Consider the following 57671-nt stretch of genomic DNA (forward strand, 5'->3'; position numbering starts at 1 on the left):
CGAGAACGTATTCACCGTGCCATGGCTGATACACGGTTACTAGCGATTCCGGCTTCATGAGGGCGAGTTGCAGCCCTCAATCTGAACTGGGGGTAGTTTTGATGGGATTTGCTCCGCCTTACGGCTTGGCATCCCTTTGTTCCTACCCATTGTAGCATGTGTGTAGCCCCAGACGTAAGGACCATGCTGATTTGACGTCATCCCCGCCTTCCTCCCGGTTATCCCGGGCAGTTTCTTATGAATATTGCAACATAAGATAAGGGTTGCGCTCGTTATCGGACTTAACCGTACACCTCACGGCACGAGCTGACGACAACCATGCAGTACCTGTCTTAGCGTTCCCGAAGGCACAGCTCCATTTCTGGTGCTTTCGCTAGATGTCAAGTCTGGGTAAGGTTCCACGCTTACCGTCGAATTAAACCACGTGCTCCACCGCTTGTGCGGGTCCCCGTCAATTCCTTTGAGTTTTAGCCTTGCGGCCGTACTCCCCAGGCGGAATGCTTAACGCGTTAGCTTGAAGAACGATACGAAAGGTGTCGAGCCTCTCATACCTAGCATTCATCGTTTACGGCGTGGACTACTGGGGTATCTAATCCCATTCGCTACCCACGCTTTCGCTATTAAGCGTCAGAAATGTCCCAGCAAGCTGCCTTCGCCATTGGTGTTCTGGCTAATATTAACGCATTTTACTGCTACACTAGCCATTCCGCTTGCCTCTTCCACTCTCTAGTTCAGGAGTTTTGAGCATAGATCCGAGGTTGAGCCCCGGGCTTTTATGCCCAACTTACTGAACCGCCGTTTAGCGCTTTACGCCCAATAAATCCGGATAACGTTTGAGGTCTCTGTATTACCGCTGCTGCTGGCACAGAGTTAGCAACCTCTTATTCGTTAGGTACCATCGCTGGTTTTTCCCTAATAAAAGCAGTTTACAACCCGAAGGCCTTCATCCTGCACGCGGCGTCGCTCCGTCACACTTTCGTGCATTGCGGAAAATTCTCGACTGCAGCCTCCCGTAGGAGTGTGGCCAGTGTTTCAGTGCCACTGAGGCGGGTCACGCTCTCACGCCCGCTATTCGTCATAGCCTTGGTAGGCCATTACCCTACCAACTAGCTGATAAACCAAAGGCTCCTCTCGAAGCATTAAAACTTTACAAGGGAATGTCATATGACCCCCCTTGACCATCTTGTATTAGCACCGCTTTCGCAGTGTTATTCAAGACTTCGAGGTAGATTACCACTGTCTTACTCACCCATCTGCCGCTCGTGTATTGCTACACGCGCTCGACTTGCATGCCTAAGACACGCCGCCAACGTTCATCCTGAGCCAGGATCAAACTCTCAGTATAGATGCAGTGAACGATTATTAATCGTCCACTATCATCGGATTTATGTATTGTTTCTGGGCCATGTATCATCCTGATACATGGTTTATTGAATTGATTTCTTATATCGGTTCATGATTTTCAACCACAATTTGATTGTCAATTGTGTATTCAGTTGTCAAAGGTCAACAGGGAGTAAAAAAAACCCTGAATGTTGAGGAGAAACAGGTTTCTCACCATCTTTCAGCGTTTTTATTGGCCAAATTGTAAAATTATGTAACTTGGCTATTGTACTAGGGTAGTAAAACCATGTCAAGTTTGCTCCCTCCACCGTCTTTTCACAGGTTATACACAGATATTATGCTTACCCCCAACCCCCTTGCAGGGGGCTAAATTCAGGTAAATAAATTATGTAGGTGTTTTCGGATTCTCCTTTCTCCATTTCTCAATCTCAGCATGATTGCCAGATAGTAATATTGGCGGGACAACCCAATTTTCGCCGGTATTAGTAGTGAAAGTTTCTGGTCGGGTGTATTGAGGGGATTCTATATAATCTAAACTGCCAGAGAAAGTTTCATCGTGAGTCGATTCGATATGACCCAACACACCAGGTAATAATCTTGTAATAGATTCAGTTACCACCATGGCAGGGATTTCGCCACCGCTCAAAACGTATTTGCCAATTGAAATACGCTCATCGACTAGTTTATAAACTCGTTCATCAAAACCCTCATAGCGGCCACATAATAAAATAATTTGATCATAACTTTCACTGTAGTGTTTGGCTTGAATTTGGGTGTATTCAGTGCCGCCTGGATCAAACATAATTACACGAGAGCGGTCTAATCTGGGAATGGCTAACAAACAATCATAGATCGGTTGCACCATCATAACCATACCCGGGCCACCACCATACGGTATATCATCAGTTTTTTTGTGTTTATTTTTAGTATAAGCGCGAATATCGTGAATATGAAGATCAATTTTATGTTTCTCTTGAGCAATACGCAAAATCGATTCTTGAAAGTAAGACGTAAATATATTTGGGAAGATGGTGAGGATATCAAAACGCATAAGTAAAGTGATTGTACCCAGGTGGCGACATGTTGTCACGTCACCACCTGGGTTGTCCTCCTACAGACTAGAAGAGGTCGAGATCACCGAGTTCGAGGATTCGAACGATCTCACGACGCTCCTTCACGAGGAACGCGTCGTAGCCGATGATCCTGTTCTTGTCCTTGGAGAAGAACGTCGCAGGGTACCAGGTCTCATCACCGACCTGGATGCTGCCGTTGCTGTTCGGCTTCACCACCACACCCTTGTCCAGAGCGCTGGTGAGACTGAACCGTGGCCCATCCTTGCAGATGATGCCCGCGATCTTCTCCGTCGGATTGACCGGATCACCATTGATGTTGACGTACTGGAAGCACGTTGGAACATCGAAGGCGAGATCGGGATCCGCCACGAGGATCGGCTGTCCATACTTGCCCATGATCACCGCGTAGAACCTCTTCACCCCAGTTGCACTGAGGTTGAGAATTTCGTAGCGATCAGTATAGACACGGAGCAACCATTGAACGAAACTGAATTCCTGCATGTCACATCCAGCTCTCATCGACCCACTTGCCGAGAGAGTGGCTTGAAACAAATAATGTACGCCGTCCGTGATTGCTCACAGACACATCATCTGTTCCGGATGTGCACACCAGTAGCAGCCGTCCAACCGTAGTTAGACCTACTAATGTACACATGTAAAAACAGATTAAGCTGGCTTTCGTCTATGCTGTTCAAGTGCAATTAAGCGTCTTGTAACGCTATCACACTGGCTTTGTACTTGTTGTAGTTCAACCCAGGTTAATATGACGTACCCATCTTTTGGAGTTTTGTCAAGGTGTGATAATTGTGGCAGGGCAGATATTTCTACCTTATAGTAATAATGTTTACTAGTATCAATGCTATCTTTTTCCCGGAAATGCACACCGGCTGTTCGTTTTGATAAACTAATCGGCTGCGCTACAGCGGCTTTGGGATCTATTTGGTAATATAAATGGTTTAAGATAGAAGAAATTTTTCCTCGAACAATACCTTCGGCAGATTTCGTAGATTCTTGATCAACTGTAATGGTCATATAACCATCTTTAAGTTTTTCTAGTAGAAATTTACCATCTAATTCGATTAAACAGGTGGCGGGTATTTTCATACTCATTTCAAGTTCACGTTTCAAGTCATCTATATTTGATCGCATTAATTCACCCAATGGTTCACCCACACCAATACCGTGCACCCAAACACGGTGCGCTCGATCAGTCTCACCAAAATTTTGACGTACTCGGCCAATGGCTGCCAAAGCTTGCACAGCACCACTAGCGTAGCCAACTTCTTCCATCAGACTGGCGGCTTGTTCTAAATAGTGTAAGGCAGCCTCAGGATTACCCAGCCGATGATAAAGTCTACCAACATCAAGATAAGTTCGACCCACGTGGCTGGTATCACCTAATTGACTGCGTTGCTCGGCCAATTGTAGTAAGGTGGTTGGCATATCTGGATGTAGTTCTGTGTCGGCACGTTGCATTAATAAACCATGCCGAATTTTCAATGTTTGCCATTGATAGTTTGGAGTACGAGCCAAGGGATCATTTTCTAATAGAGTTAAACCACGCCGGTTCAATTCACGCGCGTTAGCTACTTTACCACTGCGGTGTGAAGCTGATGCTGCTGCATTATATAAATTAGCTTTCACTAAGTTTGGTAATGATGGGTCTTTTAAATTATCTTTAGCTAAAGTAAATAGTGCTTGGTCTTTTTTTTGGTGAAAATAGACAGCTCCTAATTCGGCTAAAGCCATAGGCTCAACTTCAGCACCGGTTGTTTGAACCTGGCCAACAGCAGACTCAAGTAAACGTAAGTTTTCTCCATTAGCACCTTTAGTGATAACTAGATGTTCTAATAATCGGAAATTACTCAGTAATCTAATTAATGTATCTGTATCACCAGTTTTAATAGCTTCGTCCAAATTACCAATTTGTTCGGCTGGGTTGTCTAATTGACCAAATAACAGTCGATCAGGATTGATCATTTCACGATAGGGTTCTTGACGTTCAGTCATGTGTGATAGCTTATACCAAAACCTCTGATAAAAAAAGTAGAGACGTGCCGCCGGCACGTCTCTACTTTTTTTGGATTGTGTTTACAGACTCAAATCAACCGCGGACAAATCAATGTCTTCTTGAGGTTCAGTTGGAGTTTGAGCCTGGGCTGGGCGAGATGCCATAGAGTCAGTCATTGGGTTTTGGCTGGATTGCATATCACTACGGCGGTTGCGCATACCCTCTGGCTCATAGATTTTTAAGTTAACTCGAGCATGGTGTTTAGCACCCACCACACGTAATAGGGTACGAATGGATTTAGCGGTTTGACCTTGGCGACCGATCACTTGACCGAGATCAGCTGGGTCAACTTTTAAAGTAATGAGCACGCCCATTTCATCAACGGTGCGTTCTGAGGTGACGCTAGCTGGATTGTCTACCAGAGCCTTCACGACGTATTCAACAAACTCTTGATCTTTTTCCATAACAGATGGTTAATAATAACTTATTTAAAGTATAAACAGGCTTAAATCACCTGTCAATTTATGCAGCTTCTGCCGGAGCAGCGGCGGCTGGTGTTACGGCTGGCACTGCTACGGGAGCCGCTTTTTTTTGTGCAACCACACGTTTTTTTTCACCAGTTAAGATACCTTGTACAACCAATAGATTATGTACGGTATCAGACGGTTGAGCACCTTGCTTCAACCAATAATTAATCCGCTCAGTCTTGAGCTTAACGGTACTTGGGTTGGTATGAGGATCCATATTACCCAAGTTTTCGATAACTTTGGAACTGGGGGACCATTCCTTTTCTTGGAGAACCAAGCGGTAGGTTGGCCAGTTCTTGCGACCATGGCGCGCCAAACGAATTACGAGCATTTTCGATCATTGTTACTAATTAGTAGAGTTTGCCTAGCATATCTGATATACTGCCCACTGTCAATATTTATGAAATATTTACGAAATCTATGTTTTCTGCCTATAGTTTTTTATTAGTCGTCACTTGGAAACACTATTTAAACCGTTTTGAAATCGTTTTATTTAGTCACTTAGTGTTTTCCCTGCCAGTGTTGTGCTTGATTACCTGGCTGCAGGGCTGGTTTCCAATTGGCGACACTATCAATGATCTTAATCAACTTTGGCCAAATTTTTATATCCAAACCGGTCTGAGTTATGTGGCCACAACGCTTACCAGTATCACCGGTATTATGCTGATTGTGGCCATGAGACAAGCTATTAATGATCAACCGACAACCTTTTTGGTAGTTTTAAAAAAATCTCTGCCTTATTATCTGCCGGTAGTGGGTATAACGGTGTTGGAAACCATTATAACTGCCAGTGGTTTCGTACTCTTGGTGATACCTGGCATTATCCTATCAATATTATTAACTTTTTGGGTAACACTATATGTGTGGTTTGATCTGACTATCATAGATGCCTTTAAACATGGTATCAGATTAATCTGGAATAATTTTTGGCGCATTACCTTATATTTATTGCTTGTCCAAATACTATTAAGTAGTATTGTTTTTTTACTTACCTGGAGTTTACCAACCAACTTTATCTTTGATGTTTTTATATCATTTATTAGTGCTCTGTGTGCCAGCTTTTATATTTTGTTTGTTACAGTATTAATGACAACCTGTGCCCCAACTAAGACTCCAGCAGTTGTTGAGCCTCCGTTAGTTTAACGGACAGAATTTTGCTGGTACCATCATGTTGCATAGTCACTCCATATAATACATCCGCCTGTTGCATGGTGGAACGATTATGGGTGATGACCACAAATTGAGTTTTGTCAGACAAGTGTTTAATAATAGCCGCAAATTTTTCTGAGTTAGCTTCATCAAGGGCGGCTTCAACTTCATCCATCACGACAAAAGGGGGAGTGTTGGCTCCAATAATAGCGCAGAGTAAAGCAATTGAGGTAAGTGATTTTTCACCGCCGGATAGAGCTTGAATGGTAGACAATTTTTTATGGGGTGGGTGCGCAGTAATATCAATCCCAGACACAACTCGTTGAGTCTTTTTTTGTTGCCCCAACGATACAACTGGTTGGCCATCATCTGGCGTCGATTCAGTTGGTTCATTCATTAGCATGTCTAGTTTAGCCGTACCACCTTCAAATAACATAGTGAAATAATGTCCAAAATTTTTGTTGATGGCCTTAAATGATTTATCAAATTGTTTTTTTATAGTGCCATCTAATTCATCAATAATTTTTTCCAAAGATACGATGGTGGCGCGGAGATCTTTGGTTTGGACAGATAAGAAATCAAACCGATTTTTAATATCAGCATGTTCTTGAATAATTTCTGGATCAATCCCACCAATTAATTCGAGTTGGTGTTTTAATTGTTCAATTTTAATTAAGAGTTGATTGGTGTCGGCTTGAGCTGTTTGCCAGGTTAAAATATTTTGTTCAGTTTCAGCGGTAACTTCGCGCGCCACTTCCGCTAAAATACTGTCTTGTTTGGTTTGCAATTTGGTCATTTCAATGTCAACACTTTGCAAACGATTAGAGATTTGGTTCAATTTGGCCTGAATTTGTCTGGCTTGGGTTTGTAATTCTAAGAGAGTTTGTTTTTTGGTTTCTTCGGTTTGATTAAATTCATCCAAAGATAATTGTTTAGCATGCAAGGCTTGTTCGATGTGCTCAAGTTGAGTAATTAAAGTTTGACTTTGTTCACGATACTCTGATAGTTGAGCCGAAATTGAATCGGCACTGGCTAAAGTCTTTTCTTGTTCAGCAATACTAGAAAGATGTGTCTTATGTTCGGCTGTTAAGGTAGCCACTGTGGTAGTAAGCAAGGCAATTTTTTGTTTATGACCTTCAATCGTGATACGTAAACTAGTATGCTCTTGCAACAATTTTTCTTTCAGATTTGAAGTGGTGGCAATGCGTTGCTGAATGGATTGAATTAAACGGTGTTGTAAAGCAATATCCTCAGTTCTTTCTTCGCTCAGTGTATCGAGCAAATCAGCCAAAGCATTGGTTATGTCCTGAGCTTGTTTTTGAACAATTTTAAACTGATCCAATGAATTAGTATTAAGGATTTCACGCAGAAATTGCTCTTGACGTTGAAATAATTGCTCTAAGTGTTGTTTAATTTCCGGAACGGATAAAACTTCAGATAGCTTGGCTAAACCATGCTGGGCAGTTTGGAGTTCCCGATCTAATTGTTTTAATTCCTTTTGCACGTCATGCATGGCTTGATCCAATTTTTGTAATTGTACGGCCTGATGACCGGATGCTTCTTGACTAATTGTCTGATCTTGTTGGGCACTGGTTAATCGATTTTTCACATCATCGGCTTGACGTTTAAGCCAGAGTAAATCAATTTCCCCATTGCGTTCTTGTTCTAACTCTAACCGCCCCTGAATAATGGCTTGGTCTTTTAATAAATCGTTTTTTTTGTTTAAAGTGGTTTGATAATCACGTTGTAATTGATGATACAGCTCGGTGCGTGATTGTTCTTTGCCAATGTTATCAATCTTGTTTTCCACTCCAGTCAATTGATTTTGAGTAACATCATAGTCAGCCGTAAAAGTAGTCTTTTGTTCGCTTAGATGGTTTAATTTGTCTTTCACATCAGTTAGTAATGAACCATAATATTCGGTTTGGACAATAGCTAGCGCCGCGGCCACTTCTTGGCGCTTTTCTAATTTTTTTACCTGGCGAGATAAAGATTGTAAGCGGGGTTCAATTTCCCGCAACACATCTTCGGCGCGAGTGAGATTATCTTCAGTGCGGATCAGTTTATTAATAGCCGAATCGCGTTTAATTTGGAATTCCTTAACACCAGTCGCTTCATCGAAAAAGTTTTTTCGATCGGAGGGATTGGCATTCAAAATGTCTGTAATCATGCCTTGGCCAATCACACCATAACTTTTTTGACCAAAATTAGCTTGCGCTAGTAATAATAAAATATCCTGTAAGCGAACTGGTTGTTTGTTAATGAGATATTCGGTTTCATTATCACGTGATAAACGGCGTGAGATCACCACTTGGTCGTAGTCTAATGGTAGGCGATGATCTTTATTGTTAATGTATAAATCAACTTGAGCTAAACCTAAGCGGGCTTTGGTAGCTGAACCAGCAAAAATAGCATCACTCATCGTTTTCATACGCATGAGCTTAAGCGCTTGTTCGCCCATCACCCAACGCATGGCATCAGACACATTGGTTTTACCCGAACCGTTTGGCCCAACTATAGCTACAAAAGGTGCATCAAACGTGAATGTAGTGTTATCCGCAAATGATTTAAAACCAGAAATGACGAGTTTTTCTAAATACATTTATTTACCAGCCCTTTAATTTAATGGCATTATGAGCGGCACTAACTTGAGCAGTTTGTTTAGACATACCATCACCCGTGGCGATTTGTTCATCGTTCAAAAATACAGCCACTGTAAAATGTTTATTATGATCCGGGCCAGTTTCGGCTAGCACTTTATAAGTAGGAGTAACACCCACTTTATCTTGGGCTTGTTCTTGAAAATACGTCTTTGGATCCAAATACAATTTGTTTTGCAAAATATGATCGAGTTTTATAATGAGACGATCCAGAATGAATATTTTAGCACCGTTATAACCGTGTTCTAAGTAAATCGCTCCCACAATTGATTCAAAAGCATTAGCGAGAATTTTTTGACGGGCTTTACCCTGAGTATCTTTTTGTTCACCCCGTGATAAATATAATAAATTCTCAATCTGGAGTTCATTGGTTAAGATTGAGAGCATGTTTGAATTCACCAAACTGGCGCGCCAATTAGTGAGTTCACCTTCTGGGTTATCGTAATGGTGATACAGGTATTCAGTGACTACCAATTCCAGAACGGCATCACCCAAAAATTCTAAGCGCTCATTATGCCCTAATGGGAAATCTCGATTCTCATTCAAAAACGAGCGATGGACTAACGCTTGACGCAAAATATCTTTATTGGCAAAAGTAAAACCAATTTTGGTTTCCAGAGTAGATAAATCTTTGTTGAATTTTTCTTCAAGTAGAGTATTAGGCATGGGGTTGGTCTTTTATCATGTCTTTATAAATACTTCCCAGAACACCATTAATAAATTTACCACTCGATGGTCCGCCAAAATTCTTGGCTAATTCAATGGCCTCATTAATGGCGACTTTAGGTGGAATTTCCTTATCAAATAACAATTCACACAGGCCGATGCGTAACACATTACGATCAATTACCGTAATTTGCTCCAATGGCCACTCTGGAGCATAGCGTCTAATTTGCTCATCTAGTTTAGGCAAGTTAGCTTGAATGTTTTTTACTAATTGGGCACTGAATTGTCGATCAGTTAAATCAACCGAAGCGGCAATTGCTTCACGTTGTAGGAGCGGATCGAGGCCAGGTTTTTGCTGGTTAAAATCCCATTCGTAAAGTACTTGTAGAGCAATAATTCTAGCCAAATGACGGTTGGCCATATCAACCTACTTGGTACGTACGTTGCGGCCGCGATAGGCACCGCAAGCTGAACAAGCGCGATGAGATAAGGTTGGTTGATGACACTGAGAGCACTCCACCGTAGTAACCTTAGTTAAGGCATGATGTGAAGCACGGGTGCGGCCACGGCGGCTAGCTAAACGTTGTTTTGGTACTGGCATAGGGCTGTACTATAAAGCCCTTATTTTATTATGTCAACGCTTTAGTCTTTGCTAGCAATAAATGCCGGGAATTCAGGTTGTTGACATTTTACCGGGAATTCAGGTAATATGACTTATGTATGAAGATACATATTCCAAATAGCGTTTGGTTAGGAAATATTGATCCTTTTTTGGAAGGGTTTATTGCAACCGATCCGGATCAATTAAATATAACGTTCAATAAAAAGTGGCTGTCCATACATCCGATGGTTTTATCTATGATTGCCGCGTTGGGTATAAAAACTGATCCAGCCAAAATTGTCTGTGAAAAACTTGAAGCTAAATCAAAACATTATCTGGAAAGAATGAGATTGTTTGATTTTTTACACATGACGTCAGGTATTACCATGATAGAACATGAGCCAGCGGGGCGTTTTGTGCCATTGACGCAAATAAAAGACGGAGCCGCTTTAACAACTTTCATTACCGAAGTTACACCATTACTTCATCTCGAACCAAAACACGCTGAACCCATTCGCTATATCATGAGTGAATTGATCAGAAATGTTCTGGAACATTCGCTCTCAAAATATGGCGCTATTGTATCGGCTCAATACTACAAGAAAAGTAATACTGTCCGGATTGGTATTGCTGATACTGGTATCGGTATCTGGCAATCAATTAATCAATCATATCATCCTAAAACAGATTTGGAAGCAATTCGTTTAGCTCTAACTCCTGGTATTACCGGCACAACTAGGCGTGAGGGTGGCACAGAGCAAAATGCTGGAGCTGGTTTATTTTTTATTAAATCAATTGCCTCCGTAAACAATGACTTTTTTGTTATATATAGCGGTAAAGCAATGTATAAGCTCTTAAAAAGAAAAAGTAAAAAAATTAAATTGCAGGCCGATCCGTTTACAGACAGACACTCAAAGAAATCTGATCTGCCCAATTGGGGAGGAACGGTGGTAGGCATTGACCTGTCATTAGATACAACCCAAGAATTTTCTTTACTTTTGAAGTTACTAAATAAAACTCTAAGTGAATCCATTAAGGAAAGAAAACACGCTCGTTATAAAAAACCACTCTTTATATGATTCATATAAAATTATTCACCCGGGTTGGGGAGTTTGCTGAAAATAAAGATATTGCGGCCGATATCAGATTAAATGAACTTATTCCGGCCTTAGAAAAAAATCAAAAGATAATATTAGATTTTGAAAAGGTTGAGGGAGCGACACAATCGTTCATCCATGCCCTCATTAGCGATCTATTGAGAAAATATGGCAATGATGTATTAGATAAAATTCAATTCAAAGCCTGTAATAATACTGTAAAAAGCATCATTTCTATGGTTGTAGATTATATGCAGGAAAGCAATTAAACTGCTATACTAACTAATAATTATGATTAAACCATTGTTAATCGCCAATTGGAAGATGAATAAAACCCTGGTTGAGACAGTTGCATTCATTAATATTTTCAAAAAACAGGCAATACCAAATGATCGAGCTGTAGTAATTTGTCCACCCTTTACTTTATTAGCCAGTTTCAAAGACCAAGGCTTGAAATATGGGGCACAAACTATGCATTGGGAAGATAAGGGTGCCTATACCGGCGAAATATCACCGAGTATGCTAAAAGAATTTGGGTGTTCATATGTAATTATCGGTCATTCAGAACGAAGACAATATAATAATGAAACTGATGAAACTGTCTTGAAAAAAATCCAAGCCGCCTGGCAATACAACCTAATTCCGGTAGTTTGTATCAGCGAACTGAAACAAGTACCAGTGTTGTCTGATTATAAAGATCTGGTGATAGCTTATGAACCACTCTGGGCGATTGGCACCGGTAAAACTGCTACTCCAGAACATGCCCAACAAATACATAGCGAGATTCGTAAAATCGTCGGTGCTAATACCAGAATTATTTATGGTGGCTCGGTCAATTCTAGCAATGCCGGGGCGCTAATGTCTCAACCAGATGTTAATGGTTTATTGGTGGGTGGAGCCAGTTTGGATGCAGGCGAGTTTGGGAAGATAATCAATTATTAATAATACAAAACAGGTAGAGACATGCCATGGCATGTCTCTACCTGTTTTTATAAATGTGCCACGCTGGCGACTTGATCGTTCTGGACTTTGAAGCGCATTAGACGCACACCTTGGGTATCACGACTAATGATTGGAACACTCTTCAATGGTAAACGAATTACCTGACCTTGTTGGGAGATAATTAATAAATCACTCGTGGCTTGGGCTTCTGTAACAACAAAACCTAACACAATCTTACCAGTTTTATCGGTGATTTTGGCAGTTTTAATACCGGAACCGCCACGGTTTTGTACTTTATATGATTTCAAGTCGGTGCGTTTACCATAACCATGGCGCATCACGACACACAGTTCAGCATTCTTTAGAGCCGATTGGGTGACAATATCCATTCCCACTACAGCATCATTTGATTTAAGTTTCATACCACGCACACCGGCCGCAGTGCGACCCATTTCCCGCACATCACTTTCCTTGAAGCGAATCGATTGGCCGTTATTTGTCACTAAAATAATTTGATCATTTCCAGTTGAAGGTTTAACCCATTCTAGAGCATCTTTACCCTTTAGAGTTATAGCAATTAAACCACTGCGGCGGACATTATCGAAAGCATCTAATTTGGTTTTTTTCATGGTACCAGCGGTAGTGACCATAACCAAAAATTTTGTACCCGAAGCTTTTAGATCATCACAACTTAAGGCTGAGGTAACTTTTTCTTCAGGCCCTAATTGTAAGAAATTAACCACCGCTTGGCCTTTAGACGTGCGCGAGGCGGCAGGAATTTCATAGGCTCTCAATTGGAAGACGCGGCCACGGGAGGTAAAGAATAATATATTGGCATGAGTATTGGTGGAAAATAATTGTTCAACACTATCCTCCTCTTTAGCGGTCAAACCGATAATACCTTTACCACCACGGTGTTGTTGTTTAAAGGTATCTTCCGCTAAACGTTTAATATAACCATCGCGCGTAATCATGATAATGGCCGCTTCTTTTGGAATCAGATCTTCCTGACTAAACGAACCAACGGCTTGGCGGACAATATCAGTGCGGCGATCATCACCATATTTTTCAACTAATTCAGTAATTTCAGCCTTGATCACAGTTAAAATATTTTTTCTAGTTGATAGAATAGTTTTAAGTTCTTTGATCAGTTTTTTCTTTTCAGCTAGTTCTTCTTCAACTTGGATTCTTTCTAAGTTTGCCAATTGTTGTAGCTTCATTTCCAAAATCGCTAAGGTCTGTATTTCGGTGAAACGAAATTGCTTAATCAAGTTGGTTTTGGCTTCGTCTTTATTTTTAGATTTCTTAATGGTCTTAATAATGGCATCAATTTTTTCTAAAGCCATCACCAAACCTTCCAAAATATGCGCGCGATCTTCCGCTTTAGTTAAATCATATTGGGTGCGGCGTTTCACCACCACTTCACGATGTTTAATATATTCCTCCAACAACATTTTCAAAGTCAGGACACGTGGTTGTAAACCATCAATCAAAGCCACCATGTTAAAGTGGAAAGTTTCTTGCAGCTGAGTCAATTTATAGATGCGATTCAAGACTTTTTTCGGATAAGCATCACGTTTCAATTCAATCACCACTCGAATACCAGTGCGATCAGATTCATCACGCAAATCACGAATGCCCTCCAATTTTTTTTCTTTAACCAAGAAAGCAATTTTTTCTACTAAGGTGGCTTTATTTACTTGATAGGGGAGCTCAGTGATAATAATGGTGTCATCTTCAATATTAGCTTTGCCGCGCATCACCACACCGCCGCGGCCAGTGGCATAAGCCGTTTTAATGGCCTGAACATCATAGATCACGCCACCCGTCGGCAAATCCGGGCCTTTAATAAACTCCATTAAATCGTCAACATCGGCCTCAGGATGATCGATTAAATGCATAATACCGGCACACAATTCAGTGAGATTATGAGGCGGAATACTGGTGGCCATACCAACCGCGATACCAACCGTACCGTTGAGTAAAAGATTCGGTAATTTAGCCGGTAAAACGGTCGGTTCATCGTGTGAACCATCGTAGTTGGGTCTAAAATCTATAGTATCTTTTTCAATATCCTGCAATAATTCTTCGGCAATTTTATGTAGTTTGGCTTCGGTATAACGCATGGCCGCGGCTGAGTCACCATCAATCGAACCAAAGTTACCTTGGCCGTGCACCAAGGGATAGCGCATGGAAAATTCTTGGGCTAAACGAACCATAGTATCATAGACAGCCGTATCACCATGCGGATGATATTTACCGAGCACTTCACCAACTACAGTGGCAGATTTACGAAATTTAGCACTCGAGCGTAAACCAATGGTTAACATGGCATACAAAATCCGGCGATGTACCGGTTTTAAACCATCCCGGACATCGGGTAAAGCCCGTGCCACAATTACGCTCATGGCGTAATTTAAATAAGATGTTTCCATCTCTTTATCAATCGGTTGTTGTATGACTTTGTCTTTATAGTCGGTCATGGTTATTGCAGATCAGAAAATAAATTATCCAGCGTTGTGTTGTTTGGTTGATTGGTATCTATTTGTGTTTTAACTTCATCAAGCTGATTTGATATTTTACCGGTGTTATCCTGTAAGTTGGAAAAATCACCACTGATTGAATTCATGAAATCATCTATCCGCGTAGCGGCGATACTATCTTGCACCGCATTGGAAGAAAACAATGAAGTCGACAGTGAATAGGCCCAGATACACACTATAATGGCCATAGCCAGGCTGACTGAGACCCACAGTTTTAGGCGACTAGGTTCTGCTTTAACTGTAATGAGCGGAGCGGTTATTTCCGGTGGCGGTACAACCTTAGCTTTAGTTGGCTTTGGTTTTATTTTTGGTTTAGCCGCGATTTTAGGTTTGGTTTTTTTTACTAAGCGTTTTTTTGCCGGCATACAGTTTAGGCGGTAGTGGGGGTTAAGATCACAGTAGTAGTGTCATCTTGTGGGAGATCTTTTTCTTTAATACTGTATTTTTCAATAGCGGTGGTGGTTTTAACACCCAATTCTTTCAAAAATGTTTGTAGTGGCTCGAGCTTAACTTTTACGTGGGGTTGTTGGTAAAGATAGGGAATAACAACGCGTGGTTCAACTTGGCTGACAATCACTGATAATTGGTCTTTAGGTAGCGTGCTCACTGGCAGTAATAAAATATCCACTCCTTCTAGGGTTTCTAATTGATCATTGGTTAGACCACTATCTAGTGCACCCAGAAAACCAACATGAATGCCTTCATCTTCAATGACATACACAGTTGAGGTGTTATTGGCCGCAATACCATAAATAAAAGTCTGTTTAATTTCATACTCACCTGGACCAATAATAGTGATACTATCACCCGATAAACGTTTGGTATTATTACATAAATCATTCTTAGTATCAGATATTAGAACAATATCAGCTTTCAATTTTGGCATCGCTACACCAACACTATCAGCAAACGGATTTGTGACCAGGACAGAATTGTTTGTCTGGATGCGAAAGCTGCTCAGACCGTTCCATTGAATATGCATACGGCCTAGTCTAACATTAATCAATAGCCAAATCAATAGCCTCTTCGCTACTTGGTTTTATCGTTTTTATTGATGTTGGAGAGGTGGTATTTGGAGACGTATGATGTAAAAATTTATCAAACGACGTTAATTTTGGTGCATTAGGTGAGTGTGGTTGAATACTGGCCGGGGTAGCTTGTAACGGTACAATCGGTCGTGTTGCAGCAGGAGTATGAGTTGGTTTACTAGATTGGGTGACTTCTTTGGCTTTTTCAGTGGCGATTTCTTTAGCATGTTCAGCCAGATTTTGCTTTTTAATATTTTCATGTACTTGTTCTTCTTGGCGAAATTTACTGTGTACATAATCGGTAGCAGTTGTGGTGATGCGATGTGTTAATCCCTTCTCTTTAAGGGCTTTTACAATTTTTACAGCTTGATCTTTTTGCACTGTGGCTTTGTCATAAAGATATTTCTGCGCATGCAAATCTGTCATCGCTTTCTTCAATTCTAAGGGCATCATGGTGTGGTGACCATGAGCATCCATCAGCATCTTTTTGAAGGTGGCGCCGGTGATTTTGTTTGGTCCAAGTGCTGTTCCCATGCCTGATAGTATACCACTTGCCAGATATTCCAGCATCTTGTATAATCGGTTCTCTCTTAAATCTTTATTTTATACATCCCGCGGCCGTGGTCAGGCCCGGATAAACAATTAATTCAATAAGATATGGCCTCAACTCAAGCAGACAAACAACCAGACAATAGTTTAATGGCGCAGTTATTAGACGGTAAAATCGCCGTTGTATTGCCCAATGAAGGTGACACGGTCGATGGTATCGTGCTCAGTACCGCTAAAAATGAAGTTTGTATAGACATCAATGGTTTGGTGGTCGGTGTTGTACGCGGCCCTGAATTATTCGATGAATCTGGAGATTTTTCAAATTTACAAGTCGGCACACAAGTGACCGCGACGGTTTTGGAAATGGAAAATGAGAATGGTGATGTGGAATTATCATTTCGTCATGCCGGTCACAAAAAAGCTTGGGAAAAATTACAGGCGTTGTTGGGCACTAATGAAGTGGTCGATGCCGTTATTGTTGATGCCAATAAAGGTGGCTTGTTAGTGCGGGTTGGTCGAGTAGCTGGGTTCTTACCAGTGTCTCAATTATCGGTTGAACATTATCCCCGTGTAGAAGGTGGTAATAAAGCCAAAATTCTGGAACGCTTACAGACATACGTTAATGATCATTTTCGTGTGAAAGTGATTGATGTTGATGAAAATGATGAAAAGTTGATTGTGTCAGAAAAGATGGCTAAAGCTGAGCAACAGCAAGAAAAAATCTCCCAATATAAAGTGGGTGATAGTGTCACTGGTAAAATTACTGGTGTGGTCGATTTCGGCGCCTTTGTAGAATTTGGTGATAATTTAGAAGGTCTGGTACATATTTCTGAAATTGCCTGGCAGCGCATTGATAATCCGAAAGAGTACGTTAAGGTGGGCGATACTGTTTCGGCTCAAATTATTGCGATCGATAATGGTAAGATTTCACTCAGTATTCGTAATTTAATTAAAGATCCATGGCTGGATGTAGTACAACGCTATAAGATTGGCGATGTCGTGAAAGGTAAGGTACTGAAATTAAATCCGTTTGGTGCCTTTATCGAATTAGATTCAGACATTCATGGTTTGGCCCACATCTCAGAATTATCCTACCGCAAATTAAACTCTCCAGCTGAGGTAGTGAATATTAATGACGTGTACGATTTCAAAATCATCTCGGTTGAGCCAGGTAAACATCGTCTCGGTTTATCGTATAAATCTTTGCACGAAAAAAAACCAGTTGACGAAGACAAGTCAGATAAGATAGACAAACCAGATCAAATAGTTAAAGAATAATATATATGCCAGCTTTGCCACACCCAGCACGTGGGCCCCAACTGTTTCGTCAGTTCATCATTGTTGTATTGGTCGTAGTTGTGATTGGTAGTATCTTCAGTTTAATCAATCAGCCCAATGATAAAACTGAAAGTATCTCACTTAGTACTTTAGTAGAACAAGTAAAAGTTGGTGCCGTAAAGAAAATTGAAGTGAAAGGTGACCAAACTTTAGTAGCCACGCTGCAAGATGATACGACTGTCACAACCGATAAGGAAGCCACGCAACCATTAACAGAATTATTACAACAATCCGGTGTTACGGCCGAACAATTAAAAAATGTTGAGATTAAAATCAGCACTGACAGTAGTTTGATGTACTGGGTGTCAATCTTGGCACCGGGTTTGATTAGTTTGTTAATTGTTGGATTATTACTCTGGTTTATGTTTCGCCAAGTGCAGGGGGTAAATAATCGCGCCATGATGTTTGGGCGAGTGACGGAACCCGATCAAAAAAATGAAAAAAAACATCAAGTTAGATTCAAAGATGTAGCTGGTGGATCTGAGGCCAAAGAAGAATTAACCGAAGTGGTTGATTTCTTAAAACATCCGCAGAAATATAGTAAGTTGGGTGCTAAGGTACCAAAAGGCGTGTTGTTGGTGGGTGCTCCAGGCACAGGTAAAACCTTGTTGGCGCGCGCTGTCGCCGGCGAAGCTAACGTGCCGTTTTATCACATTTCTGGTTCTGAATTTGTGGAAATGTTCGTTGGGGTGGGTGCTTCACGCGTGCGTGATTTGTTTAAACGTGCCAAGCAAACGGCGCCCTCAATTGTATTTGTTGATGAAATTGATGCAGTTGGTCGACAACGTGGCACTGGTTTAGGTGGTTCACATGATGAGCGCGAACAGACTTTAAACCAGATCTTAGTCGAGATGGATGGTTTTGATAATGACACTAAAGTGATTGTCATTGCCGCTACCAATCGTCCTGATGTGTTAGATCCAGCTTTACTGCGCCCGGGTCGGTTTGATCGTCATGTCACACTGGATTTGCCGGATATTAAAGATCGTAATGCCATTTTAGATGTGCATGCGAAAAATAAGCCGATGGCGGAAGATGTGAAGTTAGAAGTGATTGCGCAGCGTACCCCAGGTTTTTCTGGAGCTGATTTAGCTAATGTCTTAAATGAAGCAGCTATACTGGCGGCACGTCTTGATAAAAAAACCGTGTCGATGGCTAACTGTATTGAAGCGATTGAAAAAGTCATGCTTGGGCCTGAACGCAAATCATCAGTGATGGATGAGCATGAGAAGAAAATCACGGCTTATCATGAAGCTGGCCATGCGATTGTGGCACATTTTTCTGAAGCAGCTGATCCGGTGCATAAAGTGTCGATCATTTCTCGTGGTCGAGCCGGTGGTTATACTTTAAAATTACCGGAGCGTGATAAACATCTGCATAACAAAGCAGAATTTATCGCAGATTTAGCAGTGATGTTAGGTGGGCGAGTAGCTGAAGAAGAGTTCTTTGGTGAAATTACTACCGGAGCCAGTTCTGATCTGGAAAAAGCCACATCTTTAGCACGACAATTAGCCACTCGTTATGGTATGAGCCCAGATTTAGGCCCACGCACCTTTGGTCGAAAGGAAGACATGGTGTTCTTAGGTCGTGATTTTAATGAACGTCCCGATTATTCCGAAGAAACTGCTCGTCAAATTGATAACGCCGTTAATAAGTTTATTACCCAAGCGCACAAAGACGCGCAAACCTTGATTCGAGCCCATAAAGACAAGATCGAACAAGTGGTGGTTGTGCTCATAGACAAAGAGACATTGGAAAGAGATGCGTTTGAGGCTATAATGAAGGCATGAAATTATATCAAGATATTCTTCGCTCAGCCTGGCGTCATACTATTCAACGCCCAGGTCTGTGGGTGTTTGGTTTTTTCGCTACTTTTATTTTCGGTGCCTCCGGCGAAATTGATCGCTATTTGCGCTTCATGGATAACGAATCAGCCGGCTTCACAGGTTGGTTGAATGTAATAGTTAGCACCAGTCAGGCTTTAGCACTTGGTAGTATAAATCTTTGGTTGTTAGTAATTGGTATTGGTGTGGCCGGATTGATTTTGATTTACATGATGAGTGTTTCGGCCGGAGCATTAATTCACAGCGCTAAATGGAAAACAGAATCTTTCACTGAAGCCTTCCTGGCTGGGCAAAAACATGTGGTGCAATTGGCAGTATTATTTGTTTCTTCAATAATGTTTCTATCTATCTTAACTGTCGTCATGGCTAGTGTTGTTTCACAACATGGCATGGAAGTAGTGGTCTTGGTGTCTGTGGTTGGCGTTATACCAGTTGTGATCATAGCATCGTTTTTAGTACGCCTGACTGCCATGGTGGTAGTGTTAGATAATGTTCATATTGGCCAAGCCTTTATTCGAGCCAGTAGAATTTTTGCAGCGCACTGGTTAGTTATATTAGAAATGTCGATTGTGTCTTTCGTGGTAGTGTTTGTGGTAAATCTGTTACTGTTATTAGGATTAGTTATTATGTGTTTACCTATGTTAGTGACAATAACCATGGCAGGTTTATTGTCACTGGTGTTTTATGGACAATATGTTTATCTTGGTTTAAGCTTGTTTTCGGCGGCTATTATATCTACTTGGCAGTGGTCAGCCTGGACATATTTGTTTGGAGCACTACAAACTCGTCAACCAAAGAGCACCTTGGTTGGCTGGATTAGTGGCGCTAGACAATAAAGCCATAATTATAATTTTGGGCGTGTAGCTCAGTCGGTAAGAGCACAGACCTTATAAGTCTGGGGTCGATGGTTCAAGTCCATCCACGCCCACCTTCGTCCACCACAGCCTTCGGCGACGGTGGACTTCGGTGGGCAAGCCCACCATAGTCTGTCGGTAAAAAAACATCCTCACTCGCGTGAAGATGTTTTTATAATCATTCTGCGCCGCTCTCCTTTACCAGACATAGTATCTGTTAAGTAAAGGAGATTCGCGGCGCAAAATGGGGAGGAGCTGAGATCAATTTGACCCCTGCTTCTTCTCATTCCGTCGCCAATCAATGAACTTCTGGAGATTCTGCTGCATCTCCAGGGAGGTCACCCCGCTGTGCGGCGGGGTGACGGTCACGCTCTCGTCGTCGTCGCTGTCGATGACGACCTCAAACCTCCAACCGTCCGGGGTGCAATACAGCACCCCGTCAGTGGTTTCAAACTTTGACATTAACCCTCCAAAGTGGAAGTTAACCGTAGCAGCAAACGAGTGTTTGTCAAGCCATTTGTAGGTATGAATACCTACAAACAATCAAGAAGAGACGAGAATCAATCCCAGTAGAGACGTGCCGGCGGCACGTCTCTACTGGGATTGATTCTATTGAATTTTTTCCATAACCTGGTAGAATCCTCACACACGGGCATATAGCTCAGTTGGTTAGAGCGTCACATTGACATTGTGAAGGTCTCAGGTTCGAATCCCGATATGCCCACCTACGCCCGCTGCGGGCTTCGGTGGGTAAACCCACCATAGTCTGTCGGTAAATTTGAGACGGCGGTGGGTTTACCCACACTAGATGACTTACTTTTTATAATGATATAAATGCAGTCATGAATATATTCTCAATCATAATCATCGTAGCGGGGTTAGTACTATTTGAAGTTATTAGTAGCATTGATAATGCGATTATTAATGCTGAGGTGTTGTCCACGATGGGACAACGAGCCAGACGGTGGTTTTTGGTATGGGGATTATTTATTGCTGTATTTGTGGTTAGAGGTATATTACCATTTTTAATTGTCTGGGTAACAAATAGTGAACTTGGTCCGAAAGGGGCTTTATTAGCCACGTTTAGTAGTGATCCGCGAGTGATCGAAGCGATTGAAAAATCGGCGCCAATATTGTTGATTGGTGGTGGAACATTTTTAGTATTTTTGTTTTTTCATTGGTTGTTTTTAGAAACCAAAAATTATGGTTTAGTAGGAGAAAAATTTTTTACAGCCCAAGGTGTGTGGTTTTATGCAGTAGTGTCTTTGCTTTTAACTGGCATTGTCTATGCAGCCTTGCAAGTGGATTCAAATCTGGCCTTTGGTGCCGTCGTTGGTTCAACGGCTTTTTTTATTACCCATGGTTTCAAACAAAATGCCGAGGCAAGTGAACAAAAGCTTTTACAAAAAGGTAATATGTCTGACATTAGTAAAATATTATACTTAGAAATAATTGATGCGACATTTTCGATCGATGGTGTGTTAGGCGCTTTTGCCTTTACTTTAGCCGTGCCATTAATCTTATTAGGTAATGGGATAGGTGCCTTAGTAGTTCGGCAGGTGACAATTGGTAATATTGAACGTATAAAAAAATATGTTTACCTAAAAAATGGTGCGATGTACTCCATTCTGTGTTTAGGTGTGATTATGTGGTGCGATGCATTTGGCATTGAGATACCAAGTTGGGTATCACCTGTAATAACCTTTATGGTCGTGGGATACTTCTTTTTGAAATCTCGGCGAGCAACCGCAGCAGCATCCAACCATTAAGTAGAGCCATGTAAATAGTAAATCCGGCCACAACTGGATATAACCAATTGATGTTGGTGGTTATTTCTATAATAATTGCAGTTAACACAATATCTTTCGATCGGACAACAAACCGAATCGGCTGTCCAATTTTATTTAGGGTGACTATTAACCAGATCATAACAATATATAACACCAGATAGAGTGCTCCAACCCAATTATTAATCCAATCTAACGCCATGGCCGAAAACATCACCACGATCAGCGCAAATTGATGCAAAATAATTTTAATAATAGCACCGGCTTCTGTTTCAACATTTTGATAACGGGCCAGTGGAGTAGTTAAGCCATTACATAATAAGTAGGCTAAAAAACAAGCCACACCCCATGGTTCTTTGATGAATATCCAAAAGCCACTAAATACAATAAAAATAACACTAATTATATTAAGCAAATGGGGTGTTACTTCAAAATAAGTTAAAAAATTTAAGATTGGTTTCAACCAGTGATAGCGCCAGCTATTTAATTCCAGTACAGTTTCTTTTTCCGATTCACTATAATAGTTGGTAAACAGATCATCATTTTGATAGATCCGACCTTCATATAACCGTAAAGCTTTGATTAAGGCTTCACGACTAATGGTGTAGACATGATAAAAGGCTAGCCAGGGATGATGTCTATGAGGTTGAGTGACAAAGCTAGTAGCAGTATTGGTACTGATATTTTTCCAGACAGCCAGTCGGTCAGTGAGAGGAGCCGGTGCCACTTCAAGGCCACTGCCGATTTGACTGGTCACATGAGCATCTGAACCACCAGTATAAAGAGTCACTTCTGGGTATTGATAATATTCTTCAGGCAAGGTGTGCACTTTAGCCATTTGCGCGGCGGCCGTTCCAAAAAAAGTTGACATGTGTGCCAATTTCATAAAGGCAAGTGATCCTTTAAAACAAGCATTGGCAATCTCAGCCCCACCCAACAAGCGAATGGCTTTAATTGTGATAGATTTTCCGACTTGTCTTTCACTACCAGAGTGGCCAAACAACGCCGGATGAGCCACACTGGCTACCAGGTCGGGTTGTTGTTTAATATATTGAATCATCTCCAATAAAGATAATTGTTTTGGCACCATTAGTTTTTGGTGTCGGTAGATTCGTTCATCTTGTGCAAACACAATCAAGTCAATTCCTTCACTAGTAAGAGCTTCAATGCCTGGAAAAATTACAGTTGCTGCATCAGGTGGTCTAGCTGCGAGCAATAATTCATAAGCCCGGGGCGGATTTTTAAAAACGTGTTCAGTCACTACCACCACATCCATATGTTGGTTGGTAAACTCTTGCCAAATGCTTAAACACTTACGCTTGGCTAAGAAATTGTATTTTGACAGGTTAGGGTGAAAATGATAGTCTACGAGCATAATTTAAGCTACTTTAGCAAGTTTACTAAGAAACTGACAATGGCTAAGAAAAAACCCAATCATCACGATCAGAGTCATAATGCAAAAATCCGCGGTGAAATTATTCATCCCCATGATGTTAGTAAACATGGTGGCACGGTATCGTGGCGCGTTTTTAGAGTCATGTCTGAGTTGGTGAATGGATATGAATTTTTATCAGGTTTGGAAAAAGAAATCACTATTTTTGGATCTGCCCGTACTAAACCAGGTGATCGCTATTATGACGAAGCCTTAAAGTTAGGAAAAATGTTAGCCAATGAAAAATATGTCACCATTACCGGAGGTGGTCCCGGTGTGATGGAAGCAGCTAATCGTGGTGCCTTTGAAGCCGGAGGTGAATCTTTAGGTTTGAATATTCAATTACCACACGAGCAGCGCGTTAATAAATATGTGAAAAAAAGTTTGGGTTTTTATTTTTTCTTTACTAGAAAAGTCATGTTAACCTCACCATCGCAGGCTTTTGTGGTATTTCCTGGTGGTTTTGGTACACTAGATGAATTTTTTGAGGTAATTACTTTAATTCAAACCGGTAAAATGCCGCGTGTGCCAATAATTTTAATGGGCAAAGAATATTGGGGAGCGTTAGATCAGTTTATTAAACAGGAAGTCATGCTGCATCATCAAGCTATTGAGGAGAAAGATCTAGCATTATACAATATTGTAGATTCGGCTGATGAAGCCATGCGTATCATTCGTAAAACTAAAGAAGGTGACTATCTTAGCTGAAACGCCAGACTATATTGTTGTCGACAAACCCACTGGTCTGGTAGTACATCAAGCTAGCCAACATCCAGAACCAGATACCCTCGTGAACGAGTTGTTATTGCGTTATCCGGAAATCGCTACAGTCGGCGATGATTTAACTCGGCCTGGGATTGTGCAACGCTTAGATCAAGGTGTGTCTGGGGTAATGGTCGTAGCACGTACACAGGACATGTTTGAACATCTCAAACAACAATTCTCCCAACATTTAGTAAAAAAACATTATACTGCTTTAGTCCATGGTACGATGGGGCAACCGGAAGGTGAAATCAATTTTGCTATAGCGCGCTCGAGCAAAGATTACACCAAAATGGCAGCGCGACCAGATGATACCGGGAAGACAGCCATTACTCGGTACAATGTTATTAGACAATATCCTAAGTATGCTTTATTAGATGTTGAAATTTTAACCGGTCGAACCCATCAAATTCGGGTGCACCTTAACGCCATTAATCATCCATTGGTTGGAGAAGCCATTTATAAGCCGAAGAACCTGAAATCGAGATTGCAACCCGGCCGACCATTTTTACACTCTACTAGCCTAGGTTTTTACCTACCAAATGGTAGTTTGGTTGGGTATACTGCACCTTTACCTGAGCCACTTCAGGCGATTCTTGACGGTTTACATTGAGTTAGCTATGATAGCCGAACTATGAATACATTTCCAGAACTTAAAGCTGGCTACACTGTCCGTTTACACCTGCGCATTAGTGAGGGTAAAAAGGATCGTACCCAGATCTACGAAGGTATGATTACCAGTATCAAAGGTAAAACTCCCGATACCCGCATGATTACCGTACGAAAAGAGGCCAAAGGTTATGGTGTTGAGAAGATTATCCCATTAGCATTACCAACGCTTGAGAAAATTGAGATAGTGAAAACCGCCAAAGTGCGCAAGGCTCGTTTATACTATGTTAAAAATTATACCAAGCGTTTGAAGGAAAAAATGGTCAAGCAATAAGTGTTTGACGTTTTTTGGCCGAGGTGGCGAAATTGGTAGACGCACTCCCTTGAGGTGGGAACGGGCGTAAGCCCATAGGAGTTCGACTCTCCTCCTCGGCACCCGATGCATTTGTTCGAAGACTCACAACTGCCCGGGCAAGCTCGCTTAAAATATAATCATTTATCTTACCGGGTTTACCCGTGCGGTTGCGCCGCGCAAACGCCTCGGGACGATTAGCTCAGTTGGTTAGAGCATCTCATTTACACTGAGAGGGTCGCAGGTTCGAATCCCGCATCGTCCACGTATGTTAACACGCTTTTTAGTTGGTATAGGAATGATTATGGCCGGAGCGTTTTTGATTATCAAAACTGAATTGATGGTCAGTTGGTTTGGGCGCATTGGTTGGGCCGAAGAAAAGCTGGGTGCCGAAGGTGGGACGCGGATATTTTATAAAATTATCGGCATGGTCTTGATTGTCTTGGCATTCATGATAATGTCTGGTAAGATAATCGGCGTCTTAGATTTTGTTTTCAAACGCTAAGTATAGCCAGTAAACGCCCCGGGCCCTTAGCTCATTTGGTAGAGCGCCGCATTTGCACTGCGGAGGTGGAGAGTTCGAGCCTCTCAGGGTCCACTCAATAATTATTTTTCTGACAGTCGTTTCAATTCAGTGTTTGAAAACATAAACACGTAAAAAGATTGACAAAGGCCATTTTTTTTGATATTATAATAGCAATTTATAACTTATAACTTTTTTATGGGATTTGAACGTAAAATTGGTGCCGCTATTAGTGTAGCCGCTGCTCTGCATGGTGAGCCAGAAGCTGTAGCCGGTGATCATCCAACTCATGCTGAACATTTACAAGTACATGCTGATCAAGAATATATAAAAGAATATATTGATAAATATGAGCTAAAAACATTTTTAGATAAACATGAGATGAAACCTGGAGGAATATTTGAACGTGATGGTAAGGCTCTTCGTTTAGCAGCTGAGGCGGCTAAAGTCGGAGATAAGTTAAGTGAAGCTAAACAATTAGCAATATTATTGGAAGATTTCAAGCTAGATTATATTCCGGCAGTCACTGGTCGTTTTGAAGAATTATTGAAGGAAATAGTGATGGATAATCCAGATCCACAGGAATACAGCGAGTTGTGTTTAGTAATAGATAGAATTATTTCTAAAAAAACTTCCTTTGAACAAAGTAGATTTGGAGTAACCATAGTTAGAGATTTATTGACTGGGAGTGATAGTGGTTTGGATTTAAACGATCCTAATGGGGTTAAAGCGGCCTTAATCTTAACTAGGCTTTATGAGAACAACGACAGTGTGTCGAATGGTTTTTCTGATATTTCTATAGACGATCTAGAAGAAGGTTTAGGGGATTTTTTTAGCAAATCAAGTATTCAAATGAAAGGAGGTGAGTTGAAAATTGAACCAATACCCGATCTTTCTGGAGCCTATCATTTGTATATGGAAGCAGATCGTCCTGATTTAGCTTTGGAAACAGCCAGACGTGAATTGGATGATATCATCACTGATGTAAGTAATAAATTGAATGAATCAAATACTAATGTGAATTGGTTCCGACTTGAAGATCTACGAGTCGCTTTGCGGCAGGCTCACATTGACCATAATAGTGCTATAAAAAAAATACAACCACTAATTGATAAAGCAGAAAAAAATAGTAACCCAGAAATAAAGCAAATTTTAGATGAAATATTAAAACAACACGCCACAGAAAAATAAAATCTGCAAAATAAAATAACAATGTCTATTGACACATAAATTTGTAATAGCGTATAATTAAGATACAAAATTAAAATAACGTCATGTGACGTTTAATAAAAAGGAGGTGAGATATATGGCAAAGAAAAAAAAGGGAGCCAAGAAAAAAACAGTGAAGCGTGCCACAAAGAAAAAGGGTGGTAAAAAGAAGAAAGCCACAAAAAAACGCAAATAAAATTGCGTAAAATAAAAAAAACGTAGGGGTAATTCATGAATTACCCCTACGTTTTTTTATGCCGACCTGTTTTTATGAATTAATTTGTTTTTTATGATAAGAAAAATTAAGGGCAAGCATTGTCCAAAATATTATAGCGAGATCATTTTTAAAATAGGGTACATCTACTAGTCCATAAACAATAAAAGCCACCATCCCAGTCAGTAAAATTATACTGTATTTTGTTTGCTGGCTTTGTTTAGCTTGCAAAAAGAAGACTATAAGTACAATTATTAACCAAACCATGCCTAATAAGCCCAATTCAACCCAAAAATCCAGGAATAAATTATGTGGATAAAGCAATAATTCGACATGTTGATCGAGCTTATACTGAGCATAAACATCTGGGAAATTGGCTAAACCAGCCCCAAATAATGGGCGGTGTTCCAGTAAATTAACCGTACCTTGCCATAAAGCTAAACGAACCTGTCCGGAAGTATCTTGCAATAAGATTTTCTCACGCGTAACTGGTATTATTAAACTAATCATTACCAATATTAAACCAACACCGATTACACCATAACGGTATTTGGTAAACAACAAAGCAAAACTGCCAGCTAAGATGACAGTTATGACTGCGCCATCACTTTGCGATAAACCAATGGCGATCATTCCCATTAAACTAACCAGCATGAACCAAAGTTTGTGTGAACGTTCATGTATTAACCAGGCCACACCTAATGCTACGATGGGGGCACAGAATAAACCAACGGCATTGGGATATTCAAATATACTGGTCATGCGCACATCAATACCGCCAATATTCCAGGGTGCCGGCACACCATAACCGGTCAAGAATTGAATAATAGTGATGGTCGAAACAAATAATACACTACTACCTAAGGCTTGTAGTATAAAAATAAATTTTGGTTTACTAACTTGAATCATCACACCAACCATAATTGGTATAACAATATAACTTTTATAGATCCCTAGTGCCGCTAGAGTATTATCAGACATAATGACAGAGATCAAACCTATTAGCAGTAAACTCACACTACTGTATAAAAATATTTTTTGAACTTTAAAACCATAATGAATAATATAGTAGATAAAACCACCGGTTACCAGCAGATCCAATAAATTTAGTGGTATACCAAATAAATTAAACCTAACTAAATAGACAGGGAGAAGCACAAGTATTATTAATAACCATTTATTGGTGATCGCCATGCAATAATATATTTTGAACCGTGACCATTAAACCAATTAAGAACCAAATGTGCATAATATAAAGTACCGAGAAAGTATTATATTGCACCAGAATACCAGTGAGAGCGGCTAATAGCGCAATTAACACATGTCTCATGAATGGGTCAGTACCATGCAACAAAGCTTTAACAGAACGGATATAGAGCATAATCATCATTATTATGTAACAAGCTAAACCCAAGACACCGGTTTCAGCTAGCAATTCAATATACTCATTGTTCACAATTTTATAGCCATCACTAGGCACAATATATGGATGATATGACGCATATGGTCCAAAACTACCCGGGCCTATCCCAACCCACGGGTGCTGCCACCAAATGCGTTCGGCAATATCAAAAGTTTCAACTCGTTCACTATAAGACGCGCCACCAAAAATATTCATGACATGTTCAGTAAAGGTGTTTACCTGTTCAGTTAAACCTAGAAATTGATAAGCCACACCACCAGCTATAGCCACACTTATTATTAACGGGATGATAATAGTGGGTTTAAGTAACTGTTTCCAATAAGCTATAGCCAGACAGAGTAATGTTGCTGCCAAAGCAATATAACCACCGCGGGAGACAGTTAAAATAAAATTTATTCCCCCTAAAGCTATTAAAGCAAATAACCACCAGGGTTTAATTTTACTAGATTTACTTAACCATAAAGCGATTGCTAAACTTAATGGAATTAACAGATAATTGGCAAAATAGAGAGGTTCTAAGGCAGTTGATTGGATTCTAGGGAAACCAAGAATCTCTTTAGTGTATTGTGGGCGTAACCCAGTTAGGCTAGTCGGTAAACCAACAATATCTCCCAAAAATTGCCAAATGCCAAAACTACATACCACAAACATACTACCTAACAATATATAAATTACCCGTTTAACCTGGTCAGTGTGTCGAATAATGCTGGGCAAAATGATGGAGACACACATGGTAAAAAGAATATAGCCTAAAACGAGCAGCGATCGGTCTAAATTAGGAGAGTTAGTGATGCCGGCACACATTACTAGTATGAATCCAGCGATGGGTAATAAAATCGGATAAGGCCGTAATTTGAATTTACTTAATACTAAACCATACATTAACCAAGCTAATATTGTGATGATGGCAATGACTTGACTAAGGCGAATGGTAACACCGGCAATATCTAAAGAACCAATCCGTTCAAAAGGTAAAAAGAAACTGAGTAGGTACATACCAAGTATCGGGTTGATGACAATAACACAGATACAAATAAAACCAATCAAACCGGCTAAAACATAAGTCAGTGGTAGATAAGCAAACGCTATACCAATAATTAAAGCGAGCGGTAGAGTTTTAGCGGCTTTTAAATAAGGTGTCATAATCTTCAATCATACGGTGTTCTTGAAATAGCTCTAAGACGCGAATGCGCCCATTACTAGCTTTGTGCACCGCTAACTCATAATTGTTGTAAACATCATACAAGGCTTCGGCAATGGCCGCAGGACGATGTGGCGGTACTAGCCAACCATAGCGATCGATAATTTCAGTCATACCGCCAGTCGTGGTAGCAATGACTGGTTTAACAGTGGCTAAGGCTTCAATTAAAACAATCCCGAAGGTCTCACGCCTAATGGAAGGGAGTACTAAAACATCGCAGTTTTGTAAAACTGCTGGGATATCATTACGGAAGCCTACCAAATCAATTTGTTTATTTAAATCTAGTTGATGAACCAAACTGGTTAACTGATCTTTAATATCACCTTCGCCGACGATGGTTAAATGAACCTGCGGTATTTGCGCTTGAACGATTTTGATGGCTTGGATTAAATCATTAATCCCTTTTTCTCTAGCTAAGCGACCAATAAATAATACGCGAAAAATATTTTGAATGTTTTGTACTGCAGAAGGGGAAGGAGTAAAATCTTTAACATTTACCGAGTTATAAATCACTTGAATATGTTGGGTTGGAACACCTAATTGTTGTAATTGATCCTTAACTGCTTCAACCACAGTAACAATAGTTGCAAGGTGTGACCACAAAACATAAATTAAACGTAAAGGATTTTGTTTTAACCAACGCTCAATTTGTAAATGTTCCATCCAAATCACTTTAATACCAAGCAGTCTAGCAAATGGGGTTAATAAGATTTTTTCAGTGAGTGATAAACAAAATATTACTGAAATATGGTGCTGAAATTTATAATACACCAACCAGCGCACCAAGTTAGCCGTGATAAAAGGCCAAGTGAAAAAAAAGCTTAGTAAGGCCAGTGGTGTAACCGGTTCTGTACCAGCCCAAATACGGCGGTAGTGCCAATCACGTTTAGAAAATTCACTTAATAAGACGGTGCAGGTTGAGGCTAAAAAGAATTTATGATTGGCCGATAATCTTTCAACCAAAGTTAAAGTATGTTTTTCTCCACCACCAAAAGTTGAAGAATACGGAAATTTTAGAATTAAGATACGTTGTTCTGTCATGCTAATTGGCGCTGTAATAAAGTTTTAATATCCTCTTTAGAAATACCACCCATTAGCAGCAAGGCAATACTATAAACGACACCACCGGATAATACCACAAACACAATCGGCCAGGCTTGAATTAGATAAACCACCCCAGCCATTAGTAAGGCAGCGCCAGTAATGCGTAATAAACTAAATAAAGCCGGATGAGACATGGTATGGCGATAAATTATATAAGTAGCGATCAACACCATCATCACTTCAGAATACACCGTTACCCAGGCAGCGCCATAATATGAATAGGGTGGGATAAAGATGAAATAACCTAATAAAGCCGTACCGGCGACAAAGGCATAACCCCAAATGATGGTGCGTTGTTGGTTAATAGCTACTACCACATAGCCGGTCAGAGTACCTAAATAAATAGCTCCAATGGCTAGAATCAAGATACGAAAAATGGCTCCTAACATGCGCGGATCGTCAGTAAATTTATTGCCAGCGACTAAAAGCATTAATGGTTCGGCTAAAACAATGCCACCAGCGATGACCGGAGCTGCCATCATCCATAAAAGATTAAAAGCCCGTTGATATAATTTATTAAAAGCCGGTAAATTTTTGGCCTGAAAATATTGACTCAAGATGGGTAAGAGTAAGCCAACTACCATGATCGGCAAAGTAATCAAGACTTCTAATATCTTATACGGTACACCATACACACCCACCACGGCTTGTGGGTAATATAAACTCAATATAATTGTGTCAGATTTGAAATAGATTAGATTTAGAGCAATCGCTACAGCAATTGGCCAACTTTCTAATAAAACTCGTTTCCAAATAAATAAATCAAAAGCCGGGGCTAAATGGGTGTAGCGCCTACTGGCTGACCACAATACGATAGTTTGTACAACACCGGCTAGTACCACTGTAGCGATAATAACCAGAAAGTTTTTTTGTGTCAGATACACCACTGTTAAGGTAGAAGCAAACAAAACCACTTTACTACTAACTTCAGCAATGGCTACCCAATGCATGGCGAGATGATGTTGAAAGATGGCCTGAAATAATTGATTTATGGTAATGCAGAAAAAATTTAGCGCTAATATTACCACGGCCCATTTTACAATGAGTGGGTATTGTGGAATAAACCAAACTATAATTATGGCTAATATTAAAAGAGTAACGGCAGTGACCGTGCGTAGCGTAAAAATATTATTTTGCAGTTGTCCGGTTTTATTGTCTGGTCCGGCAATATGTTTTAACAACACTACATATAAGCCCAAATCCATAATGATACCGAATAACTGCAAATAAGACATGGCTGTGGTATAGCTGCCGAACAGATCATCTTTCAAATAGCGAATCAAAATTGTGGCCACAACAAAACCAAGTGCTGTTCCAATGAGTTTACCGCTAAATTGCAGAGCTGTATTTCGCGCTACTTGCCGCAATAATGACATAAATAGACCCGGACTGTACCAAAAATCAGCTGTTTAGTCAATCAACATAGCATCGCCAAAACTAAAGAAACGATAGTGTTCTTTAATGGCTTCAGCGTAGGCACGATCGATCAATGGTTTTCCGGCTAAAGCACTAACTAACATTAATAAAGTGGTTTTGGGGAGATGGAAGTTTGTAATTAAACTATCCACCGTATTGAATTTATAACCAGGATAAATATAAATATTAACCCAACCAGCGTTAGCTTGTCCCTGGAAGGCTTCTAAAGTGCGACCAGAGGTAGTACCTACGGCGATTATTTTATGACCGGTTTTTTTAGCAGCGGCCATGGCTTGAGCAGTAGCCTCTGGTAACACTGCATATTCAGCGTGCATGGTGTGTTGAGTAATATCGTCAGTTTTTACTGAAGTAAATGTACCTAAACCAACATGTAATATTACTGGAACAATAATGACACCGTGTTTTTTTAATTTATCTAGTAAAGCTTCTGTAAAATGTAATCCGGCAGTCGGAGCCGCCACTGAACCGGATTGATCAGCATAAACAGTTTGATAACGTTCGAGTGATTGTTTTGTTTTTATATAGGGTGGTAATGGTACTTCACCGTATTGCGTAATGTTGGTTTTGTTGAATTTAACAAGGTAAGTTGAGTCAGGATGTTTTTCTTGAACAGTGGCGGTAGTAGAATGATGAATTAAGAATAAAGAATTAAGAGCAGTTTTTCCTTTAATTAAACATTCCCAGGTAAAATCATCTTTTTGTTGCAGTAAGAAAATTTCAACTTTGCCGCCAGTTGGCTTAGTAGCGTGTAACCGAGCTTTAATTACTTTAGAAGTATTAATAACCAAAACATCACCTGATTTAAGATAATCGGTGATGTGAAAAAACTGCTTGTGTTCTAATTTTCCTGTGTCTCGATGAACAACTAATAAACGTGAATGATCACGCGGTTCGATGGGGGTCTGGGCAATAAGCTGTGGTGGCAGCTGATAATCAAACTCACTTAAGCGCATCACTGGCTTCAATCACTAATCTGGCCACAACATCTGGCTCAGGAATTTGTAGAAAGGTAAAACGTTGTTGTTCACCGGCCGATTGAATAAAGACATCACCATAATTAAAAACCGTCGCTAACTTGCCATGTATTTCTGCGGTTACATCCTGAACTTTGGTTAGATTAAGTTCGGAAATAGTTCGTTCAAACAAACCTTTTTGTTCAATATTAATAATGCGTTGATCAGTTAAAATCCAGACATCTAAATGGTAATCAATATAGGCATGATAAAAAGTCAGCCAGGTGCCAATATAATATAATGAAGTCGCAATCACTCCAAAAACGTACCATAAACCTCTGGTGGGTGGGTTCCAGCCGACAACATATAAAACAATGATCAATGCAATGACTGGTAGTAAATTAAAACTGACTACTTGAATAACTGCCGAGGCAAAAGCGATCCAATGGCGGCGCAGTAACATTATTAAATGTTCGTTGGGGCGTTGGCCAGGAAATTTATCTTTATTCTCAGGGCTCATAAGTTTTTAAACATAGATGATTGGCTAGATGTCGGAATAATTTCACCACTATCTAACCATGCCACTGGGCTTAAAAATAGGACACTAAAAAAAATAACTATCACAATGACACCCGCCGTAACAATGGTCCAAATTGTACCGGAAAAATCTAAGAAACCAAAGCGACGTAAATGGTATAAATTTAATAAAAAGAAAACAACTGCTCCAAGTAAGCAGGCTAGATAGATGATACCTAATATCCAGTAGGGAATAGCCACGGTGTTAGTATAGGCTAGAGCAAGCGCGACTGCAAATCAAGTGGTGGAATGAGCCCTAAATGTTCGTAGGCGGCGGCAGTGACAACCCGACCACGGGGTGTACGAGCGAGAAAACCTAACTGCAATAAAAATGGTTCATAAACAGTTTCTAAAGTATCAATGTCTTCACCGATAGTAGCCGCAATGGTGGTAATACCAACCGGGCCACCTTGGAATGATTTAATGATTGATTGTAAAACTCTACGATCAATAGCATCTAAACCTAATTCGTCGATATCGAGTAAATTCAGGGCAGCTTGAGCGATAGTTTCAGTCACTGGTTTATTACTATGGTTAACCTCAGCAAAATCTCGCACGCGCTTCAATAAACGATTGGCAATTCTAGGAGTGCTGCGCGATCTGGTTGCTATCAAATTTATCGCCGGTGCTTCTAGTGGCACAGCCAGAACTGAGGCTGATCTTAAAATAATTTTAGCCATTTCGTCTGGTTCGTAGAAATTTAGTTTGTATTGTGCACCAAAGCGATCGCGTAAGGGTGATGATAGTAAACTCATTCTGGTCGTGGCACCGATGATGGTAAATTTTGGTAAGTCTAACCGTAAAGTGCGGGCGCCTGGGCCTTTTCCGACTACCATATCTAAAGCATAATCTTCCATGGCTGGGTACAACACTTCCTCGATGGTTTTATGTAAACGATGAATTTCATCGATGAATAAAATATCACCTTCTGATAAGTTTGTAAGAATGGCAGCTAAATCACCGGCGCGTTCAATAGCCGGACCACTGGTGACGCGAATATTAACACCCATTTCGCGAGCGATAATGTGAGCTAGGGTAGTTTTACCTAAACCCGGACCACCGTGCAGTAAAACATGTTCAATTGGTTCACCGCGTTGTTTGGCGGCTTGAACAAAAATAGTTAGATTATCTTTAACTTGTTGTTGGCCAATATAATCACTTAATCTTTCTGGACGCAAAGATGCCTCCACCGCTGATTCCGATGTTTGTTGTACCGGGCTTATAACACGATCCATCCCGGCCATAGCGTTATTTTGTCTTGCTTTTAAATCGTTTTACACGAATCAATCCACCCACTGGAATGACTTCAATCCCTTTTTGTTCAAGTTCATCTAAAAACAGATTCATACCAATTGAGTCCGATGAAATATGTCCGGCTATTACCACATTCATGTGGTGTTGTTCGGCTACTTTACGATGATCCTCACGCATATGCATACCGATTACTGTGCCAACACCAGCTCGAGATAGAGCTTCAAACATGTCTTTAGCACCATTGGTGCCACCGGTGAATTCAGTGGCGGCAATGCGACCACAACGACGAGCCGGACTACCCAAATAAATACACGGACCAGATTTTTGTTTCTTAGCGATTTGATATTCCGGTACCGTCATTAATTGATCTATGACATCACCAACATAAACTAATTTATGCTTTTTCTGATCCATCAAATTATCCATGAACGTTGCGGCCAGATTATCTGTGGCGGTATGAGCCGCCATGTAGGGCATACCAAGTAATCTGGCGATATCGACAGCCTTATGATCGTTAATTGGTAGTACACCACGATTAACTTCAGCAATGCGCGGCATTAATAAATTTTCAGCAATGTTAACCGGCACACCAGCCTGACGCATAATTTCAACTTGAACGTTCATCACTTCTGGTAAATCGGCCAAAGCAATGCCTTCTGGATGATGGCTAATGACCATATCGATTTTACCCAGCCGATCGGCTAACAATAATTCGGGCTCATGAGCGTCAATGCCAGCAAAAAGCCGTTTGATTGGTCTAGTTAAAGATGGTGTGTAGAGGATGCGAGTATCGGAGTAAGGATTGGTAAAATACTCTTTATCATAATATTCCTTCTCTTTATTGGGCAGGGCATCATACTCTTTTTTATAGCGTTTTAACTCAGCTGTCACAAAAGCCCGGCCACGCGGGTCGGAATTTATGCCTAATTTTACTGCTAGATCGTAAATCGCTTGAACATTTAACATAAGTGGATAAGATTATAGCCCCTCTTGACAAATTTGTAAATACTAGGGTATACTCCTCGGTTATCCTTGCTTGCTGTAGGCACGACGAGCATGGGAACCAAATGGTAGGATACATAAGGCTCCGGCTCTATGCATCCCTCCACCGGTTTTCTTGCCTGCAGCAAAGAGGGATAAAAGAGATGATAGTTAAACTAACTAACACCCGGCTTAAGCCAGGTGTTTTTATTAAGAATTAGTGTTTTTATTGCTGTTCTTATTGTTGCCGTTTTTGTTGGTATTTTTATTGGTAACTGTATTAGTGTTACTGGTATTCGTGTTTGTATTAGTAATGGTGCTATTGGTGTTGGTATTTGTTGGCGTGGTTTCAGCAGGTGCATCCGGACCAACGATGCACATTTCTGGCCTGGATTTGTACACACTGGTAAAGGTTTGTTTATCTGTTGTACCATCAGGTTGTTCAATAATATAATCAAACGATGCGGTAACACCACTAAATGAGTGACCATCACAGGTGCGAGTACCGGGCGGTAAACTATTATCCACTGTTTCGATAGTTGGTCCGGGAGAGCTATGATTATAATTGGTCGGGTCAGTAAAGTAGCCTTTCCGCCCATCGGATGTTCCCCAGAATTCAAAATAGATATTACTACCCTCAATGCGTGAGCGCCATAAGATATAGTGGCCAGTATCATTCAAAAATCTAAAATCAGGTGAAGGATCATAAATTGTAGCATCCACTCCGGCTAAGCCTTTATAAGCATAATAAGAAATTGCCCAGGAATGATTGCGTCGTTCTACAATTGGTAAGCCAGATAACATGACCGCGCGGAAGGAAGTTGAACCAACTTGGCATAACCCGCCACCGGCTTCTTTTTCTAATTTGTCTCCCTTGATAACCAGTTCTGAATACCACCCATGTTCAACATCAATTGGTTTTAAGGCATCCAAGAGAGAAAAAGTTTCTCCTGGGGCAATCAATAAACCATTTAGTATATCCGCGCCTTTACGAATATTGAGTACGCGATTGTAGGGGCTATTGCCAAAGTTAGTTGTGCCAGTACCCAATAATTCTTTCACGCCAAGATCATTCAAATTGTCTGGCGTAACGCGTGGATGAGTAACTTCAACCACCAGGGGAATGGTAGTGAGTTTTTTATTCAAGAAATCAGTTTGCAAAGCGGCCACAGTTTTTTCCATGTTTACACCTAAACCATCAGCACCATCTTCAAATTGAGTTAATTGCACTGTTCCGGCCACTTCATCTAAACTAAATTTACCTTCCTTAACCGGAATATCTATCTCACCGGCGATTGGTGCTAAAGTTGTGCGGACAGCTTCAGGGTTTAATATTATTTTAATGGCACCATTATTTGGTTCTAAAGTAAACCACGTGGCCAATGCATCAGTTTCAATTGTGTAGGTGCCATCTTCATAGGTGAGAGTTAACGGTGCTAAATCAATCAAACTTTGTACGTCAGTTAACTTGGCTTTGGCATCAGCCGTTGTAATTGGAGCGGGAGCAGACGACAGCTGTAAAGTTACAGCGACTGGTTGCAGCGTGTTTAAGTTTTGCTCAACCTCAGCAAGGACTGCATCCCAATTAAAACTAGTACCATCGATATTATCAACGACAGTTAATGTTTTATCATCGGCTAATGTCAGGGTGGCATTTTGATAAGGAGTGGCTGCATCATCAAACTCAGCTGACAATTGTTCAAGCATGGCCTGACGATCCAACGTATAAACTAGCGGTATATTGGTGCCAAACACAGCGGCTTTTAATTGCGCTAATAGGTTTTGCAGACTATCACCCTGTCGTCCGATGGCCTGACCGGCTGCAATGGTTTCGGCCGGGTCAATTGTTACAGCTTGCTCTAAAGTAAAATTATACTCTTGATAGGTAAAAGACAGACCGTTTTTTGCAATGAGTTCGGCATAAGCAGTAATAGCCGCTGGATCAGTTTGGCTGGCCATTTTTACTCCAGGATAAAGCTTAGCGGAATAACTAGTTTGATAAATGATATAAAACAACACGACACAAACACCGGCCAGCGCGATACTTCCCCCAGTGATACTTAATATTTTTGTTGTCCGTGACATCACTTAGGTAGCTTTAACTGGAATGCGCGTGTTTTTTGGGCGATGAGACTTAGGGAGAGTCAGCAACAGAACACCATGTTCTAGATTAGCTTCAACCGCATCGTTTTTTATATCAATGGGTAAAATAATCGAACGGGAAAAACCACCCCAATAGCATTCTTGAATAAAATACTGTTCTGGATTGGTTGGCCCCGGTACCAGGCGTTTTCCCTTAATTGTGACCATGTCATTATTGAGATGCACTTCGATATCTTCACTTTTTATACCACCCACAATAGCCCGGACATAGACATTTTTGTCATCTTGATAAACATCAATTGCCAGTTGACCATCGTATTCGTCCGCACTGGTATGTTCAGCGACGGGTTGAGCATTAGTAACGAGCGTAGTAGTAGTAGTGGTTGTTTCAGCTTGCATGGGTTGAACTTGAAAAAAGTTTTCCGACAGTGAGTAATCTTCACCGCCTAAATCTTGTAAACGTTGTTTGAATTGTGTTTTTTTTGGTGCCATAATTAGATTCTGTATACAATGCGGAATGTGTTTTGTCAAATCACAATATTGGTAGCCCCACGGAGAGTCGAACTCCGATTAATGGCTTGAAAAGCCACTGTCCTAACCGTTAGACGATAAGGCCATACGCATAGTATAGCGCTACCGACTATAACTGATCATTTCCGGTCAGTCAATAGGTTCTCTGGTGCGAATTGCAAAGTACTTTGGGTAATGATAATAACTAGTTGATCAGTCTCTATTATTTTATAAATAACAGTTTTATGATGTAAACTGGTTTTAATGGTTTGGTTTTTTACAGTGTAATTAGCTTGGAGTTTATCTAGTAGTTGTTTAATCAAATTGGTCGCTTGAATAGTTGACCAAGCTTGTTTATCAAAACTCGCTATATTAAAGCCACCATCATTCGGGCATTGATACGATACCTGCCATTGTCTGACCTGACTACGTTGTTGTAAAAGTGCCATTATGTCCGGATTATATAATAAAGAAATATCATCAATTGAGGCCAATGGTTGGCTTGGAGTGCAACCGGTTTTAGCTAATGCAACATGATCAATGGTTGGAGCAAACGCCGCATCGTTTTGTGTTGGTAAGCTGGCCTCGATTAGTTTTGGTGAAATAAAGGTTTCGATTAAAGCCGCACACACTAATAAAGGTATAACCACCAAACCTAACCACCGGAATGATTTCAAAATAAATTGTCCGCGGGTTAGTTGGGTATCAATCAAACGAGGCCAGAGCAATTTTAACAAAGCGGTCAGACCAAGACTACCGGCAAAAAATATAGCTCCGAGTTCAACTAGGCCATGTGGCAACACGCCTAACACACCACTTTGCCAAGTGCCGGGTTGTAAGGTATCCATGCGTAACAGTAAATCACCAAAGATACCAACAATTAGGCCGTTACCAATAATGATTATTAAAGTGATAGGGGGAATGAGAGCACTGATAAACACCAGCCCGGCCACTAAAATATTATTTAGAAAAATATTAACCGCTAAGTGCCAATCGGTAGAGGAATTGGCTATGATAGTAGAAAATTTTGCTAAGACAGTAGTTAGTAGCTCAATTTTTACAGTATCAGGTAAAAACCAGCCGACAAAACTGCCAATCACAAACGTTAGAGCCAGTAAGGCAGTAATCAGGCTCCAAATAGTACCAGTGCGTTTAAACATAGTGTATACTGCAGTTTGTGAAACAATTCTTGGCCACTAGTATATCACAGATCTTTAATCCAATTCTAATTTGGCCATTGTTTATAGTTATTATCATTTATCAAGTGCCTGGATTATGGTTAACATTAATTTTGTGTGAAGTAATAATACCAATTATCTTATTAGGTGTATTTATAAAACTGGGCTTTGTATCTGATATTGATATCACCAAACGATCTGAGCGAAAATTGTACTTTCTAACTGTCCTAATGGCCCATTTAATTTCTGTCATGGTGTTGTGGTATTTTGGTAATAGACTGATGGGTGAATTAAGATTGTTAGGTTGGGTGATTGAGTTAGTTGGCATAATAGTTACTTTTTATTGGAAAATTAGTGTCCATTTAGCCGCCAACAGTTTTGTGCTTGGGATAGTGCTAATTTTATTTGGGTTAAAGTGGTGGCCGATATTACTGATTTTACCCGGGGTGGCCTGGTCAAGAATTTTTTTAAAAAAACACACTTTCGCACAAACCTTGGCCGGTGGCGCTTTACCTTTAGTAGTATTGTTTATCTATGCGTATCTTAGCCATTGAAACTTCCTGTGATGAATCCAGTGTGGCACTCTTGGATGGTGATGTTGTTACACAATTAACGGCGTCACAAATTGATGTGCATAAAGCAACCGGTGGGGTAGTGCCAGAAGTGGCGGCGCGCGAACACGTGGCTGTGATGGTACCCTTTGTACAAAGGGTTTTAGAACAAGCCTCAGTGCAACCACAAGAGCTTGATCGCATTGCCGTCACCGCTGGCCCGGGTTTGATTACCTCTTTATTAGTAGGTGTAGAAACAGCCCGGGCTTTAGCTTATGGTTGGAACAAACCAATCTTTCCAGTAAATCATATTGCCGGTCATATTGCCGCCAATTTTTTAATAAACAAAGATATTCCTTTTCCTGCCATCGCGTTGGTGGTATCCGGTGGGCACACTGAATTATTGTATATGCCGAAGCCAGGTGAATATGAATTAATCGGTGCCACACGAGATGATGCCGCCGGTGAGTGTTTTGATAAATGCGCGCGCGTGTTAGGTTTGCCATACCCTGGGGGGCCGGCTATTTCCGAGCAGGCTAAAACTGGTGCTGCCACACAGTATCTATTTCCCAGACCATTACTGAATCAACCGACTTTCGATTTTTCTTTTTCCGGATTAAAAACCGCCGTGTTGTATTTTCATCGTGATCACCCTGAGGCACCTTTGGCCGATGTCTGTGCTGGGGTACAAGAGGCATTAGTGCAAACTATCTATGGTAAAACGGCGCGCGCTGTTAAAACTTATAATGTAAAAGCTGTCTTGGTGGGCGGTGGTGTGGCCGCGAATGCGGCATTACGAGAAAGATTACAAACTTTGTCTGTGCCAGTTTTTATTCCACCTTTAGAATATTGTACCGACAATGCCGCCATGATAGCTGCCGCTTGTCGTTTACAAAATGCACCAGCTAAGTTATTTTCATTTCGAGCCGATCCTAATTGGGAATTAACTATTCGTTAATATGACCTATCAAGAAAAAAATGGTGCGTATTTAATAAGATTTATGCCGGATGAAGAAGTCTGCAGTTTATTACAGCAGTTTTGTCAGGCACATAACCTCACCGGCGGATGGATTAGTGGGTTAGGGGCTGCCAAAGAAGTTGAGTTAGCTCATTTCAATATGGTAACAAAACAATATACCAAAAGAGTTTTTCATGAAGTTGAAGTAACCAGTTTTGTGGGTAATATTTCTGTAGAAAAATTGCATCTTCATATCACAATTGGGGATGAAACTTTGCAGGCTTATGCTGGACACTGTATGAGATGTGTGGCGAATCCAACTTTAGAAGTAATGATCACACCTTTTTCCGAAACTCACAGAAAATTAGATGAATATAGTGGGCTACAATTATTACACCTCCCCAACCCTCCTATTCTAGGAGGGGGCAAGAAAAAAATCTAATTCTTTATCGGTGGGGATGGTGTACTCAATAATATATGTCTAATATGACCACAAACGATCCTCTTTTCACAGAGATCCTAAAACAAGAAACTACCTTACGTCAGTTAAAAGAACAACTGTATCAATTAAATCATTTGTCATTTACAGAAGCGCTGAATTTATTGCAACACTTACCAGACGGTTCATATATTAAAAATAATAAAAAAGGGCTAGAGAAACACGGTGCTATTATTACTGAACATTATTTAACACCCGATTGGGAATATGGTCCCGGTACCAAACTGCGCAGTAAAGAATATTCACTTAATGAATTTGCCCAAAGAATAATTTTTGCCCATAGTCGGGATAATTTAGCTTGGATAAAAGACTTGGTTGGTCAGTATATATATCCTCAGGGTGAAGCTGTTTTTCAAAAACAACAAGCTGAATTAACTGTTAAAATTAAACAGTTGAGTGATATTATTGATCAGTTATGGCGAAAAAAACATCAAGCTTTAATAGAGGAATTAAGCAAATTTGATACCATTTCCATTCGGTATGCCGATAGTTTAGGGGTGCATATATTTTTATCGGTTGATTGTGGGGGAGATGATAAGATGTATTGGGAAAATTGGTTATTTGACGGTGAAGTTTATCACTGTGAATATAGCCCAAACGTGAGTAAAATCGATACTATCGTAGAAGCGGTTTGAATAAGATATTTAATAACCTTTCACTGTCAATGAAAAATATTTCTTAAGGTATAACCATCTCGGATGCACCTCCCCAACCCTCCTATTCTAGGAGGGGGCAAGAAAAAATCTACTTCTTTATCTAACCCTTCCTACAATAGGAAGGGTGCCCGAGTCCGCGAGGGCGGGAAGGTGTTCTGAGACTCAAAATTTCAAGTTGACAGTGTTGATTTTTTTTGATAATCTTCAAGTAAAGAGCGCCACCTAAGATTGGGGCTTTTTTATGTATATACGATCGTCGAATCGCAATATTCTTCAATACGATCAGAAGCTTAGATGGATTGCAAAATCATTAAGAAAAAACGCCACAGATGCCGAGCTAATACTCTGGCAAGAATTACGAACAAGAAAACTAGGTTATAAATTTAGACGTCAACATGCACTACATGGGTACATTGTTGATTTCTATTGTTATGAAAAGATGTTGGTAATTGAAGTTGATGGTTCTATCCACAATATGAAAAATGATCATGATCATTCAAAAGATGACATTTTAAAATTAAATGGTTTCAAAGTGATAAGGTTTACAAATGAAGTAGTTATATGTCGTCTCGCAGAAGTCATAAATACCATTCAACAACATCTAACTCAATAAATGCTCTTACTCCCTTCCTACAATAGGAAGGGCTGGGGATGGTGTATTCCAGTTTGACCTGTCTACCATTCAATGGTAGTTATACTGTTATGGATTATATTGATCGCATCTACGGTTCAACTGACATCACTGAACCAGTTATTCTTGAGATCATGGCCTCTGACGCCATGCAGCGTTTGAAAAAAGTGAATCAATATGGGGCGAGTTTTTATCGCTTTAGTCATCTCACCACGAATCGGTTTGAACATTGTGTAGGCGTGTATCTATTATTACGGGAGTTTAATGCCACACTCGAGGAACAAATTGCTGGTTTACTACATGATGTCCCTCATACCGCATTTTCCCATGTCATAGATTTTGTGTTTGGTGGATCAGAAGTTGGGACGTTTCATGAGGAATTTCATAAAGAGGTGATCGATAATTCAACTATTCCGGCCATTCTAAAAAAATACGGTTTTAATCTTACTCAATTAATGGATAAACACCGTTTTCATTTATTAGAGCGGGATTTGCCGGATTTGTGCATGGATCGCATTGATTACTGTTATCGTGATCTAGTGACAGATCGTATTATGACGCTAGAAGAAGTTAAATATTTACGCTCGCACATGATTCGTTATGAAGATTATTTGATATTTGATGACGAAAAAGCCGCGCGCATGTTTGCCGATAAATTTCGGTTAGGCGATCAACGGTTATGGGGACACCCACTGCAGGCGGCTTTGTATTATTTATTTGCCAATGCTTTAAAAGTAGCCTTGTTTGAAAATATCATCACTTTCAAAGATTTATTTTCAGTTGATGAAGTGGTCTATGAAAAATTGGCGCAATCAAAACACCCGCTGATTGTAAAAAATCTGGCGCAAGTAAAACAGATTCACGTGGTAGAAGATTCAGCTGATTATGATTTTTATATCAAAACTAAAATCCGCATGGTTGATCCGTTTATTTTAATAAATGGTGCTCTGGTCAGATTGTCATATTGTGATAAAGCCTTCCAAGCTCTACAAGAGTCTTATCGACAAAAACGTCAGGAAGGGTATTATCTACGCATAGTATGACTTTACCGAAAGCCTTCGAGGCCAAAGATTACGAAGATAGTATTTATAAACTCTGGGAGGAGTCCGGTGCTTTTAATCCTGATAATTTAGCAGCTGATGAGACGTACACTATTATATTGCCGCCACCCAATGCCACTGGCACACTCCATTTAGGCCATGCCATGTATGTGGTACAAGATATTTTGATTCGCTATCAGCGGATGCATGGTAAGAAAACTCTCTGGTTACCCGGCACAGATCATGCCGCTATTGCTACGCAAAATAGAGTTGAAAAAGACTTGGCTAAACGAACTCCAGCTGTCACCAGACACGATTTAGGGCGAACCAAGTTTGTGGCCGAGGTGGAAAAATTTGTGGAAACTTCCCGTGGCACCATTCGCAATCAATTACGCAAAATGGGCTTCTCGTTGGATTGGTCACGTGAAGCCTTTACTTTAGATGATACGCGTAAAGCGGCGGTCAGCGAATTATTTGTGCGTATGTATCTTGATAATTTAATTTATCGCGGTCATCGCATTGTTAACTGGTGCCCGCGTTGTCAAAGTACGCTGGCTGATGACGAAGTTGAATATAAAGAAGAGCAAACTAAGTTCTATTATTTTAAGTATGGTCCAGTAGTGATTGGCACCGCTCGACCGGAAACCAAATTTTTAGATAAAACCATCGTGGTTAATCCAGCCGATGAACGGTATACACACTTGCAGGGTAAAACTTTTTCGGTACCTTGGTTAACCGGAGAAGTTGACGCCCAGGTGATTGCCGATGCGGTAGTTGATCAAACCTTTGGGACCGGTGCCATGACAATCACCCCAGCGCATAGCCAGGAAGATTTTGCCTTAGCCCAAAAATATAATTTACCGATTGTACAGATTATTGATGAACAGGGTAATTTTACAGAAGCAGCCGGTGACTTGGCCGGTAAAAACGCGCGAGCCAGTCGCGCAGCGATTGTTGAAATATTAGCGAAAAAAGGTTTAGTGGATCATATTGATGAAAATTATAAACATAATTTATCCGTCTGTTATCGCTGTGGTACTGCTATCGAACCATTAACTAAAGTACAATGGTTTGTAAACGTCGATGCGCATTTACCAGCTGGTCATGCGTTTGCTGGTCAGACTTTAAAACAAGTCGCCATTCAAGTAGTAAAGGATGACAGTATAAAAATTATCCCGGATCGGTTTAATAGCACCTATTTTCATTGGTTGGAAAATCTCCATGATTGGTGCATTTCACGACAGCTCTGGTACGGTCATAGAATACCAGCTTGGTATAAAGATAATGAGATTAAAGTACAGTTAGAAACTCCCGGTGAAGGTTGGATACAAGATGACGATGTGTTGGATACTTGGTTCTCATCTGGCATGTGGACTTTTTCTACTTTAGGCTTTCCAGAACGCACCAAAGATTTAGACACCTATCATCCGACACAGGTTTTAGAAACCGGTTATGATATTTTATTCTTCTGGGTCGCCCGGATGATTTTAATCACCACTTATGCCTTAGGTGAGATTCCGTTTGAAAATGTTTATCTACATGGTTTAGTGCGTGATAAACAAGGCCGGAAGATGTCTAAATCTTTAGGTAATGGGATTGATCCATTAGCTATGACCGCAAAATATGGTACGGATGCTTTACGGGTAGCCTTGATTGCAGGTACTACACCGGGTAATGATGCACGTTTATACGAAGAAAAAATTGCCTCATATCGAAACTTTATAAATAAAATTTGGAATGTATCCCGGTTTGTGTTGATGTCTGAATCAATTCAATCTGGTGATACGGATACAATCACGGATAATTGGTTTCGTTCCAGAATTGCCAAAGTGGTGGAAGAGGTGACCGGTCATATCGAAGCCTATCAATTAAGTTTAGCCGCCGAACGGGCCTATGATTTCTTGTGGCACGAATTAGCCGATTGGTATGTGGAGATCAATAAATTTCAATCCAACCCAGCTTTGATGCGTCATGGTTTAGAAACTGCCCTGCAATTATTACACCCATTTGTTCCGTTTGTAACAGAAACTATCTGGCAAGAGTTGTATCCCAGTAAAATGTTAATGCTTCAGGCTTGGCCGAAAGCCAACGGCAGTAATCGTGACGCTCAGGCCGAAGAGCAATTCAATGCTATTCAAGACATTGTCACTCAAATTAGAAACATGCGCAGTCAGTATCAAATACCATACACAAAAATATTTACTCTTACCCAACAACCAGATTGTAAATTATCTAATGAGGCCAAAACGATTATAGAAACATTATGTAAGATTAACATTGTGTCTGGCAATGTATCTGGAACAAACACAGAAATTGCGAATAACTTGTATGGTTTTTCATTAAATTTAGGTGATACAATTGATATTCAAAAAGAAAAGATTAGATTACAAAAACAAATCGATCAAGCCACCCAGTACCGTGGTAAGCTTCAACAAAAATTAGCTAATACTGAGTATGTCAGTAAAGTGCCAGTAGAAATTCTCGAGAAAGATAAACTTCAGTTACAAGAACAAGATACAAAGATTAGTTTGTTAGAGAAAACGTTAAAACAGTTAAATTAATAGTTAATCAAACACCGTCACACGAATCACTTCGGCTACGGAAGTGATACCCTCCACGGCTTTTAAGATGCCATCTTGCGCCATGTTCAACATGCCATTGCGGTGAGTCACTTCTTTCATTTGATATTCAGACACATTACCAGATAATGTCATCGCTTCAATTTCCGGATTCTTCGTGAAAATTTCATAAATACCGATGCGACCTTTATAACCTAAGCCATTGCATTGTTCACACCCCTTGCCTTCATAAAAAGTTAGTTTAGAAGTATCTGGAATCGGTTCACCGGAATTTTTTGGAATGCTATTGATGAGTTTTTTTACCCGTTCGAGGGTTTCTAAATCTAAGGTTTTTATTTCTTTACATTTGGGGCATAGTTTTCGTACTAAGCGTTGGCCGATCATGGCGTTCATGGCGGGGGCTAATAAAAAGCCAGGCACACCCATTGATAGAAACCGGGGGATGGCTCCGGCGGCATCGTTGGTATGAATGGTTGATAATAATAAGTGGCCGGTTAACGCGGCTTGCACAGCGGTTTCACCGGTTTCTAAATCGCGGATTTCACCGACCATGATAATATTCGGATCTTGCCGTAAAATGGCACGCAACCCTTTGGCAAAAGTGTAATCTTTTGAGTGATCAATTTGCGATTGATCAACACCGGCTAATCTATATTCAATTGGATTTTCTAAGGTGATTATTTTTCGATCCGGTTTATTCAGGGTATTTAAAATAGCGTACAAAGTAGTGGTTTTTCCGGAACCGGTTGGACCAGTGGCCATAATCATGCCCTGGGGTTTTTCTAATTCGTGTTTTAGCCGTTGAAAAGCGGATGGTCGTAAACCGAGCTGTTCAAAGGTTAAACCAATCGAGGCCGAGCGTAATAGCCGCATCACGACCGATTCACCCCAGGCCGTTGGAATAGTGGAGACACGAATATCCATGGTGTCATTATCCAGCGCGATGGTAATACGACCATCTTGTGGGACAGAATCAATATTTATTTTTAAACCGGAAATAGTTTTGATCCGAGCAATGAGTTTTGGCCAAAGTTCTGACGGAATTTTAGCCGCCACTTGCAGCAAACCATCCACCCGATACCGAATCATAATTTTGTGCTCTTCCGCTTCAATATGAATATCCGAAGAGCGCACATTCATGGCCATGGCCACAATCATGGCAAACATCTCGGTCATGTTGACCTGCAGCAACTTTTTTTCTAGATCAGCGAACGTGACAACATCTTTTTGAAAGCGGTCTAAATCGGCTTTAGTCAAAGCGACATCAGTATGAATGACATTAACTCGAGCAATGTTTTTATAGAGTTTCAAAGCTTCACTAAAACTATGTTCCGAAGTGAGATATAGTGAAATATTAGATCCCGGAAATTGGCGTTGAATTCTAGCCACGACATCATGTAAGTCTGGATGATCTGGTTGAGACGTGGCTAAACGGATTTGTTGACCTAATTTAAAAAATACGATGGTTTGTAATTGTTTCGCTTCGGCTTCCGGAATTAATGACAACACTTCTGGCCCAATCGGGAAACCTTTCAGATTGATATATTGCAAACCAATGCCTATGGCCGTAGCCTGACAAATTTCTTCAAGCTTGTTTAATTCGATGGTCTCAATGCGTTCTTGTAGTTTAATGGCTGGGTTGGAATCATCTGATGGCTTCTTTAAAACGGGAGTACTTGAAGACTGAGTAGATGTAGCAGTAGTGGGTGGTGGAGTAACCTTTCGGTTCAGTGCTAATAAATCTTCAATGCGTTGGATAGACATTAGTTGATTATAGCACACTTTTTCCCCTTTCTCCCCAACCCTCCTTCCCATTTTGGGAAGGAGGGAGTAAGAAAAAGATTTTAAAAAAATCCTCCCCCAAAGTGGGGGAGGACCGTTTCGAGTGTAACGAGAAACAGGAGGGGGGGGTGTGTTATCTCACTTTTTGGCGAATGCGGTCATGAACCAGTTGCTGGGCAGCTGCGACCGTACTCACTGGAATTGTAATAGTAACCAAATTTTGTGTGCCCGTGGGGTGAAAATCATGAAACACTTCAGCTGGTTGAATATATGGGGCAGTGGCAATAAGAGCTTGAATCAAACCTTGGTATTCATAAACAATATACACATGATCGGCATCTGGGGTGTTAATAATCAACTCATCGATCACCTCAGTTAAATCTTGTACCGTGGTTAATGTATCGGAAAAATCATAGTGTTGCAGGGTCGACCAGACTAATTTACTGGCCGGGTCAGTTTGCAGTTGAGCTAAAGCGCGACCCCATAGTTTTAAGGCGGGCAGGGTTTTAGTCTGGTAAAGATTTTTTACAATCTCAGCTCGGCGCGCTCCGGAACTAATCAAATGGCTGGCAATTGCGAGAGAACGGGGTGTAACGGCGTTGGTTTTGAAAGACTTGGTTTTTGAAATTATCCCGGTCAGTAATTGTGTCGCCATAAATTCATCTAAGAATGAACCAGCCTCTAAGTGCTCGAGTAATTCAAAGACGATTTCTGAAACACTCGTAGCAGTTACCTGGACAAAATTAATCTCACCATAATGTTCGTTAGCCGGATGATGATCGATATTGATTAAGGCTGTGTGATGGAAAAATTCAGCATTGTTTTCAAACACTTTTCCCAAACTGGCCAAGTCTTGACTATCTAACACGATAATTAAATCAAAAATATAATCACTAGACGATGTGCTCACATCACGGGTTTCGAAATAACCGTTTTTGGGAGTAATATAAACACTTAACCGATTATCTTTAATATCATATTGAATGTCTTGTACTTTAGTTTGTGTTACATCCACCGAAATAATGAATTTTTTTATAGCCGTCAGTTCATGCTCAATTTCATCACTCTTTGGTAGAAATTTGTGATTATCCGGCAAAGCAAACCCATCGGCCACTACTTTGGCTTGTTTGCCCATTTTTTGCAGCAAACCATACACCGCCAAACCCGAGGCTATCGCATCAGTGCTTGGTTTAGACGGCAAACACACCAAAACCCGTTGATGATTTGTAATAAGTAATTTAATTTGTTGTTCGAGGGTTAGAGCCATAATTTTAGTTTGTTTGTTCTTTCAACAAAGGTTGACAAAACGAACAAAATAACGTACCATACGTGAGAATATTGTCAAGTTAATCACTAAAATTACTTATAGATTTTATGGTGGCAGAAGCCAGAGTAAGAGCCCGAGTAGACCGTCTTAGTGTACCCGTTACACCAGTGAACCTAGAAGATGCACCCACTGAATCGTCAACTCAACCTATAAAAATTGTTGAAGGTGAGAATCGTCCCGCAACATTACCGCCATTACCTGACGAAAACCTAGTTAATGTTGTTCCTGAAATTGATGAATATGCTGGCGAGACCGAGACGATGCCAGTTACTGATGTCGTAGAAAGACATTCATTAAGTGAAGATATTGCCGAGCAACGACGCATTATTTTTGCACAAATACCAGAGTTATTTTCAAATGATAAAGCACAGATTGCCGCAGCCGAAGCTGAGTTGATGGGTCTTGAAATTGATATTCATAGTAATGATAAAGATAGGCACCCGTATGTTTTGGGTAAACATATAGCTACCGGTGGGTTTGGCGCTGTTTTTGAGGCGATTGATCCTACTACGCATAAAGCGGTGATTGTTAAATTTAGTAGGCCATTTGATCGTAGTCAATTGATAGAAAATAAAAAGGATCTTGTTAAAACTCAATATTTAGATGTGGCCATATCCAGAATGTGTATTACAGAAATGGTTAGCAGTAAACGAGTGTCACAGGGCATGAAGCGAGAGGGTGGTAAGCCTCCGTTTCCAATCTATTATGATGGCCTATTAATGCCCCATCCTGATTTTAAACCAAGTGAACCGGGTGAAGTAGATAAACGGATTGCAGTGATGGTGATGGAAGAGATTTCCGGGCAATCACTTTCTAGTATTTTAGAAAATCCGCAACAACAATATTCACCTGAAGTTATACTGGCAGTAGTGCAAGAATTAATTACCGCTGTACGTTTAATGCATGATAAACAAGTGTTACATTTAGATTTGAAGCCACAAAATATAATGATCACTAAAGATAATCATGCCGTTATTATCGATTTAGGAACCAGTGTTCTGCAAGATAAGTTGGCCGAAGATAATACTAGAAAAGCCCATAATTGGGTAAAACCAGTTGGTAATCCAAGTACTAAAAACTATGTTCAGGGATATGAAAGGTTAACACGTACCCCGGAACGTGATGTCTATGCTCTTGGTATTACAATCTATGACATGATTTATGGTATGGAGAGTAGTAAGACATTTCGAGCGGTTCGTTTTAACACATTGCCTGAAGCATTAAAAAAACTATCTGCCATAGCCGATAAAATGACCAATCCAACACCAGAAGAAAGACTGACTTTAGAACAAGCGGAGAGTGAATTGAAAAACATAAAGTAAATAAATATCCATGGAGGCAGAATTACAAATTACACCAGGCAAACCGCCGGTCAGAAAACCACGAGAAACTCGTAGAGTTCATGAACCTGATCTTGATCTTTTAAAACCAGTTACGGAACTCCCATTAGTCACTGAATTACCAGCCGTAGAACCAGAGGAGATAGATCCTAAGGAGGAATCAAGAGAAGTAAGACGGAAACTTTTCAGGTATGTTCCAGAATTATTTTCTGATGAACCTGCAGTAGCCAGGGTCGCTGAAGCTGCTTTAGTGGGTGAATCGGTTGTAATACGTCGACATACAGAAACACATCCATATAAACTAGAAAGATTACTGAGTAAAGGGGGTTTTGGTGCTGTCTTTGTTGCCAGACACGAAAAGTATGGTAAGGTCGTGGTAAAATTTGTTAAACCATTTGTGCGTGATGATGTTATTTCTCCAAAAATAGCAGGTGATAAAATAAATGAAGCGGCTCATGCGCGTAGTGTATTAAATGAAGTGGTGTGTGAAAGATTATTATCCAATAATAAGAACGGAGAACCAATGCAACGTGCTGGCAATAATCCGCCGGTGCCAATTTTGTATGATGCTAGTTTGTTACCTAACCCAGATCGAGTGCAGGGTGAACCTGATGTACGTTTAGCCGCTATTGCCAGTGAATATATTCCAGGCGATACTTTATCAGCCTTCATTAAAATTAATCCTGATTTAAAATCACAGCCAGAAGAAATTGAATCAATTGTTTTGCAGTTAATGGATGCAGTAAAAGCCATACATAATAAAGGTGTCATACACTTTGATTTAAAGCCAGCCAATATTATGATCACACCGGATAACCAAGTGATCATTCTAGATTTAGGTAGCGCTTATCTTAAAGAAGGCAAACAAGAATGGACTAAACATCTCACTTATACATTCACGGAACGGTATGCGCGTCGAGAAGAACTAGGTAGTTACAGTGAAACTCGAGATGTTTTTGCTTTAGGTAACATTATTTATGATTTGATCTACGGTAGAAAATCTACTCCAGAACTTCGTGCCGCAGCCTACCCAGCACTGCCATTAAAATTACAAACTATGTCTAAGTTAGCTGATAGTATGACACACCCTGAAATAGTTCAGCGCGCAGATTTGGGTGATTCAGCGGAATTAAACGATTTGGTAAATAAATTTTTTCAATAGGTGATATTTTATCTACTTCTTAATCTTTTTTTATGCGGTTATTTAGTTGTTATAATTATTCGGCTTTTACCGTTAGTATTATTTGCCCATCAACCGTTACCGTTTGTACCAATTCCTAAACGGATTGCTAAACGCATGGCGCGGTTACCACAATTACAAAACTGTTACACGTTTATCGATTTAGGTTGCGGTACCGGCACAATTTTGGCAGCCCTGCATCGGGCTAAACCGCAGGCCAAACTAACGGGGGTAGAATATAATCCAAAAATATTTAAACTAGCACAATGGCGCACTACCTGGTGGAAAAATAAACCGGATTTACACTGTACGGATATGTTTACCTGGGACATTTCTCAATATGATGCTATTGTTGGATGGTGGGTACCGAAATTTTGTGCCCAGTTAGTACCTAAATTAATACAGGAAGTTAAACCGAGTTGTGTGATGGTGTGTTATATGTTTCCTTTACCAAAACATCCGGCTTTACATGAACAAATTATCCCGGCCGGTCACCATAATATCTATGTCTATACTAAAGTTCAGTCTCATCAGCTTAATCCTAATACTACCGGTTCTAAGTAGTGCGCAAACCATTACTGGCACCTCATCTGATTTTGTTTCGGTAGCTACAGAGGAACCATACACTACAACGATTGCGCTGTATGGCACAGATTTAGATTATTTATTGTTTAATCCAGTTACCATTCAGCTTGGTCCACTCACTGGGACGGTGTTATCTGGTAATGAAACGGGGGTGAATATATCTTTTACTATTGATAGCACCCTATTGTTGGAGCGAGAAGCGAGTTACCCGATTACTGTTTTGAATGGTGAGACATTAATAACGAGCAGCCCAGCTCTGGCTATATTTAATCCATTTGTCGGTGATTATATTTATCAACAACCAAATCATTATCTAAATCATATTTCTCAACCCCATAAAAGAACTAAACAAACCATTGGTTTGAATGTGCATCAAACTTTAGGTGGTGATAGTACCTTAGATGGTGTGTATGCCCAACGGTTAGACGATAGCAAAACTATTTGGGTACGAGAACATATTAGTTATGCTGAAGTAATGGGCAGTGATAGTGCGGCTTGGTTAAAACGGTACGATAAAATCATGCTGCAGTATCGTGATCATAATCAAAAGGTGATAGCCATGTTGGCTTATGGTGATGGCAATGATGCTTATGCTGAGCCAGCGCGCTGGGAGGAATTTGTCCGGTTAATGGTGAAGCGTTATCGCAATTATGTGGACGTGTGGGAAATCTGGAACGAACCAGATAGTGCCGCGTATTTATCTCCGCAACATAATTGGCGAACATATCGACACATTTTAAAAACCGGTTCGGCGCTGGTGCGGCAGTATGATCCAGATGCCATTGTGTTGCCGGGCGCTGTATCCAATTTATCCAATCCAGAATTTACTAAACAATTATATGGTAAAGGAAAAAAATATTTTGATGATTTTAATATCCATGTGTATTATTGCACTAAACCGGAGCAATTAGCCGGTGATTTTGATCGTTTACGAAAAGTGGTGGCACGGTATCGATCGCCCGAACGAATCTGGGTGACTGAATTAGGATGTTCGACCGGTGGCACTGGTATTACCAAGAAGCAAGTCAAACAATATCTACAAACTACTACCAAACAATTACTGGCAGAAAATTTCATAGGTCCGATTTTACTCTATTCATTTCGTGATCGTACTTATTTAACTTCTGATCCATACGAAGCCTACTTTGGTTTAATGACTGATGCCTTAGTACCAAAACCGGCTTGGCGGTGGTACAAGTTACTGGTAAGATAACACCCATGCAACGTTTGGGGATATTAGGAGGGGGGCAACTGGGTCGCATGTTAATTCAAGCGGCCATGAATTATGATATTTATGTGCAGGTGCTCGATCCTGATGCCGAGGCGCCGTGCCATACTGTTTGCAATAAATTTGTCCAAGGTTCATTAACTGATTACGAAACCGTTTTGCAATTCGGTCAGGAGGTTGATGTGATAACTATCGAAATTGAACATGTTAATGTTGAGGCTTTAAAAGCATTACAAAAGCAAGGTAAAAAAGTTTATCCACAACCTGAAATAATTGAATTGATTCAAGATAAAGGCAATCAAAAAGATTGGTATGTGAAACACAGTGTGCCGACCGCTCCGTTCACTTTAGGCACAGCCGAATATACAGGAAAGTTTCCAGTGATGCAGAAATTGCGGCGGTTAGGCTATGATGGTAAAGGTGTAAAAAAAATAATCTCAGTGCGTGATTTATCTAAACAGTTTACTGAACCGGCATTTTTTGAAGAGTTCATTCCTTTTCAAAAGGAAATTGCCGTCATCGTGGCGCGCAATCAGCGGGGAGATATCGCGACTTATCCGGTAGTGGAAATGAAGTTTCATTTGGAAGCGCATTTAGTGGATTGGTTAATGGCACCAGCCCGCGTGAGTAAAACAATTGCCGAACAAGCGCATAGTGTGGCCATGCGGATTGCCGAAGAATTAAAATTAGTTGGTGTCTTAGCCGTTGAGATGTTTGTTACCACAGCGGGGGATGTTTTAGTAAATGAAATCGCGCCCCGGCCTCATAACAGTGGTCATCATACCATTGAGGCTAATGAGACATCGCAATATGATCAACACCTACGGGCGATCTTTAATTGGCCATTGGGTGCAACCACTGCCCGACAAACAGCCGTTATGATAAACTTATTGGGCGAAGCCGGTTATGAGGGGGTAGCCAATTATCAAAATTTGTCTCATGTATTGGCCGAAGCGGGTGTCTATGTGCATCTGTATGGTAAAGTTTATACCAGACCAATGCGTAAAATGGGGCACATCACCGTATTAGCCGATGATGCCCAAACGGCTTTAGCTAAAGCCCTGGCACTTAAACAAAGATTAAAAGTAATTTCATAATTCTATGACAGCGAAACCAATTATCGGTATTATCATGGGGAGTGAATCAGATTTAGCTACCATGCAACCAGCGGCGGATATATTAAAACAATTCGACGTTGAGTTTGAATTAACGATTGTGTCAGCGCATCGGACACCGGATAGAATGTTTGACTACGCAAAAACAGCGGTTGGTCGTGGTTTAAAAGTAATCATTGCTGGAGCCGGTGGCGCCGCGCACTTACCCGGTATGGTAGCATCTCTAACCACTCTGCCAGTAATTGGTGTACCGATAAAATCCAGCAACTCGATTGACGGGATTGATTCTTTATTATCGATTGCTCAAATGCCAGCCGGTGTGCCAGTGGCCACGGTGGCGGTGAATGGTGCCCAGAATGCTGGTATACTAGCCGCTGAAATTATCGCTCTTAACCAGCTAGTGTTACAGAAAAAATTAGTAGCTTATAAAACCAAATTAAAAGATAAGGTGCAAGCGGCTATTAAGAATCTAAAATAACTTTACCCCCTCTGTCCCCCTTGCAGGGGGATAAGAGAAAAAGTTTAGAAAAAATCTTTTCTTAGCCCCCTGCAAGGGGGTTGGGGGTAAATTCCGGTCAGTCTCTACTTTATCTGTTTCTCTAACAGCTGACTAATCTTATCGACATCTAATTGTCTCAACATTTGTTTGAGCTCTTTATCATTAGTGGTATTTAACCCATCATGTTCGGCTATATAAACGGCTAAGTGCATCACTTTGGTGAGTTCTTGTTCGGTAATTAAATCAAGTTGTAAATCAATTTCTTCGCGCACATCCGCAATATGAGCAGCCCGATTTTGCGAAATCAATACTACAATGGCTAAAAAAATCGCTTCTAAAGATACTGCCATAGTGAGTAAGGCAAACGGAAATGGATCGAATGAAGGTATCATTGGTATCAAGTTGATATTGATAAGTATCCATATAAAAAAAAGCACTACATTTATAATCAGAAATTGGATAGTGCCAAAACGGCTCGTCATCCAATCGGCTAAACGTTCTGCTGGAGTGCGTTTTGAATTGGCTTTAGCTTGAAAACTGTTTATGTGATGCATGTAAGCCATAATACCGCATTGGCAGAAAAATTGACAATGAGATAGGTTTTACATTAGGGTAGAGTAATGAAAAGAGTTTTCGCAGTGGTAATTATTATGATTTTAATAGGTGTCGGCTCGGTCTTTTGGTGGAAAAATAAATCAACTAATAGTGTTGCACTAGATAATTCTAAACTCCAAGTGGTAGCCACATTTTATCCATTAGGTTATTTTGCCCAGCAAGTGGGAGGGGATAAAGTAGTAGTTACCACCATTGTGCCGAATGGCGTAGAACCGCACGATTTCGCACCTACCCCACGGGACATTATCAATATCAATCAGGCGGATGTTTTTATTTATACAGGAGCCGGGTTTGACCCTTGGGCTGAAAATGTCGATACTAAGCAACGTTTACAAGCGACTACGATAGATCAACAAACTGATCCACATGTTTGGTTAGATCCAGTTTTGATGCAAGCTTTTGTGACCAGACTTAGCCAAGTATATAGTACGGCTGACCCGAGCCATAAAACTTATTATACCAATCAGGCCAATGACGTGATCAAACGGTTATATAACTTAGATCAATCTTATCAACAAAAACTATATAATTGTTCTGTTAGAAAAGTTATTACAACACATAATGCCTTTGCGTATTTGGCAAACAGATATGGTTTTGAAATTTTTCCTGTGATTGGTCTTAATCCCAATGAAGCACCGTCTGCTCAAACCATCGCCGAGTTATCAGATTTAGCCCGAAGTTATCAGATTAAATATATTTTCTTTGAAGAAATGACCTCACCGAAGGTTAGTGAAACTTTAGCCCAGGAAGTGGGAGCGCAAGCGCACGTGTTGAGCCCTCTAGAAAGTGCCACCTCAGGAGATTATTTTTCTATCATGGAAAGCAACGCTAATGTGCTAGCGACAGCCATGGAGTGTCAATGATGGCCGCCAATGGGGATCAGTTTGAAACCCACATAAGTGATAATCAAAGCGGCTACTGCCCCAAATACTCGTATGGTGCTCGGGGAAAAATTCCAACCGCCGATATTAGCAAAAGTATTAGCCGCTTCATCTGGTTTGTAAGCACCGCTATCGACTGTTTCGGTATTAAGTGTTTGTTTAGTTGTATCGATGTGCATGACATGATCAATTTTTTCGGTGGTAGCTGTAAAATTAAATTTACGTAACTGTTTGGTAGCATTTATACTAAAAGTTACTTTGTGTTGTTGGTAAAATTCCAGACTGGCTTTTTTAGATTGGGCTGTTTCCGTGGGCATGGTTTTATCGAGTCGTTCGATAAAATAAGTCCAACGATCTTCATCTGGGTGAGA

The 57671-nt window shown here is 40.5% G+C and carries 57 protein-coding genes, 6 tRNA genes and 1 rRNA gene (1 of these 64 running past the window's edge); 32 read left to right on the forward strand and 32 right to left on the reverse strand.

The genetic code is table 11. The features are described from left to right. The 6 genes from WCV88_04270 to rpsP all read right to left on the reverse strand — a co-directional run. Positions 1–1345 (reverse strand): 16S ribosomal RNA (locus WCV88_04270); the annotation flags it as partial. Between the two features lie 384 nt (positions 1346–1729). Beyond that, complete coding sequence (trmD, locus tag WCV88_04275; GenBank protein MFA6475386.1) at positions 1730–2395, reverse strand: tRNA (guanosine(37)-N1)-methyltransferase TrmD; 666 nt, start codon at positions 2393–2395, stop codon at positions 1730–1732. A 67-nt stretch (positions 2396–2462) separates the two neighbouring features. Then, positions 2463–2918 carry a hypothetical protein gene (locus tag WCV88_04280; protein MFA6475387.1) on the reverse strand — a complete coding sequence of 152 codons (456 nt, stop codon included), beginning with the start codon at positions 2916–2918 and terminating at the stop codon, positions 2463–2465. Positions 2919–3083: 165 nt separating this feature from the next. Continuing rightward, on the reverse strand, positions 3084–4427 hold the full coding sequence (locus WCV88_04285) for a tetratricopeptide repeat protein (GenBank protein MFA6475388.1): 1344 nt from the start codon (positions 4425–4427) through the stop codon (positions 3084–3086). Between the two features lie 81 nt (positions 4428–4508). Continuing rightward, positions 4509–4892 (reverse strand): KH domain-containing protein, encoded by a 384-nt coding sequence (locus WCV88_04290; GenBank protein MFA6475389.1) that lies wholly within the window; start codon positions 4890–4892, stop codon positions 4509–4511. Between the two features lie 58 nt (positions 4893–4950). Next, positions 4951–5286 (reverse strand): 30S ribosomal protein S16, encoded by a 336-nt coding sequence (rpsP, locus tag WCV88_04295; protein ID MFA6475390.1) that lies wholly within the window; start codon positions 5284–5286, stop codon positions 4951–4953. An 89-nt stretch (positions 5287–5375) separates the two neighbouring features. On the opposite strand from rpsP, the gene WCV88_04300 reads away from it, so the two are divergent. Next, the gene (locus WCV88_04300; protein MFA6475391.1) at positions 5376–6098 is read left to right on the forward strand and encodes a hypothetical protein; all 723 of its coding nucleotides are present in this window, start codon (positions 5376–5378) and stop codon (positions 6096–6098) included. Here the strand turns inward: WCV88_04300 and WCV88_04305 are convergent. The 4 genes from WCV88_04305 to rpmF are packed head-to-tail and all read right to left on the reverse strand — an operon-like array spanning position 6061 to position 10031. Beyond that, the gene (locus tag WCV88_04305; protein MFA6475392.1) at positions 6061–8706 is read right to left on the reverse strand and encodes an AAA family ATPase; all 2646 of its coding nucleotides are present in this window, start codon (positions 8704–8706) and stop codon (positions 6061–6063) included. The genes WCV88_04300 and WCV88_04305 overlap by 38 nt on opposite strands. Before the next feature lie 4 nt (positions 8707–8710). Beyond that, positions 8711–9430, reverse strand: coding sequence for a ribonuclease III (gene rnc, locus WCV88_04310; protein MFA6475393.1), 720 nt, complete (start codon positions 9428–9430; stop codon positions 8711–8713). After that, positions 9423–9851 (reverse strand): transcription antitermination factor NusB, encoded by a 429-nt coding sequence (gene nusB, locus WCV88_04315; protein MFA6475394.1) that lies wholly within the window; start codon positions 9849–9851, stop codon positions 9423–9425. The genes rnc and nusB overlap by 8 nt, the downstream gene beginning before the upstream one ends. A 6-nt stretch (positions 9852–9857) precedes the next feature. Next, complete coding sequence (gene rpmF, locus WCV88_04320; protein ID MFA6475395.1) at positions 9858–10031, reverse strand: 50S ribosomal protein L32; 174 nt, start codon at positions 10029–10031, stop codon at positions 9858–9860. Positions 10032–10150: 119 nt separating this feature from the next. On the opposite strand from rpmF, the gene WCV88_04325 reads away from it, so the two are divergent. The 3 genes from WCV88_04325 to tpiA are packed head-to-tail and all read left to right on the forward strand — an operon-like array spanning position 10151 to position 12070. Further along, complete coding sequence (locus tag WCV88_04325; GenBank protein ID MFA6475396.1) at positions 10151–11110, forward strand: hypothetical protein; 960 nt, start codon at positions 10151–10153, stop codon at positions 11108–11110. Then, on the forward strand, positions 11107–11397 hold the full coding sequence (locus tag WCV88_04330) for an STAS-like domain-containing protein (protein MFA6475397.1): 291 nt from the start codon (positions 11107–11109) through the stop codon (positions 11395–11397). Before WCV88_04325 ends, WCV88_04330 begins: the two co-directional genes overlap by 4 nt. A 22-nt stretch (positions 11398–11419) precedes the next feature. Further along, positions 11420–12070 (forward strand): triose-phosphate isomerase, encoded by a 651-nt coding sequence (tpiA, locus tag WCV88_04335; protein ID MFA6475398.1) that lies wholly within the window; start codon positions 11420–11422, stop codon positions 12068–12070. A gap of 47 nt (positions 12071–12117) precedes the next feature. On the opposite strand, the gene gyrA is transcribed toward tpiA, so the two are convergent. Genes gyrA through WCV88_04355 form a run of 4 tightly spaced genes read right to left on the reverse strand, consistent with a single transcriptional unit; the run spans position 12118 to position 16175 of the window. Beyond that, positions 12118–14553 carry a DNA gyrase subunit A gene (gene gyrA / locus WCV88_04340; GenBank protein MFA6475399.1) on the reverse strand — a complete coding sequence of 812 codons (2436 nt, stop codon included), beginning with the start codon at positions 14551–14553 and terminating at the stop codon, positions 12118–12120. A 2-nt stretch (positions 14554–14555) separates the two neighbouring features. Further along, positions 14556–14978 carry a hypothetical protein gene (locus tag WCV88_04345; protein MFA6475400.1) on the reverse strand — a complete coding sequence of 141 codons (423 nt, stop codon included), beginning with the start codon at positions 14976–14978 and terminating at the stop codon, positions 14556–14558. A 5-nt stretch (positions 14979–14983) separates the two neighbouring features. Next, positions 14984–15595: an MBL fold metallo-hydrolase gene (locus WCV88_04350; protein ID MFA6475401.1), complete on the reverse strand. Its 612-nt coding sequence runs from the start codon at positions 15593–15595 to the stop codon at positions 14984–14986. A gap of 16 nt (positions 15596–15611) precedes the next feature. Beyond that, positions 15612–16175: a hypothetical protein gene (locus WCV88_04355; protein MFA6475402.1), complete on the reverse strand. Its 564-nt coding sequence runs from the start codon at positions 16173–16175 to the stop codon at positions 15612–15614. A gap of 123 nt (positions 16176–16298) precedes the next feature. Here WCV88_04355 and WCV88_04360 point away from each other — a divergent pair, with 123 nt between their 5' ends. From WCV88_04360 to WCV88_04385, 6 genes are all read left to right on the forward strand, one after another. Beyond that, on the forward strand, positions 16299–17468 hold the full coding sequence (locus WCV88_04360; protein MFA6475403.1) for a S1 RNA-binding domain-containing protein: 1170 nt from the start codon (positions 16299–16301) through the stop codon (positions 17466–17468). Positions 17469–17473: 5 nt separating this feature from the next. After that, positions 17474–19318 carry an ATP-dependent zinc metalloprotease FtsH gene (ftsH, locus tag WCV88_04365; GenBank protein MFA6475404.1) on the forward strand — a complete coding sequence of 615 codons (1845 nt, stop codon included), beginning with the start codon at positions 17474–17476 and terminating at the stop codon, positions 19316–19318. Beyond that, positions 19315–20208 carry a hypothetical protein gene (locus WCV88_04370; protein ID MFA6475405.1) on the forward strand — a complete coding sequence of 298 codons (894 nt, stop codon included), beginning with the start codon at positions 19315–19317 and terminating at the stop codon, positions 20206–20208. The genes ftsH and WCV88_04370 overlap by 4 nt, the downstream gene beginning before the upstream one ends. An 18-nt stretch (positions 20209–20226) precedes the next feature. Further along, positions 20227–20300 (forward strand) — tRNA-Ile (locus WCV88_04375). Between the two features lie 576 nt (positions 20301–20876). Then, positions 20877–20950 (forward strand) — tRNA-Val (locus tag WCV88_04380). A gap of 118 nt (positions 20951–21068) precedes the next feature. Beyond that, positions 21069–21995, forward strand: coding sequence for a DUF475 domain-containing protein (locus tag WCV88_04385; protein ID MFA6475406.1), 927 nt, complete (start codon positions 21069–21071; stop codon positions 21993–21995). Here WCV88_04385 and WCV88_04390 read toward each other — a convergent pair. Next, on the reverse strand, positions 21931–23388 hold the full coding sequence (locus WCV88_04390; protein ID MFA6475407.1) for a hypothetical protein: 1458 nt from the start codon (positions 23386–23388) through the stop codon (positions 21931–21933). The two genes, WCV88_04385 and WCV88_04390, sit on opposite strands and share 65 nt — an antisense overlap. A 39-nt stretch (positions 23389–23427) precedes the next feature. Here WCV88_04390 and WCV88_04395 point away from each other — a divergent pair, with 39 nt between their 5' ends. The 8 genes from WCV88_04395 (at position 23428) to WCV88_04430 (ending at position 26882) form a co-directional block, all read left to right on the forward strand. Then, complete coding sequence (locus WCV88_04395; GenBank protein ID MFA6475408.1) at positions 23428–24153, forward strand: TIGR00730 family Rossman fold protein; 726 nt, start codon at positions 23428–23430, stop codon at positions 24151–24153. Next, positions 24137–24820: an RluA family pseudouridine synthase gene (locus tag WCV88_04400; GenBank protein MFA6475409.1), complete on the forward strand. Its 684-nt coding sequence runs from the start codon at positions 24137–24139 to the stop codon at positions 24818–24820. The genes WCV88_04395 and WCV88_04400 overlap by 17 nt, the downstream gene beginning before the upstream one ends. A 21-nt stretch (positions 24821–24841) precedes the next feature. After that, on the forward strand, positions 24842–25150 hold the full coding sequence (locus WCV88_04405; GenBank protein ID MFA6475410.1) for a 50S ribosomal protein L19: 309 nt from the start codon (positions 24842–24844) through the stop codon (positions 25148–25150). Positions 25151–25167: 17 nt separating this feature from the next. Beyond that, positions 25168–25251 (forward strand) — tRNA-Leu (locus tag WCV88_04410). 108 nt (positions 25252–25359) lie between these two features. After that, positions 25360–25433: transfer RNA gene (locus WCV88_04415), tRNA-Val, on the forward strand. Positions 25434–25436: 3 nt separating this feature from the next. After that, positions 25437–25673, forward strand: coding sequence for a hypothetical protein (locus tag WCV88_04420; protein MFA6475411.1), 237 nt, complete (start codon positions 25437–25439; stop codon positions 25671–25673). A 20-nt stretch (positions 25674–25693) separates the two neighbouring features. After that, positions 25694–25766 (forward strand) — tRNA-Ala (locus WCV88_04425). 123 nt (positions 25767–25889) lie between these two features. Beyond that, positions 25890–26882 (forward strand): hypothetical protein, encoded by a 993-nt coding sequence (locus tag WCV88_04430; protein ID MFA6475412.1) that lies wholly within the window; start codon positions 25890–25892, stop codon positions 26880–26882. A 286-nt stretch (positions 26883–27168) separates the two neighbouring features. Here the strand turns inward: WCV88_04430 and WCV88_04435 are convergent, their stop codons facing one another. The 13 genes from WCV88_04435 to WCV88_04495 all read right to left on the reverse strand — a co-directional run bounded on the left by WCV88_04435 (position 27169) and on the right by WCV88_04495 (position 39816). Further along, complete coding sequence (locus tag WCV88_04435; protein ID MFA6475413.1) at positions 27169–28308, reverse strand: O-antigen ligase family protein; 1140 nt, start codon at positions 28306–28308, stop codon at positions 27169–27171. After that, the gene (locus WCV88_04440; GenBank protein MFA6475414.1) at positions 28292–29680 is read right to left on the reverse strand and encodes an O-antigen ligase family protein; all 1389 of its coding nucleotides are present in this window, start codon (positions 29678–29680) and stop codon (positions 28292–28294) included. The genes WCV88_04435 and WCV88_04440 overlap by 17 nt, the downstream gene beginning before the upstream one ends. Beyond that, entirely contained in the window at positions 29655–30779 is a 1125-nt protein-coding gene (locus WCV88_04445; protein ID MFA6475415.1) for a glycosyltransferase family 4 protein, read from the reverse strand. Before WCV88_04445 ends, WCV88_04440 begins: the two co-directional genes overlap by 26 nt. After that, entirely contained in the window at positions 30776–32218 is a 1443-nt protein-coding gene (locus WCV88_04450; GenBank protein ID MFA6475416.1) for a flippase, read from the reverse strand. The genes WCV88_04445 and WCV88_04450 overlap by 4 nt, the downstream gene beginning before the upstream one ends. Before the next feature lie 33 nt (positions 32219–32251). Then, positions 32252–33232, reverse strand: coding sequence for a tRNA preQ1(34) S-adenosylmethionine ribosyltransferase-isomerase QueA (gene queA / locus WCV88_04455; GenBank protein MFA6475417.1), 981 nt, complete (start codon positions 33230–33232; stop codon positions 32252–32254). Beyond that, entirely contained in the window at positions 33219–33752 is a 534-nt protein-coding gene (locus WCV88_04460) for a PH domain-containing protein (protein ID MFA6475418.1), read from the reverse strand. Before WCV88_04460 ends, queA begins: the two co-directional genes overlap by 14 nt. Further along, positions 33749–34009 (reverse strand): hypothetical protein, encoded by a 261-nt coding sequence (locus WCV88_04465; protein ID MFA6475419.1) that lies wholly within the window; start codon positions 34007–34009, stop codon positions 33749–33751. The genes WCV88_04460 and WCV88_04465 overlap by 4 nt, the downstream gene beginning before the upstream one ends. Positions 34010–34023: 14 nt before the next feature. After that, entirely contained in the window at positions 34024–35052 is a 1029-nt protein-coding gene (gene ruvB / locus WCV88_04470) for a Holliday junction branch migration DNA helicase RuvB (protein MFA6475420.1), read from the reverse strand. A 4-nt stretch (positions 35053–35056) separates the two neighbouring features. Further along, entirely contained in the window at positions 35057–36028 is a 972-nt protein-coding gene (locus tag WCV88_04475) for an NGG1p interacting factor NIF3 (GenBank protein MFA6475421.1), read from the reverse strand. 225 nt (positions 36029–36253) lie between these two features. After that, positions 36254–38128: a VanW family protein gene (locus WCV88_04480; protein ID MFA6475422.1), complete on the reverse strand. Its 1875-nt coding sequence runs from the start codon at positions 38126–38128 to the stop codon at positions 36254–36256. A 3-nt stretch (positions 38129–38131) separates the two neighbouring features. Then, entirely contained in the window at positions 38132–38638 is a 507-nt protein-coding gene (locus WCV88_04485) for an Hsp20/alpha crystallin family protein (protein MFA6475423.1), read from the reverse strand. A 49-nt stretch (positions 38639–38687) separates the two neighbouring features. Continuing rightward, positions 38688–38762 (reverse strand) — tRNA-Glu (locus WCV88_04490). Between the two features lie 34 nt (positions 38763–38796). Next, complete coding sequence (locus WCV88_04495) at positions 38797–39816, reverse strand: stage II sporulation protein M (GenBank protein ID MFA6475424.1); 1020 nt, start codon at positions 39814–39816, stop codon at positions 38797–38799. Positions 39817–39833: 17 nt separating this feature from the next. Here WCV88_04495 and WCV88_04500 point away from each other — a divergent pair, with 17 nt between their 5' ends. The 7 genes from WCV88_04500 to WCV88_04530 all read left to right on the forward strand — a co-directional run bounded on the left by WCV88_04500 (position 39834) and on the right by WCV88_04530 (position 46730). Beyond that, positions 39834–40388 carry a hypothetical protein gene (locus tag WCV88_04500; protein MFA6475425.1) on the forward strand — a complete coding sequence of 185 codons (555 nt, stop codon included), beginning with the start codon at positions 39834–39836 and terminating at the stop codon, positions 40386–40388. Beyond that, positions 40369–41343, forward strand: a complete 975-nt coding sequence (gene tsaD / locus WCV88_04505; protein ID MFA6475426.1) for a tRNA (adenosine(37)-N6)-threonylcarbamoyltransferase complex transferase subunit TsaD — start codon at positions 40369–40371, stop codon at positions 41341–41343. Before WCV88_04500 ends, tsaD begins: the two co-directional genes overlap by 20 nt. 1 nt (position 41344) lies before the next feature. Continuing rightward, positions 41345–41785 (forward strand): PPC domain-containing DNA-binding protein, encoded by a 441-nt coding sequence (locus WCV88_04510; protein ID MFA6475427.1) that lies wholly within the window; start codon positions 41345–41347, stop codon positions 41783–41785. Between the two features lie 44 nt (positions 41786–41829). After that, entirely contained in the window at positions 41830–42477 is a 648-nt protein-coding gene (locus tag WCV88_04515) for a hypothetical protein (GenBank protein ID MFA6475428.1), read from the forward strand. Positions 42478–42739: 262 nt separating this feature from the next. Further along, positions 42740–43111, forward strand: a complete 372-nt coding sequence (locus WCV88_04520) for an endonuclease domain-containing protein (GenBank protein MFA6475429.1) — start codon at positions 42740–42742, stop codon at positions 43109–43111. An 89-nt stretch (positions 43112–43200) separates the two neighbouring features. Continuing rightward, the gene (locus WCV88_04525) at positions 43201–44172 is read left to right on the forward strand and encodes an HD domain-containing protein (protein MFA6475430.1); all 972 of its coding nucleotides are present in this window, start codon (positions 43201–43203) and stop codon (positions 44170–44172) included. After that, positions 44169–46730 (forward strand): valine--tRNA ligase, encoded by a 2562-nt coding sequence (locus WCV88_04530; protein ID MFA6475431.1) that lies wholly within the window; start codon positions 44169–44171, stop codon positions 46728–46730. The genes WCV88_04525 and WCV88_04530 overlap by 4 nt, the downstream gene beginning before the upstream one ends. A 3-nt stretch (positions 46731–46733) precedes the next feature. On the opposite strand, the gene WCV88_04535 is transcribed toward WCV88_04530, so the two are convergent. Both WCV88_04535 and WCV88_04540 read right to left on the reverse strand, forming a co-directional pair. Next, positions 46734–48512, reverse strand: coding sequence for a GspE/PulE family protein (locus WCV88_04535; protein ID MFA6475432.1), 1779 nt, complete (start codon positions 48510–48512; stop codon positions 46734–46736). A gap of 151 nt (positions 48513–48663) precedes the next feature. Beyond that, a complete protein-coding gene (locus WCV88_04540; GenBank protein MFA6475433.1) occupies positions 48664–49797 on the reverse strand; it encodes a DHH family phosphoesterase in 1134 nt (377 codons plus the stop codon). A gap of 107 nt (positions 49798–49904) precedes the next feature. Here WCV88_04540 and WCV88_04545 point away from each other — a divergent pair, with 107 nt between their 5' ends. From WCV88_04545 to purE, 6 genes are all read left to right on the forward strand, one after another. Further along, complete coding sequence (locus tag WCV88_04545) at positions 49905–51179, forward strand: protein kinase (protein MFA6475434.1); 1275 nt, start codon at positions 49905–49907, stop codon at positions 51177–51179. 10 nt (positions 51180–51189) lie between these two features. Next, positions 51190–52359, forward strand: coding sequence for a protein kinase (locus tag WCV88_04550; GenBank protein ID MFA6475435.1), 1170 nt, complete (start codon positions 51190–51192; stop codon positions 52357–52359). A 135-nt stretch (positions 52360–52494) separates the two neighbouring features. After that, entirely contained in the window at positions 52495–52941 is a 447-nt protein-coding gene (locus WCV88_04555; GenBank protein MFA6475436.1) for a class I SAM-dependent methyltransferase, read from the forward strand. Then, positions 52883–54175: a glycosyl hydrolase gene (locus tag WCV88_04560; GenBank protein ID MFA6475437.1), complete on the forward strand. Its 1293-nt coding sequence runs from the start codon at positions 52883–52885 to the stop codon at positions 54173–54175. The genes WCV88_04555 and WCV88_04560 overlap by 59 nt, the downstream gene beginning before the upstream one ends. A 5-nt stretch (positions 54176–54180) precedes the next feature. Next, positions 54181–55287, forward strand: a complete 1107-nt coding sequence (locus WCV88_04565) for a 5-(carboxyamino)imidazole ribonucleotide synthase (GenBank protein MFA6475438.1) — start codon at positions 54181–54183, stop codon at positions 55285–55287. Positions 55288–55291: 4 nt separating this feature from the next. Continuing rightward, positions 55292–55783, forward strand: a complete 492-nt coding sequence (gene purE / locus WCV88_04570; GenBank protein ID MFA6475439.1) for a 5-(carboxyamino)imidazole ribonucleotide mutase — start codon at positions 55292–55294, stop codon at positions 55781–55783. A 104-nt stretch (positions 55784–55887) separates the two neighbouring features. Here the strand turns inward: purE and WCV88_04575 are convergent, their stop codons facing one another. After that, on the reverse strand, positions 55888–56358 hold the full coding sequence (locus tag WCV88_04575) for a DUF1003 domain-containing protein (GenBank protein ID MFA6475440.1): 471 nt from the start codon (positions 56356–56358) through the stop codon (positions 55888–55890). A gap of 96 nt (positions 56359–56454) precedes the next feature. Here WCV88_04575 and WCV88_04580 point away from each other — a divergent pair, with 96 nt between their 5' ends. Continuing rightward, on the forward strand, positions 56455–57282 hold the full coding sequence (locus tag WCV88_04580) for a zinc ABC transporter substrate-binding protein (GenBank protein ID MFA6475441.1): 828 nt from the start codon (positions 56455–56457) through the stop codon (positions 57280–57282). Here WCV88_04580 and WCV88_04585 read toward each other — a convergent pair. Then, positions 57276–57671, reverse strand: partial view of a hypothetical protein gene (locus WCV88_04585; protein MFA6475442.1) — the 3' portion only. It continues 213 nt past the right edge of the window; the window shows 396 of its 609 coding nt (coding positions 214–609); its start codon lies beyond the right edge, outside the window; the stop codon is at positions 57276–57278. The two genes, WCV88_04580 and WCV88_04585, sit on opposite strands and share 7 nt — an antisense overlap.

It is taken from the genome of Patescibacteria group bacterium (assembly GCA_041665365.1).
Lineage (GTDB): Bacteria > Patescibacteriota > Patescibacteriia > UBA9570 > UBA9570 > UBA9570.

Coding starts and splice junctions, on each gene's coding strand:
- WCV88_04520 (MFA6475429.1), top strand. CDS start 42,740: ATGTATATACGATCGTCGAATCGCAATATTCTTCAATACGATCAGAAG.
- WCV88_04525 (MFA6475430.1), top strand. CDS start 43,201: ATGGATTATATTGATCGCATCTACGGTTCAACTGACATCACTGAACCA.
- WCV88_04370 (MFA6475405.1), top strand. CDS start 19,315: ATGAAATTATATCAAGATATTCTTCGCTCAGCCTGGCGTCATACTATT.
- rnc (MFA6475393.1), bottom strand. CDS start 9,430: ATGCCTAATACTCTACTTGAAGAAAAATTCAACAAAGATTTATCTACT.
- WCV88_04460 (MFA6475418.1), bottom strand. CDS start 33,752: ATGAGCCCTGAGAATAAAGATAAATTTCCTGGCCAACGCCCCAACGAA.
- WCV88_04550 (MFA6475435.1), top strand. CDS start 51,190: ATGGAGGCAGAATTACAAATTACACCAGGCAAACCGCCGGTCAGAAAA.
- WCV88_04485 (MFA6475423.1), bottom strand. CDS start 38,638: ATGGCACCAAAAAAAACACAATTCAAACAACGTTTACAAGATTTAGGC.
- rpsP (MFA6475390.1), bottom strand. CDS start 5,286: ATGCTCGTAATTCGTTTGGCGCGCCATGGTCGCAAGAACTGGCCAACC.
- WCV88_04280 (MFA6475387.1), bottom strand. CDS start 2,918: ATGCAGGAATTCAGTTTCGTTCAATGGTTGCTCCGTGTCTATACTGAT.
- WCV88_04350 (MFA6475401.1), bottom strand. CDS start 15,595: ATGCATATTCAATGGAACGGTCTGAGCAGCTTTCGCATCCAGACAAAC.
- tsaD (MFA6475426.1), top strand. CDS start 40,369: ATGCGTATCTTAGCCATTGAAACTTCCTGTGATGAATCCAGTGTGGCA.
- WCV88_04325 (MFA6475396.1), top strand. CDS start 10,151: ATGAAGATACATATTCCAAATAGCGTTTGGTTAGGAAATATTGATCCT.
- rpmF (MFA6475395.1), bottom strand. CDS start 10,031: ATGCCAGTACCAAAACAACGTTTAGCTAGCCGCCGTGGCCGCACCCGT.
- WCV88_04430 (MFA6475412.1), top strand. CDS start 25,890: ATGGGATTTGAACGTAAAATTGGTGCCGCTATTAGTGTAGCCGCTGCT.
- WCV88_04330 (MFA6475397.1), top strand. CDS start 11,107: ATGATTCATATAAAATTATTCACCCGGGTTGGGGAGTTTGCTGAAAAT.
- WCV88_04345 (MFA6475400.1), bottom strand. CDS start 14,978: ATGCCGGCAAAAAAACGCTTAGTAAAAAAAACCAAACCTAAAATCGCG.
- WCV88_04580 (MFA6475441.1), top strand. CDS start 56,455: ATGATTTTAATAGGTGTCGGCTCGGTCTTTTGGTGGAAAAATAAATCA.
- WCV88_04360 (MFA6475403.1), top strand. CDS start 16,299: ATGGCCTCAACTCAAGCAGACAAACAACCAGACAATAGTTTAATGGCG.
- WCV88_04565 (MFA6475438.1), top strand. CDS start 54,181: ATGCAACGTTTGGGGATATTAGGAGGGGGGCAACTGGGTCGCATGTTA.
- WCV88_04575 (MFA6475440.1), bottom strand. CDS start 56,358: ATGCATCACATAAACAGTTTTCAAGCTAAAGCCAATTCAAAACGCACT.
- WCV88_04450 (MFA6475416.1), bottom strand. CDS start 32,218: ATGTCATTATTGCGGCAAGTAGCGCGAAATACAGCTCTGCAATTTAGC.
- WCV88_04480 (MFA6475422.1), bottom strand. CDS start 38,128: ATGTCACGGACAACAAAAATATTAAGTATCACTGGGGGAAGTATCGCG.
- gyrA (MFA6475399.1), bottom strand. CDS start 14,553: ATGACCGACTATAAAGACAAAGTCATACAACAACCGATTGATAAAGAG.
- trmD (MFA6475386.1), bottom strand. CDS start 2,395: ATGCGTTTTGATATCCTCACCATCTTCCCAAATATATTTACGTCTTAC.
- purE (MFA6475439.1), top strand. CDS start 55,292: ATGACAGCGAAACCAATTATCGGTATTATCATGGGGAGTGAATCAGAT.
- WCV88_04300 (MFA6475391.1), top strand. CDS start 5,376: ATGTTTTCTGCCTATAGTTTTTTATTAGTCGTCACTTGGAAACACTAT.
- WCV88_04435 (MFA6475413.1), bottom strand. CDS start 28,308: ATGGCGATCACCAATAAATGGTTATTAATAATACTTGTGCTTCTCCCT.
- WCV88_04395 (MFA6475408.1), top strand. CDS start 23,428: ATGGCTAAGAAAAAACCCAATCATCACGATCAGAGTCATAATGCAAAA.
- ftsH (MFA6475404.1), top strand. CDS start 17,474: ATGCCAGCTTTGCCACACCCAGCACGTGGGCCCCAACTGTTTCGTCAG.
- WCV88_04405 (MFA6475410.1), top strand. CDS start 24,842: ATGAATACATTTCCAGAACTTAAAGCTGGCTACACTGTCCGTTTACAC.
- WCV88_04495 (MFA6475424.1), bottom strand. CDS start 39,816: ATGTTTAAACGCACTGGTACTATTTGGAGCCTGATTACTGCCTTACTG.
- WCV88_04440 (MFA6475414.1), bottom strand. CDS start 29,680: ATGACACCTTATTTAAAAGCCGCTAAAACTCTACCGCTCGCTTTAATT.
- queA (MFA6475417.1), bottom strand. CDS start 33,232: ATGCGCTTAAGTGAGTTTGATTATCAGCTGCCACCACAGCTTATTGCC.
- WCV88_04535 (MFA6475432.1), bottom strand. CDS start 48,512: ATGTCTATCCAACGCATTGAAGATTTATTAGCACTGAACCGAAAGGTT.
- tpiA (MFA6475398.1), top strand. CDS start 11,420: ATGATTAAACCATTGTTAATCGCCAATTGGAAGATGAATAAAACCCTG.
- WCV88_04515 (MFA6475428.1), top strand. CDS start 41,830: ATGACCACAAACGATCCTCTTTTCACAGAGATCCTAAAACAAGAAACT.
- WCV88_04555 (MFA6475436.1), top strand. CDS start 52,495: ATGGCGCGGTTACCACAATTACAAAACTGTTACACGTTTATCGATTTA.
- ruvB (MFA6475420.1), bottom strand. CDS start 35,052: ATGGCCGGGATGGATCGTGTTATAAGCCCGGTACAACAAACATCGGAA.
- nusB (MFA6475394.1), bottom strand. CDS start 9,851: ATGGCCAACCGTCATTTGGCTAGAATTATTGCTCTACAAGTACTTTAC.
- WCV88_04390 (MFA6475407.1), bottom strand. CDS start 23,388: ATGCTCGTAGACTATCATTTTCACCCTAACCTGTCAAAATACAATTTC.
- WCV88_04290 (MFA6475389.1), bottom strand. CDS start 4,892: ATGGAAAAAGATCAAGAGTTTGTTGAATACGTCGTGAAGGCTCTGGTA.
- WCV88_04475 (MFA6475421.1), bottom strand. CDS start 36,028: ATGTTAAATGTTCAAGCGATTTACGATCTAGCAGTAAAATTAGGCATA.
- WCV88_04355 (MFA6475402.1), bottom strand. CDS start 16,175: ATGGGAACAGCACTTGGACCAAACAAAATCACCGGCGCCACCTTCAAA.
- WCV88_04560 (MFA6475437.1), top strand. CDS start 52,883: ATGTCTATACTAAAGTTCAGTCTCATCAGCTTAATCCTAATACTACCG.
- WCV88_04305 (MFA6475392.1), bottom strand. CDS start 8,706: ATGTATTTAGAAAAACTCGTCATTTCTGGTTTTAAATCATTTGCGGAT.
- WCV88_04285 (MFA6475388.1), bottom strand. CDS start 4,427: ATGACTGAACGTCAAGAACCCTATCGTGAAATGATCAATCCTGATCGA.
- WCV88_04530 (MFA6475431.1), top strand. CDS start 44,169: ATGACTTTACCGAAAGCCTTCGAGGCCAAAGATTACGAAGATAGTATT.
- WCV88_04510 (MFA6475427.1), top strand. CDS start 41,345: ATGACCTATCAAGAAAAAAATGGTGCGTATTTAATAAGATTTATGCCG.
- WCV88_04385 (MFA6475406.1), top strand. CDS start 21,069: ATGAATATATTCTCAATCATAATCATCGTAGCGGGGTTAGTACTATTT.
- WCV88_04545 (MFA6475434.1), top strand. CDS start 49,905: ATGGTGGCAGAAGCCAGAGTAAGAGCCCGAGTAGACCGTCTTAGTGTA.
- WCV88_04540 (MFA6475433.1), bottom strand. CDS start 49,797: ATGGCTCTAACCCTCGAACAACAAATTAAATTACTTATTACAAATCAT.
- WCV88_04445 (MFA6475415.1), bottom strand. CDS start 30,779: ATGACAGAACAACGTATCTTAATTCTAAAATTTCCGTATTCTTCAACT.
- WCV88_04420 (MFA6475411.1), top strand. CDS start 25,437: ATGTTAACACGCTTTTTAGTTGGTATAGGAATGATTATGGCCGGAGCG.